Annotated in this window: 48 protein-coding genes and 1 other RNA gene (1 of these 49 running past the window's edge); 25 read left to right on the forward strand and 24 right to left on the reverse strand. The window is 62.7% G+C overall.

Going from position 1 to position 57,671, the window contains the following annotated elements:
* From C6W88_RS06495 to C6W88_RS06515, 5 genes are all read right to left on the reverse strand, one after another.
* Positions 1-951, reverse strand: a 951-nt coding sequence (locus C6W88_RS06495) for an aldehyde dehydrogenase family protein (protein ID WP_146164638.1), incomplete at its 3' end; no start/stop codon positions are given.
* 22 nt (positions 952-973) lie between these two features.
* A complete protein-coding gene (gene araD1 / locus C6W88_RS06500) occupies positions 974-1,963 on the reverse strand; it encodes an AraD1 family protein (protein WP_108131919.1) in 990 nt (329 codons plus the stop codon).
* Positions 1,964-1,977: 14 nt separating this feature from the next.
* Positions 1,978-3,240, reverse strand: coding sequence for a TRAP transporter large permease (locus C6W88_RS06505; RefSeq protein ID WP_181248618.1), 1,263 nt, complete (start codon positions 3,238-3,240; stop codon positions 1,978-1,980).
* A 7-nt stretch (positions 3,241-3,247) separates the two neighbouring features.
* On the reverse strand, positions 3,248-3,751 hold the full coding sequence (locus C6W88_RS06510) for a TRAP transporter small permease (protein ID WP_108131920.1): 504 nt from the start codon (positions 3,749-3,751) through the stop codon (positions 3,248-3,250).
* 72 nt (positions 3,752-3,823) lie between these two features.
* On the reverse strand, positions 3,824-4,840 hold the full coding sequence (locus C6W88_RS06515; protein WP_197037081.1) for a TRAP transporter substrate-binding protein: 1,017 nt from the start codon (positions 4,838-4,840) through the stop codon (positions 3,824-3,826).
* Positions 4,841-5,027: 187 nt separating this feature from the next.
* On the opposite strand from C6W88_RS06515, the gene C6W88_RS06520 reads away from it, so the two are divergent.
* From C6W88_RS06520 to C6W88_RS06545, 6 genes are all read left to right on the forward strand, one after another.
* Complete coding sequence (locus tag C6W88_RS06520) at positions 5,028-6,557, forward strand: D-arabinonate dehydratase (RefSeq protein WP_108131922.1); 1,530 nt, start codon at positions 5,028-5,030, stop codon at positions 6,555-6,557.
* A gap of 372 nt (positions 6,558-6,929) precedes the next feature.
* Complete coding sequence (locus C6W88_RS06525) at positions 6,930-7,988, forward strand: GntR family transcriptional regulator (RefSeq protein WP_231498553.1); 1,059 nt, start codon at positions 6,930-6,932, stop codon at positions 7,986-7,988.
* Between the two features lie 601 nt (positions 7,989-8,589).
* Positions 8,590-9,570, forward strand: a complete 981-nt coding sequence (locus C6W88_RS06530; RefSeq protein WP_045995210.1) for a tripartite tricarboxylate transporter substrate binding protein — start codon at positions 8,590-8,592, stop codon at positions 9,568-9,570.
* Positions 9,571-9,580: 10 nt separating this feature from the next.
* A complete protein-coding gene (locus C6W88_RS06535) occupies positions 9,581-10,051 on the forward strand; it encodes a tripartite tricarboxylate transporter TctB family protein (protein ID WP_045995209.1) in 471 nt (156 codons plus the stop codon).
* Between the two features lie 3 nt (positions 10,052-10,054).
* Positions 10,055-11,569 (forward strand): tripartite tricarboxylate transporter permease, encoded by a 1,515-nt coding sequence (locus tag C6W88_RS06540; protein ID WP_045995208.1) that lies wholly within the window; start codon positions 10,055-10,057, stop codon positions 11,567-11,569.
* Positions 11,566-12,618, forward strand: a complete 1,053-nt coding sequence (locus C6W88_RS06545) for an Ldh family oxidoreductase (RefSeq protein WP_108131924.1) — start codon at positions 11,566-11,568, stop codon at positions 12,616-12,618. The genes C6W88_RS06540 and C6W88_RS06545 overlap by 4 nt, the downstream gene beginning before the upstream one ends.
* Before the next feature lie 386 nt (positions 12,619-13,004).
* Here the strand turns inward: C6W88_RS06545 and C6W88_RS06550 are convergent, their stop codons facing one another.
* The gene (locus C6W88_RS06550; protein ID WP_231498555.1) at positions 13,005-13,493 is read right to left on the reverse strand and encodes a DUF2938 domain-containing protein; all 489 of its coding nucleotides are present in this window, start codon (positions 13,491-13,493) and stop codon (positions 13,005-13,007) included.
* 154 nt (positions 13,494-13,647) lie between these two features.
* Between C6W88_RS06550 and C6W88_RS06555 the strand changes: the two genes are divergently transcribed.
* Positions 13,648-14,151 (forward strand): helix-turn-helix domain-containing protein, encoded by a 504-nt coding sequence (locus C6W88_RS06555; protein WP_108131925.1) that lies wholly within the window; start codon positions 13,648-13,650, stop codon positions 14,149-14,151.
* Positions 14,152-14,278: 127 nt separating this feature from the next.
* Here the strand turns inward: C6W88_RS06555 and C6W88_RS06560 are convergent, their stop codons facing one another.
* From C6W88_RS06560 to C6W88_RS06570, 3 genes are read right to left on the reverse strand one after another with little or no spacing between them, the layout of a single operon-like run.
* A complete protein-coding gene (locus tag C6W88_RS06560) occupies positions 14,279-15,019 on the reverse strand; it encodes a 16S rRNA (uracil(1498)-N(3))-methyltransferase (RefSeq protein ID WP_108131926.1) in 741 nt (246 codons plus the stop codon).
* Positions 15,019-15,561 (reverse strand): protein-export chaperone SecB, encoded by a 543-nt coding sequence (gene secB / locus C6W88_RS06565; protein ID WP_108131927.1) that lies wholly within the window; start codon positions 15,559-15,561, stop codon positions 15,019-15,021. Before secB ends, C6W88_RS06560 begins: the two co-directional genes overlap by 1 nt.
* A gap of 43 nt (positions 15,562-15,604) precedes the next feature.
* Positions 15,605-16,027: a rhodanese-like domain-containing protein gene (locus C6W88_RS06570; protein ID WP_045990988.1), complete on the reverse strand. Its 423-nt coding sequence runs from the start codon at positions 16,025-16,027 to the stop codon at positions 15,605-15,607.
* Positions 16,028-16,521: 494 nt separating this feature from the next.
* Here C6W88_RS06570 and gpmI point away from each other — a divergent pair, with 494 nt between their 5' ends.
* From gpmI to C6W88_RS06585, 3 genes are all read left to right on the forward strand, one after another.
* Positions 16,522-18,093: a 2,3-bisphosphoglycerate-independent phosphoglycerate mutase gene (gene gpmI / locus C6W88_RS06575; RefSeq protein WP_108131928.1), complete on the forward strand. Its 1,572-nt coding sequence runs from the start codon at positions 16,522-16,524 to the stop codon at positions 18,091-18,093.
* Between the two features lie 122 nt (positions 18,094-18,215).
* Positions 18,216-19,367 (forward strand): murein hydrolase activator EnvC family protein, encoded by a 1,152-nt coding sequence (locus C6W88_RS06580; protein WP_231498556.1) that lies wholly within the window; start codon positions 18,216-18,218, stop codon positions 19,365-19,367.
* 71 nt (positions 19,368-19,438) lie between these two features.
* Positions 19,439-20,743, forward strand: coding sequence for a S41 family peptidase (locus C6W88_RS06585; protein WP_108131930.1), 1,305 nt, complete (start codon positions 19,439-19,441; stop codon positions 20,741-20,743).
* A 39-nt stretch (positions 20,744-20,782) separates the two neighbouring features.
* On the opposite strand, the gene C6W88_RS06590 is transcribed toward C6W88_RS06585, so the two are convergent.
* From C6W88_RS06590 to C6W88_RS06600, 3 genes are all read right to left on the reverse strand, one after another.
* Positions 20,783-22,045, reverse strand: coding sequence for a UbiH/UbiF/VisC/COQ6 family ubiquinone biosynthesis hydroxylase (locus C6W88_RS06590; RefSeq protein ID WP_108131931.1), 1,263 nt, complete (start codon positions 22,043-22,045; stop codon positions 20,783-20,785).
* Between the two features lie 212 nt (positions 22,046-22,257).
* On the reverse strand, positions 22,258-23,586 hold the full coding sequence (ubiH, locus tag C6W88_RS06595) for a 2-octaprenyl-6-methoxyphenyl hydroxylase (protein ID WP_108131932.1): 1,329 nt from the start codon (positions 23,584-23,586) through the stop codon (positions 22,258-22,260).
* 485 nt (positions 23,587-24,071) lie between these two features.
* Positions 24,072-24,656: a UPF0149 family protein gene (locus C6W88_RS06600; protein WP_045990983.1), complete on the reverse strand. Its 585-nt coding sequence runs from the start codon at positions 24,654-24,656 to the stop codon at positions 24,072-24,074.
* Positions 24,657-24,888: 232 nt separating this feature from the next.
* Here C6W88_RS06600 and C6W88_RS06605 point away from each other — a divergent pair, with 232 nt between their 5' ends.
* The 3 genes from C6W88_RS06605 (at position 24,889) to C6W88_RS06615 (ending at position 26,252) form a co-directional block, all read left to right on the forward strand.
* Positions 24,889-25,200, forward strand: coding sequence for a cell division protein ZapA (locus C6W88_RS06605; protein WP_045990982.1), 312 nt, complete (start codon positions 24,889-24,891; stop codon positions 25,198-25,200).
* A 210-nt stretch (positions 25,201-25,410) separates the two neighbouring features.
* A non-coding RNA gene (gene ssrS / locus C6W88_RS06610) (6S RNA) lies at positions 25,411-25,595 on the forward strand.
* 36 nt (positions 25,596-25,631) lie between these two features.
* The gene (locus C6W88_RS06615) at positions 25,632-26,252 is read left to right on the forward strand and encodes a 5-formyltetrahydrofolate cyclo-ligase (protein ID WP_231498557.1); all 621 of its coding nucleotides are present in this window, start codon (positions 25,632-25,634) and stop codon (positions 26,250-26,252) included.
* 387 nt (positions 26,253-26,639) lie between these two features.
* Here the strand turns inward: C6W88_RS06615 and ilvA are convergent, their stop codons facing one another.
* Entirely contained in the window at positions 26,640-28,202 is a 1,563-nt protein-coding gene (ilvA, locus tag C6W88_RS06620) for a threonine ammonia-lyase, biosynthetic (protein WP_258183935.1), read from the reverse strand.
* 204 nt (positions 28,203-28,406) lie between these two features.
* Between ilvA and rpiA the strand changes: the two genes are divergently transcribed.
* On the forward strand, positions 28,407-29,081 hold the full coding sequence (gene rpiA / locus C6W88_RS06625) for a ribose-5-phosphate isomerase RpiA (RefSeq protein WP_045990979.1): 675 nt from the start codon (positions 28,407-28,409) through the stop codon (positions 29,079-29,081).
* A 6-nt stretch (positions 29,082-29,087) separates the two neighbouring features.
* Here the strand turns inward: rpiA and waaA are convergent, their stop codons facing one another.
* From waaA to C6W88_RS06640, 3 genes are read right to left on the reverse strand one after another with little or no spacing between them, the layout of a single operon-like run.
* The gene (waaA, locus tag C6W88_RS06630) at positions 29,088-30,386 is read right to left on the reverse strand and encodes a lipid IV(A) 3-deoxy-D-manno-octulosonic acid transferase (protein WP_108131935.1); all 1,299 of its coding nucleotides are present in this window, start codon (positions 30,384-30,386) and stop codon (positions 29,088-29,090) included.
* A 2-nt stretch (positions 30,387-30,388) separates the two neighbouring features.
* Entirely contained in the window at positions 30,389-31,819 is a 1,431-nt protein-coding gene (gene hldE, locus C6W88_RS06635) for a bifunctional D-glycero-beta-D-manno-heptose-7-phosphate kinase/D-glycero-beta-D-manno-heptose 1-phosphate adenylyltransferase HldE (RefSeq protein WP_045990977.1), read from the reverse strand.
* Positions 31,809-32,918, reverse strand: a complete 1,110-nt coding sequence (locus C6W88_RS06640) for a glycosyltransferase family 9 protein (protein ID WP_108131936.1) — start codon at positions 32,916-32,918, stop codon at positions 31,809-31,811. The genes hldE and C6W88_RS06640 overlap by 11 nt, the downstream gene beginning before the upstream one ends.
* On the opposite strand from C6W88_RS06640, the gene C6W88_RS06645 reads away from it, so the two are divergent.
* Positions 32,917-33,663, forward strand: a complete 747-nt coding sequence (locus C6W88_RS06645; RefSeq protein ID WP_108131937.1) for a 3-deoxy-D-manno-octulosonic acid kinase — start codon at positions 32,917-32,919, stop codon at positions 33,661-33,663. The genes C6W88_RS06640 and C6W88_RS06645 overlap by 2 nt on opposite strands.
* Before the next feature lie 105 nt (positions 33,664-33,768).
* Here the strand turns inward: C6W88_RS06645 and C6W88_RS06650 are convergent, their stop codons facing one another.
* Positions 33,769-34,914 carry a glycosyltransferase family 4 protein gene (locus C6W88_RS06650; RefSeq protein WP_231498558.1) on the reverse strand — a complete coding sequence of 382 codons (1,146 nt, stop codon included), beginning with the start codon at positions 34,912-34,914 and terminating at the stop codon, positions 33,769-33,771.
* 38 nt (positions 34,915-34,952) lie between these two features.
* On the opposite strand from C6W88_RS06650, the gene C6W88_RS06655 reads away from it, so the two are divergent.
* From C6W88_RS06655 to C6W88_RS06665, 3 genes are all read left to right on the forward strand, one after another.
* The gene (locus tag C6W88_RS06655) at positions 34,953-36,065 is read left to right on the forward strand and encodes a glycosyltransferase family 9 protein (RefSeq protein ID WP_108131938.1); all 1,113 of its coding nucleotides are present in this window, start codon (positions 34,953-34,955) and stop codon (positions 36,063-36,065) included.
* A gap of 87 nt (positions 36,066-36,152) precedes the next feature.
* A complete protein-coding gene (locus tag C6W88_RS06660) occupies positions 36,153-36,911 on the forward strand; it encodes a glycosyltransferase family 2 protein (RefSeq protein ID WP_045990973.1) in 759 nt (252 codons plus the stop codon).
* Positions 36,912-36,951: 40 nt separating this feature from the next.
* Positions 36,952-38,586: a sulfatase-like hydrolase/transferase gene (locus C6W88_RS06665; RefSeq protein WP_108131939.1), complete on the forward strand. Its 1,635-nt coding sequence runs from the start codon at positions 36,952-36,954 to the stop codon at positions 38,584-38,586.
* Between the two features lie 110 nt (positions 38,587-38,696).
* Here the strand turns inward: C6W88_RS06665 and waaF are convergent, their stop codons facing one another.
* Positions 38,697-39,770 carry a lipopolysaccharide heptosyltransferase II gene (gene waaF / locus C6W88_RS06670; RefSeq protein WP_375038055.1) on the reverse strand — a complete coding sequence of 358 codons (1,074 nt, stop codon included), beginning with the start codon at positions 39,768-39,770 and terminating at the stop codon, positions 38,697-38,699.
* Positions 39,763-40,719, reverse strand: a complete 957-nt coding sequence (gene rfaD / locus C6W88_RS06675; protein ID WP_108131940.1) for an ADP-glyceromanno-heptose 6-epimerase — start codon at positions 40,717-40,719, stop codon at positions 39,763-39,765. The genes waaF and rfaD overlap by 8 nt, the downstream gene beginning before the upstream one ends.
* Positions 40,720-40,811: 92 nt before the next feature.
* Here rfaD and glyQ point away from each other — a divergent pair, with 92 nt between their 5' ends.
* Both glyQ and glyS read left to right on the forward strand, forming a co-directional pair.
* A complete protein-coding gene (glyQ, locus tag C6W88_RS06680; protein ID WP_108131941.1) occupies positions 40,812-41,774 on the forward strand; it encodes a glycine--tRNA ligase subunit alpha in 963 nt (320 codons plus the stop codon).
* 2 nt (positions 41,775-41,776) lie between these two features.
* The gene (gene glyS, locus C6W88_RS06685) at positions 41,777-43,843 is read left to right on the forward strand and encodes a glycine--tRNA ligase subunit beta (protein WP_108131942.1); all 2,067 of its coding nucleotides are present in this window, start codon (positions 41,777-41,779) and stop codon (positions 43,841-43,843) included.
* Positions 43,844-44,294: 451 nt separating this feature from the next.
* On the opposite strand, the gene C6W88_RS06690 is transcribed toward glyS, so the two are convergent.
* A complete protein-coding gene (locus C6W88_RS06690; protein ID WP_108131943.1) occupies positions 44,295-45,461 on the reverse strand; it encodes an alcohol dehydrogenase catalytic domain-containing protein in 1,167 nt (388 codons plus the stop codon).
* A 368-nt stretch (positions 45,462-45,829) separates the two neighbouring features.
* On the opposite strand from C6W88_RS06690, the gene C6W88_RS06695 reads away from it, so the two are divergent.
* On the forward strand, positions 45,830-46,789 hold the full coding sequence (locus tag C6W88_RS06695) for a LysR family transcriptional regulator (protein ID WP_108131944.1): 960 nt from the start codon (positions 45,830-45,832) through the stop codon (positions 46,787-46,789).
* Between the two features lie 488 nt (positions 46,790-47,277).
* Entirely contained in the window at positions 47,278-47,847 is a 570-nt protein-coding gene (gene gmhB / locus C6W88_RS06705; protein ID WP_108131946.1) for a D-glycero-beta-D-manno-heptose 1,7-bisphosphate 7-phosphatase, read from the forward strand.
* A 1,285-nt stretch (positions 47,848-49,132) separates the two neighbouring features.
* Here gmhB and gyrB read toward each other — a convergent pair.
* The 4 genes from gyrB to dnaA are packed head-to-tail and all read right to left on the reverse strand — an operon-like array spanning position 49,133 to position 55,348.
* Entirely contained in the window at positions 49,133-51,553 is a 2,421-nt protein-coding gene (gyrB, locus tag C6W88_RS06710; protein ID WP_045995091.1) for a DNA topoisomerase (ATP-hydrolyzing) subunit B, read from the reverse strand.
* Positions 51,550-52,680 carry a DNA replication/repair protein RecF gene (gene recF / locus C6W88_RS06715; RefSeq protein WP_045995090.1) on the reverse strand — a complete coding sequence of 377 codons (1,131 nt, stop codon included), beginning with the start codon at positions 52,678-52,680 and terminating at the stop codon, positions 51,550-51,552. Before recF ends, gyrB begins: the two co-directional genes overlap by 4 nt.
* 28 nt (positions 52,681-52,708) lie before the next feature.
* A complete protein-coding gene (gene dnaN, locus C6W88_RS06720) occupies positions 52,709-53,812 on the reverse strand; it encodes a DNA polymerase III subunit beta (RefSeq protein WP_045995089.1) in 1,104 nt (367 codons plus the stop codon).
* A 60-nt stretch (positions 53,813-53,872) separates the two neighbouring features.
* The gene (gene dnaA / locus C6W88_RS06725; protein WP_045995088.1) at positions 53,873-55,348 is read right to left on the reverse strand and encodes a chromosomal replication initiator protein DnaA; all 1,476 of its coding nucleotides are present in this window, start codon (positions 55,346-55,348) and stop codon (positions 53,873-53,875) included.
* Positions 55,349-55,949: 601 nt separating this feature from the next.
* Between dnaA and rpmH the strand changes: the two genes are divergently transcribed.
* The 3 genes from rpmH to yidC form a co-directional block, all read left to right on the forward strand.
* Complete coding sequence (gene rpmH / locus C6W88_RS06730; protein WP_008959105.1) at positions 55,950-56,084, forward strand: 50S ribosomal protein L34; 135 nt, start codon at positions 55,950-55,952, stop codon at positions 56,082-56,084.
* 13 nt (positions 56,085-56,097) lie between these two features.
* Complete coding sequence (gene rnpA / locus C6W88_RS06735; protein WP_083970680.1) at positions 56,098-56,547, forward strand: ribonuclease P protein component; 450 nt, start codon at positions 56,098-56,100, stop codon at positions 56,545-56,547.
* A gap of 199 nt (positions 56,548-56,746) precedes the next feature.
* Positions 56,747-57,671: the 5' portion of a membrane protein insertase YidC gene (gene yidC / locus C6W88_RS06740; protein ID WP_108131947.1), read on the forward strand. The gene runs 755 nt beyond the window's last position; only the first 925 of its 1,680 coding nucleotides appear in the window; it begins with the start codon at positions 56,747-56,749; its stop codon lies beyond the right edge, outside the window.

Below are 57,671 nucleotides of genomic sequence, written 5' to 3' on the forward strand. Positions count from 1 at the left end.
GAGCGCCTCGCCCTTGACCGCGATCACCAGCCCCGGGTTGGTGCAGAACTGACCGGCCCCCATGGTCAGCGAGCCGACGAAGGCCTCGCCCAGCGCCTTGCCACGGGCCTTGAGCGCCTCGGGCAGCAGGAACACCGGATTGATCGAGCTCATCTCGGCGTACACCGGGATCGGCTCGGGACGCGCCTGGGCGGTCTTCATCAGGGCGGTACCACCGCTGCGCGAGCCGGTGAAGCCCACCGCCTTGATCCGCGCGTCGCTGACCAGGCCCTGGCCGACCTCGCGACCGGAGCCGAACAGCAGCGAGAACACGCCTTCCGGCAGTTCACAGCGAGCCACCGCCTTCTGCAGCGCGCGGCCGACCAGCTCGGAGGTGCCGGGGTGGGCCGAGTGGGCCTTGACCACCACCGGGCAGCCGGCAGCCAGGGCGGATGCGGTGTCGCCGCCGGCCACCGAGAACGCCAGTGGGAAGTTGGAAGCGCCGAACACCGCCACCGGACCCAGGGCGATGTGGCGCTGGCGCAGGTCGACCCGCGGCATCGGTTCACGGTTCGGCAGGGCCGGATCGTGCCGCACGTCGAGCCATTCGCCGGCGCGCACCACCGAGGCGAACAGGCGCAGCTGGCCGCAGGTACGGCCACGCTCGCCCTCAAGACGTGCCTGGGGCAGGCCGGACTCCTGCATGGCCCGCTCGATCAGGGCGTCACCGAGCGCCTCGATCTCGTCGGCGATGGTCTCGAGAAAGGTCGCACGGGCCTCGAGGTCGGTCTCGCGGTAGCTATCGAAGGCCGCCCAGGCCAGTTCGCAGGCACGCTCGACCTCGGCCTTGGAACCTGCTTTGTAGCCAGGCTCGAGGGTCTCGCCGGTGGCCGGGTTGACGGCGTGGATGGGCTCGCCCTTGGCCTCGATGGCCTGGCTGCCGATCAGCTGCTTTCCTTCCAATGAATACATAAAAACTCCTTGAAAATTTGCCTTAAAGCGACTCGATTACCGGCTTTGAAGCTGACACGCGCTTCAGCACATTGCTCAACGGGCGCGTGGTGATATCACACTCGATACGCATTTCATCACCATCTTCAAGGGCAATATCATCACCGAAGCTCAGTACCGCGGCGCCAAAAAAGTGAACATGCAACTGGTTCGGCTGACAAAAGGTTGCATACTTGAAGTGGTGGTATTCAAGGTTACTCACCGAATGACACATGTGCTTTTCACCGCTCATGAAGGGGCGATGCCAAAGCTGTTCGCCACCCCGATGCAATGACACATTTCCCTTGATCTCCTCGGGGAGTTCGCCAACGAAGATCTCGGGACCGATGCTGCAATCGCGCAGTTTTGAATGCGCCAGATACAGGTAGTTCTGTTTTTCCGTCACATGATCGGAAAACTCGTTTGCCAGGGAGAAGCCGACTCTGAAGATGCGGCCTTGGTCATTGACGATGTAAATCCCGGCAAGCTCGGCTTCCTCCCCACCATCCAGGGCGAAGTCCGGCATCGTGATCTCGGCAAAAGGGGCGCGTAGCGTATGACCCGTGCCCTTGTAGAACCATTCAGGCTGCGCACCGACCTCGCCTGCTGCGGGCTTCCCTCCGGCGACACCCAGGTCAAACATGCGCTGAGTATCGGTGGGCTGTGCCGTCTTCGCCTCGACGTTCTCGCCTTCATGCATCTGGCTACGCGGAGCCGCGCTGCCAAGATGGGTCAGACCGGTCCCGGTCAACAGCAGGTTGGCAGGCTCGGGGTGGGTGATCGGTGCGCGAAGACGGCCCTCGCTGATGGCCTTGTCGTAGGACAGGGTGGCATCCGTGCGAAATTCGGACAGCACAGCGTCCAGCTTACGCTCCTGGTTCGCCGCATGAAGCGCAATGGTGTAGAGAGGCTGTGCCAGCAGTTCAAGCTCATCGCCGTTGACGATAGCCGCAACGACCTCGTTACTATCGTTTACCACTTGTACAATATGCATGAATATCTACCTTGTTAATTAATAAACGCAAGGGACAAGCCAGGAATATAAGTAATAACCAGCAGCGCAAGCAGCAGCACCAGGAAGAAGGGAAGCGAGGACCTCAGGAATTGCAAGGTATTCAGCCTGGCGATATTACAGCTCACGAACATCAGCACCCCGAGAGGCGGAGTGATCTGCCCGATCAAGAGATTGAAGATCATGATGACGCCGAAATGGACGAGACTGATATCCAGAGCGTTCAGCAGCGGAATCAAGATCGGAACGAGGACGATGATCACGGCGATGGTTTCCATGAACATGCCGATAACCAGCAACGCAAGGTTAAGCAGCAACAGCACCATCAACGGATCGTCCGTCAGCCCTGTAATCCATGTAACCACCTCCTGCGGCGCTTGCAGAATGCTCAGCGACCAGGCCAAGGGGGCCGAGGCAGCGATAATAATCAGGATGGAAGCAGCTTCACGAGATGTTGAGACAAGCAGCCCGCCCATATCCTTCCAGCTTAATGTCTTGTAGACAAACTTTCCGACGAAGAAGGAATACGCGACAGCGACAGCGGCAACTTCGGTAACCGTAAAGATCCCCATCCGAAAGCCGACGATGATCAGCACGGGCATCAGTAGCGCCCATACCGACTTCTTAAAGTAGCTGGCCACGCGAGAACGTTGGAAGCCTTCATCCTTCGGGTATTGCTTGACGACGCTGATACCGGTGATAAGAAGGGTCAGCAGCAGGGCGATCAGAAGGCCTGGCAAGATGCCCGCAATGAAAAGATCGCCGATGGAGATATTGGCCTGCCAGCCGTACACCACCATCAGGATCGAAGGCGGAATGATCGGCGACAGCGTGGCAGAAGAGGCGGTCAGCGCAACCGAGAACCCCCGATCGTAGCCGTTTCGCTCCATCTGCGGGACCATGACCCGCGTGGTGGCTGCACAGTCGGCAAGAGAAGACCCGGAAATGCCCGCCATCAAGACGCTGGAGAGAACGTTGACGTGGGCGAGCCCGCCTCTCAAGTGGCCTACCAGCGACCGTGTAAAGTCAAAAAGCCGTTCGCTGATGCCACTCTTGTTCATGATGCCGCCGGCGAGCATGAACAGCGGTATTGCCAACAGTGGAAAGGATTCGACCCCGGAAGAAACCCGCTGAGCCAGAACATTCAGCGGAATATCCAGAGAAATAATGGATACGACAGAGGCGCCGAGCATCGCCAGGGCGATCGGCATACCAAGGAGGATCAGGGAAAAAAGTATAGCGAGTATAATAATCAGCATTTCACACCTATACATTTTCCATGTCGGTTTCGAATGCATTGAAAGAGCATTCGACCAAAGCGTTCACCATTAAATGAAAAACACTGAACACAAAGAATATCGGCATCGCATAGGCGAACCAGGCAAGCGAGATCCCCAGAATAGGAGAGGTACTGCTGGCAACCGTCTGACAGTACTCGTATCCGAGGAACGCCATGGCGCCAAGAATCACGATAGAAAGGACGAGCACCAGGGTATGTACCACACTTCTTATGCTTCTCGGCATCGCAGCTACCACCGAATCTACGGTGATATGCTGCTTTTCAGCAAAAGCCACACTGGTTCCGACAAATGTCAGCCAGACAATCAATAGTTTCGACACACTTTCGCTCCATACAAAGGGAGCACCAAGAATGTATCGAAATGCCACCCCCAGTGTGAGAAGCAGTGCCATCACACCGAGGATCACGCCGATGGACACCTTCTCGGTCGCAAGCAGACCGCTGTTCACTTTTACGAGAAAACTAGTCATGTATCACCATTGACCAATCGCCGCCTTGCCCTGCGCGTCAACTCGGCGAGGCAAGGCGGGAGGTAGCAGTAGTTAGTTGCGATAGTTTTCAATCGCGGTCATGACGCGACGATAGTCTTCTTCACCCCAGCGATCGACCAGGTTTTCCCTGGCTTGCACTGCGGCTTCCTCGAAGGAGGCACGGTCGATATCTTCGATGACGTTGATGTTGCCACCCGCACGAAGCTCTTCGAGCATGGAACCTTCACGCTCGGTCTGCAGCTCGTAGTTCTCCTGGGCAAGCTCTTGAACGACCTCTCGGAGAATTTCCTGATGGCTTTCCGACAGTGACTCGAACTTCTGCGAGTTCATCAGGACAACCTGGCTCTGCAGCATGTGCCTGCTCATGACCAGTTGATCCTGAACTTCATAGAACTTGCGGGAATAGATGGTGGGAATCGGATTCTCCTGTCCATCGACAGTCCCCTGCTGGAGCGCCAGGTAGACCTCGCTGAACGGAATCGGGGTGGGTGAGGCGTCGAAGGCTTTTACCATTTCTACCCACGCCGGCGACTCGGGCACGCGCACCTTGAGGCCCTTCATATCTTCGACGCTATGCACCTCATCACCGTTGAAGGTGAGGTTGCGCCAGCCCCAGTACCAGGTCTTTGCCAGAGGTACCAGGGTATGCTGCTCCTTCAGCTCGTCAAAGATCGGCTGATAGGCCTCCCCCTCGAGGATATGCCTTGCTTCATCCCAGCTCTGGAAGATGAAAGGCGCGTTTGAAATCTCCATCGCGGGGAGAAGCGTACTGGCACCGGAGTACCCCGGCACGACAATGTCGATGGAGCCGTTCTTGGACTGCTGGAGCAGCTGTACCTCGGAACCTAGCTGCTCACTCGGGAAGACCTGAACCTTGAGCTCGCCATCGGTCCTTTCTTCTACCCGTTCGCCCAGCTCACCCAGCAGTTCATAGCTAGCTTCACCAGGATTGAAAGTGTGGCCAAGTCGCAGCGTGGTCGCTGCGTGAGCGGTACCAGCGGCAAACACCATGGCGCCTGTTGAAAGCGTAAAGGTTGCAGCGGTCAATAATGCTTTTGCTTGTTTCATCGAGTCACCTGTTGTCGCTGTTTTTTATCGGCCCTGGTGAGGGCGACCGGGCAGCATGCGGGGCCAAAGCTAAAGCAAATGATCATTGCGCGCAATGATCATTTTGTGAGACTATAGTCTAATCGCCACGATTGCCAAAGCTGATAGGCTTTCCGCCAGTTTGTGATTTCTCTTCCAGAGGCCGTCCATGCAGCTAATTAACAACACGCCTGCTGTCATTCGTTTGCATCCCCAGGACAATGTCGGGGTCGCCACTCGTTCCCTGCCGAAAGGTATGCCGATTGACGACGATTCGAACCTGTCCTTGCAGAATATTGACGCGGGCCACAAGGTTGCCTTGAAGGCAATCGCTGCTGGCGACAGCATCACCAAATATGGCCAGGTCATCGGCAACGCCAGCAGTGATATCGCTCAGGGCGAGCATGTGCATACGCACAACGTTTCGATGCTCGAGCGGACCACTTCTCTGGAAGGATTTTCGCCGGCAGCGATGACCAACGCCGACGAGAGCGAGCGGAATTTCAATGGTTATCTACGCTCGGACGGCCAGACGGGAACAAGAAACTATATTGGCATCCTCTCCACGGTGAACTGCTCGGCAACGGTCGCAAAGATGGCCGCAGAACAGCTCAATGCATCCGGAGAGGTCGAAGCCCTGGGCTATGACGGAGTCGTTCCGGTAACCCATGGCTCCGGCTGTGCCATGAATACCGAAACAGAAGGCTTCGCCTTTCTGGAGCGCGTCATCGCAGGCTATGCAAGACACCCGAACTTCGCCTTCGTGTTGATCATTGGACTCGGCTGCGAGACCAATCAGGTCAAGCAATTGGTGGAAAAATCGGGATTGACCGATACATCTCGTCTCTACTACTTCAACATCCAGGATGTTGGTGGCACCAGGGCAAGTATCGAACTGGCGCGCGACAAGATCCTCGATATGGCCCGTAGCCATCCAAGAGCCGAGCGCCAACCCAGCCCTCTCAGCAACCTTACCGTAGCGCTTCAGTGCGGCGGTTCAGACGGCTACTCGGGCATCACCGCGAACCCGGCCCTCGGGCACGCTGCGGACCTCATCGTCAAGCATGGTGGGAGCGTGATCCTCAGCGAAACTCCCGAAATCTATGGCGCCGAGCATCTTCTCCTGGATCGAGCCATCAGCAAGGACGTGGCAAGCAAGCTCCTGGATCGCATCGCCTGGTGGAAGCACTACACAGAGATCAATGGCGCCGAGCTGAATAACAACCCGTCTCCGGGAAACAAGGCCGGAGGTCTGTCGACGATCCTGGAAAAATCGCTGGGTGCCGTCGCCAAGGGCGGATCGACTAGTCTCAACGACGTACTTGAGTATGCCCAGCCACGCACGCAGCCGGGGTTCAATTTCATGGACAGCCCGGGCTACGACCCGGTATCGGTGACAGGGCAGATCGCATCCGGTTCCAATATGGTGTGCTTCACGACGGGGCGGGGTTCGGTATCAGGCTACAAGCCGGCACCGTCCATCAAACTCGCGACAAATACCGCCATGTATGAACGCATGTCCGAAGACATGGATATCAACTGTGGCGTTATCGCTGACGGCATGGCGAGTGTCGAAGAGGTCGGCGAGATGATCTTCGAGCGGATCATCGCGGTCGCATCGGGCGAATCCAGCGCTAGCGAAACCCTGGGGTATGGCAACAATGAGTTCGTCCCGTGGATGGTCGGCGCCGTGACCTAGGCCGCCGCCTTGACTGCAGCGGCCATGGGTCACGGACACCAGCGCAACGAAAGCTTGCCGCGAGTGCCCCCTGCGCGTGACGGCGGTACGCAGCAGGCAGGGGATGCACGTCCAGCCGATGCAGTCCTTAACGCTAGCCGGCCAGGGTATTGCGGGCCCCGGGGGGGCCAAGGCCAAATGGGTCGAGGACAGTCTGTCCGACGACGAAAAGACCGCCCCTGCGAGGCCCGATGCCAGGCCATCAGTCTTACAGCGCTCGGCTTCAGGCCCTTTGGCGCTAGCGGTAGGCAAGCCGACGAACAATGATCTGAGCCAAGCGAATACGGTTTCTTGAAGGGTAGACCCCTCCATTGACACTATCGCCATCTCATCATGGCAAGCTTCAAGCGCAAGGCCGGAAAACCACCACAACAAAAGCTAAAAAGAATTGTTGCGACACGGTATTGGAGAGTCGAGATGGGTACGCTAAAGGATCAGCTCTACCACATATTAACCGAGAGCATGGAAAGCGGTAGCCTCGAAACGGGGCTTGTTCTGCTGGAAAGCAATATTTCCGAGCTTTTCAAGATTAGTCGGTCCCCTGTGCGTCAGACGCTGGAACGGCTTCACAACGAAGGAAAGATCAGCCGCTTTGATGGCAGAGGCTACCTGGTGGGGAGTCAGCCTTCGGACGTTATCAGACGCCAACTCACCGAGAAGGACTTCGCACAATCCAGCGGAAAGATGGCGGTCCGCCGGACCGACTCCTGGCGAAAGTTTGCCGAAGAAATCGAACGCGATATCGTTCTCTGCTCCATGCTAGGTCGTATGGAGCTAAACGAACTAAAACTGGCAAAGTTTCTCGATGTTAGCCGAACCACGACTCAAAAGATTCTACTTCACCTTCAGTCCCTGGGTGTTGTTGAAAACAACAAGTACAGTAGCTGGACAGTGGTACCACTGGATGATGACAGACTGCATCAGCTATACGAGGCTCGACAACAGCTTGAGCCCTTCATGATCGCCCAAGCCACCGAAAAACTGCCCAGTGCCGATATCAAACGCTACATTGACCGGCTCGATAGCGCAGAAAACCAATACCCGAACATCCGGGGAGAGCTTCTCGACGAGCTGGAAAACGACCTGCATCAACATGCCATGATAGCGGGGGGTAACGATGAAATCGTTACCATGCTTCAACGTACCCGCCCCATCCTCTTGATCAGCAAGCACCTTCTCGGGAGCAAGATCGACTTTCCTCAGAGCGATCCCTTCTTTGACGAGCATCGCGAAGTTTTCAGTTTGATGCTTTCGCGGAAGCCGACTCAGGCTCGCCATTCCCTGTTCAAGCATCTCACGGCGTCAGAGTCCAAGGTACAGCATCGTTTGGAGCAGTTTCGCGATAACCCGGAAGTCGATATCCCGGAATATCTTCGCAGCCCCGGCGGATAGAGAAGTCATTGCTGTCGGGGCTTGGCCGACGACGAATTATCTTTGACAAACAGGGTTTACCAATGCCAGGTGCCCTGCCCCCACTCGGCACCTGGCTCTCGCGCACCTGGGGGACCTCCTTGTAGGCTTGCTACCGCCATGCTCCTCCAACCAGGTTCGCCATGCATCGGGTCGTCTTTCTATTCCGGATTTGCATTAACAAAGCCAATTTCTAGACGGCGATGACTCTTGCCTACCCTCCCTTATCGCCGTCATCTTTCTGGCGATCTGAGCCGCTGGTGGCCAACAAGAGTCCACCATTGTGTCTGTCGGCCAGGGTAGAGCAATGGTCCACCGCCAATTGAGACGGCTAGCAACCATCTGTTATTGAATGATTTTATAGTCTTTTCTGCCTCTCTACGGCCTCGCCACGGGTATCTTTTTCTTGGCCGACCCGAGCACTTATCGCCTTTTCTTCCGCGTGAATCCGTGGCTCACAAAAGAGCCCTTTTTCGGCCGGGAACTAAACTAAAGTCTAAAAAACGTTCATTGTACGCAATGAACACAGCGTGCTAGATTCGTTACTCCCTACAATCCATAATTAGACGATCCAGGCATGCCAATGAAAGCCATAATCAACACAAAAACCGTCAAGACCGTCACCGCAACGCTGTTGCTCGCAGCCTCCAGTTCTGCCTTTGCTGCCTATCCGGAAAAGCCCATCACCATCATCGTCCCCTGGGCGGCCGGTGGAGGCACAGACGCCACCGCGCGGACCATTGCCACCGCACTCGAAGAAGAGCTTGGCCAGACGGTCAACGTCGTCAACCGCACAGGCGGCAGCGGCGTCGTCGGTCATAGCGCCATGGCCACGGCTCGCCCCGATGGCTACACGCTGGGCCTGGTGACTGGCGAGCTCAACATGATGCACTGGCAGGGGCTGACCAACCTGACCTACGAAGACTACACCCCGATCGGGCAGATCAACTTCGACTACCCGGGGATTCAGGTCCGCGCAGATGCTCCCTATGAGTCTCTGGAAGACCTGGTAGCAGCCATCCGGGAAGAACCCAAGGGAACCTTCCAGGCATCCGGTACCGGTCTGGGGGGAGTCTGGCACCTGGCCTTCGCCGGTTTCCTGATGGATCAGGGTATGGAAGCTGACCGCGTCACCTGGATTCCCAGTCAGGGCGCCGCACCGGCCATGACCGAACTTGCCGCTGGCGGCCTGGAGATCGTTCCGAGCTCTGTTCCTGAAGCACGTTCGATGATCGAAGCGGGACGTGCCAAGAGCCTGGGTGTGATGGGACCGGAGCGCATCGAGAGCTTCCCTGACGTTCCGACTATCCAGGAGGCGATCGGCAGCGACTATCTTGTCGGCGAATGGCGCGGCATTGCTGGGCCAAAGGGAATGGATCCCGAGGTCGTCGCTACGCTGGAGACCGCACTGGAAGCAGCTTACAACAGCGATACCTATCAGGACTTCATGTCCCAGCAGGGGTTCGGCACCGAGTGGCGTAACGCGGAAGAGTTCGGCCAGCTGATGGTCGAGATGGACGCGGTCTACGGTGAGATCATCGAGAACGTCGGTCTGGGCAAGTAAGGATTGCTAGATGAGAGATTTCATCTTGGGGCTAGCCTTCATGCTGTCGGGCTGCATCGTCATCTATGTAGCCCAACAGTACCCGACGATGGCTAGCCTGCAATTTGGGCCATCTCTGTTTCCCTCCCTCATTGGGGGAGGGTTTCTTATAGGTGGTTTGTTCCTTTCGGTAAAGCAGGTCCCCATTTTAAAGACGCAGTATGCCAGCAACACTCCGGGCAATAACCGGCCGCTTCCTATCCGGTCGCTCCTGGCGTCACTTCTTCCCTGCGTGATGATTATTTTCTATATCCTCACCAGTGAATTCCTGGGCGCAGCGGTTAGCCTCGCCATTGGTATTTTCGTTCTTATGCTTTCCAGGAAGGCTTCGCTTCTTCTATCCCTGGCCGTATCCATACTCGCATCACTAACCATATATTTTATTTTCTCCACCTACCTAATGATTCCCCTTCCCGAAGGGTTGATGAGATTCTGGGGATAAGTCATGGATACCATTCTTCTAGGGTTACAGCTAGTCTTCAATGTCGAGACCTTGCTCGTCATTCTAGCCGCCTCCGTCTTTGGTGTTTTCGTCGGTGCGGTACCAGGTCTTACGGCTACCATGGCGGTTGCCTTGCTGGTACCGATCACCTTTTACATGGATCCGGTTCCGGCTATCGCGGCGATCGTGACCACATCTGCCATGGCGATATTCTCCGGCGACATTCCTGCGACCTATCTGAATATTCCTGGAACACCATCCTCCGCTGCCTATGTAGGTGACTCCCACCTTCTGGCGCGGTCCGGACGGGCCCGGGAAACCCTTGGCGTCAACCTGGTTTGCTCGGTATTTGGTGGAATCTTCGGCACCATTATTCTTGTCTTCGTTTCTCCGTCACTGGCGGAGGTCGCTCTTCAGTTCAGTTCATTTGAGTATTTCTGGCTGGCCTTGCTGGGTTTGAGCTGCTCGATCTTTATCGCTATCGGCTCCAGGGTAAAGGCCTTCCTGTCATTGATGATCGGCCTTCTCTTGTCCACTGTCGGGCTGGACATGATGAGTGGTGCTCCTCGTTTTACCTTCGGCATCCCGGACCTCATGGCCGGGATCAACTTCATACCGGTCATGATCGGCATGTTCGCGCTCAACGAGTTGATGCTCTTCTATGGTTCACGTGGCGATGGTAGAGCAATGCCGTCGCTCTCCAAGGATAGCGTCTTCAGCCAAGTTCCAGGACACCTGAAGGCCTACTGGCCCAACATGTTTCGCGGAGGATCGATCGGTACCCTGATCGGGGCGCTCCCTGGCGCCGGTGCCGACATAGCCGCCTGGATTTCCTACGCCGTGGGCAAAGGTCGCTCAAAGCAAAAGGAGGCATACGGGACGGGCCATATTGAAGGCATTGTCGATGCCAGCTCCGCCAACAACTCTGGCATCAGCGGCGCCTGGGTGCCGGCTTTGGTGTTCGGCATCCCGGGAGACTCCATCACGGCCATCGTCATCGGGGTGCTGTACATGAAGGGCATGAACCCCGGCCCCACCATCTTCATGGATGGCAGTGGGTTGATCTATGCGCTTTTTGTCGTCTTTTTCCTGGCTAACCTGGTGATGCTGCCCATTGGATATGCCGCAATACGGTCGGCAAAAGTATTTATCCTGACGCCAAGGAAGGTACTTATGCCGATTATCCTATGCTTCTGCATCGTTGGCGCATTTTCGATCAACAATTCGATTACCGATGTCTGGATCATGCTTATTATCGGCGCGGTGGCATCGATCCTGGCGAGGTGCGATTTCCCGATGGCGCCTGCCATCCTGGGGCTGGTGTTGGGCACTACCCTGGAAAATAACTTCATGAGCTCCATGCTCAAGAGCAATGGCGACCTGCTGGCCTTCTTTTCACGCCCGATCAGCGCAGGGCTAGGCGCCCTCGTCATTCTGCTGTGGCTCTCGCCGTTGCTGACCATGGCCTACAAGAAGTTCAAGCACGCCAACTCCAACAAGGCACAGGAATTATCATGAGACGCTATACGACACCGTGGTTGGAAGATGTCCTGGTGACACTTTTCAGAGAGGCCGGCGCATCCGAAGAAGTCAGTCGGACGACCAGCAGCATCCTCATCGAGGGGGACCTGCTGGGACACCATACCCATGGGGTAAAACTGGCCAACGGCTACCTCAAGGACTTGAAGTCCGGCCATGCACGTGGTGATGCGTCGCTGCTCGAATCCCGCCAGATCAGCCCTGTGGCGGCGGCCTACGACGGACACTATATCCTCGGCCCTTACCTGGTCCAGAAGGCGCTTGAGCAAAGTGCTGATGCGGCCAGGACGTCGGGGATCGGTATCGTCAGCATCAAGCGATCCCACCACATTGCCTGCCTGGCCTCCTATCTGAAGCCCTTCGTCGACCAGGGTCTGATGCCGATCATCATGACGTCTGACCCGGCGGTAAAGTCGGTGGCGCCATACGGGGGGCTCGAGCCAGTCTACACACCCAACCCGATCGCCATGGGAATCCCGAGCCGAATCCAGCCGATCATGCTGGACGTCAGCATGTCCACCGTCACCAACGGCAGCGTGGCCAAGGCCAAGGCCGAGGGCTCAAGGCTCGATCATCCGGTCATCCTCAGCAACCAGGGGGTCGTCAGCGACAACCCCGCTGACTACTTTACGGACCCTCAGGGCAGCATTCTCCCGCTTGGTGGGCGCGAGTTTGGCCACAAGGGCTTTGCCATGGGATTGATGGTCGAGGCACTGACCTCGGCCCTTGGTGGCTTCGGACGCAAGGACGATCCAAGTGGGTGGGGGGCCTCGGTGACCGTCATGGTGATCGATCCAGCACTATTTGCAGGGAGCAGCGACTTCCTCGACGAAACCGACCACCTGGTCGAAGCCTGTCTGCAAGCCAAGCCCGTTGACCCCGAACGTCCTGTGCGACTGCCAGGCCAATCGGGGCTCAGGCGTCGCACCGAGTTTCTCGATCAGGGCATCCCGCTTCCCGGCGAAGTGGTCGCAGAGCTTCGCAGCGCCATCGAGGATTCGTCATTGAAAGGAACCCTGGACGTTTGAGCCATCAAGGCTCGCTACCAGGCTGCGCCAGGTGCGAATGGATCATGGCGTTGTCCCTCGCCCCGGTATCGCAAATAGCCCGGCTCACATGAGCCGGGCTATGCACGAGAGGCTATTGGCGTCCTGCGGGGGAAGGCTGGACAACCACGCCCAGCCAGCATGTAAGCGCTCACTAGCACGAATTTACACGCCGGTATTGCAGAGCTCAGGCGCTCGTCGTACGCGCCCTAGGCACTGTCCGAAAAGTCGACGAGCGAAGGTTAGACAAGGCAAAAATCGGTGAGAAAGCGCAGTTTACGGGGTGTAAATGAGCATTTTGACCGGGCTGGCGCACCAGCCGATTTTTAACGCCGTATTACCGAGCGCAGGCACTTTTCAGACAAGCCCTAGAAGGCGAGCATGCCCCCAAGCCCGGCTACCCAAAGGCCGATACCGAAGCTTGCGTGCGCCGTCAGGCTGCGAAGCCTGGCGATGTTAGGCCGAGGCGTCCTGCGCGCGGCGATGCCTGCGCCCAACCCCGGTTGCAGCACCAGAAACGGGGCGAGCACCGTCACCACACCGAACACCAGCGCGGACACGAACGCCGGTCGTTGCTGCCAATCCGATCCGACAAGTACCAGAAACACCAGGGCGAACACCACTCCCGTGAGATAGTGAAACGTCCACCCCAGCGCCGCCTCTGCGCGTATCGGCGCGCTTCCCGAGATGGGGCGATGAACGATAGTGCCTCCCGCCAGGTGACCCAGCCAGCGCCCCACCAGGGCGTAGTCCAGGGAGGGAATGCCGAGTACCCGGCGCTGCACCAGCGCGACGACATCCATGAAGGCGGTCGCCCCCACGCCAAGCCAAAGGGCATCAACCAGAAGTTCTGCCACTGCACTACTCCTTCAGCAAAGAGAGCCCGCTGTCGAGCCGATCGAAGAGAAACGCATCCTGAGGATCAAGAGACGGCAAGGTCGCGCGCTCTCTTGCAGATTCAGGCAAAGCCGAAGTAGCTTACGACCTCAAGTAAACTTGAGGTCAAGCGCCATGCTCGACATCTCCGAGGTCTCCCGGCAAAGCGGCGTCGCCGCGTCGAAACTGCGCTATTACGAAGAGATCGGGCTGATCCGCTCGATCGGACGTAGTGGGCTGCGGCGGGTCTTTGCGCCGGACGTGCTGTCACGCCTGTCGCTGATCGCCCTGGGACAGGCAGCCGGGTTCTCGCTGGCCGAGATAGGCGACATGCTTGGCCAGGAAGGCAAACCCGACATCGACCGCGAAAGACTGGGTGCCAAGGCGGACGCCCTGGACCGGCGCATCAAGCAATTGAGCGCGATCCGCGATGGCCTGCGCCATGCCATGACCTGCACCGCACCTCGCCACCTGGATTGCCCCACCTTTCAGCGCCTGATGCACATCGCGCTTGCCAAGCAGTCAGCGCGGGGGCCTGGGCGACAAGGGGCGAAAGGGGCAAAAGCAGCGAGAGGGGCGAATGGAGCGAAAGAGGCGAGAACCCAGCATGGACGAACAAGACTGAGGCGAGATGGCTGAACGGATCTCTGCCACTAGCGCAAAAAAGGCCCGGCTCCTCGAAACAGGAGTCGGGCCTTTTTCGACACGCGGATCAGGACGCCGGATCGGGTCAGCCGGGACAACGCTGGCCGCCTAAAGTAAGCACTTACATATCCCCGAAGCGTGATTGCAGAAGCGTAAGCGCCACCACCGGGGCGGTTTCGGTACGCAGGACCCGTGGTCCCAGGGTCAGCGCCGCAAATCCTTGTGCCGTCGCCGCCTCGACCTCGCGGGGGGACAGGCCACCCTCGGGGCCGATCAGCACGCAGGCGCTGGCGACATGCTCGGCGCGCTCGAGCACGCCTGGCGTACCCGGGTGGAGCACCAGCCTGAGCGCCTCGTCACGCTGGCCCAGCCACTCGCTCAGCGACTGCGGGGCCTTGACCTCGGGCACCGTGGCGCGGCCGCACTGCTCGCAGGCGCTCACCGCCACCGCCTGCCAGTGGGCCAGCTTCTTTGCCTCACGCTCGCCCTTGAGGCGCACATCGCCGTGCTCGGTGTACAGCGGAGTGATCGCGGCGACGCCGAGCTCCACCGCCTTCTGGATGGCGTAGTCCATGCGATCGCCCTTGGAGATCGCCTGGCCGAGGTGCACAGACAAGGGCGATTCGCCCTTGCCATCGCGCACTTCGAGTATGTGAACGCTTACTTTCTTGCGATCGGACTCGGCGATGTCGGCACGGGCTTCGCGACCCTGACCGTCGAACAGCACCAGGGGATCACCGGGCTTGAGCCGCAGCACGCGCCCCACATGTCGCGCGGCTCCTTCAGGCAGAACGACGTCGCCGCCGGCGACAAGCGCGGCGGCGACGTGGATGCGGGGGCCCTGGAAGGCGGCGTCGCTCATCAGTGGGCGGTCGGCGCCTGCTCGCCCTGGGCAGTGCCCTGAGCATCGCCCTGCTCGGCCTCGCGGCGCTTCTTCTGGGCGTAGAGCGCCTCGAAGTTGACCGGTGCCAGCATCAGCGGCGGGAAGCCACCACGATTGACCAGGCTGTCGACACACTCGCGGGCGTACGGGAACAGGACGTTGGGGCAGAAGGCACCCAGGGTGTGGTCGAGCTGGTCACCTTCGATACCGGTGATGCGGAACAGGCCGGCCTGTTCGATCTCGGCCAGGAAGCAGGTGGTGCCGCTCTCGCTGTGGGTGACCTGGGCGGTGACCTTGATCACCACCTCGAAAAGGCCGTCGGCGACCTTGGTGCTGCGGGTGTCCAGGTCGAGGCCGACCTTGGGCTTGAACGGCTGACCGAAGACGCCAGGTGAGTTCGGCGCCTCGAAGGAGATGTCCTTGACGTAGATGCGCTGCAGCGAGAACTGCACCTGCGGCTTTTCCTGATCCTGCTGACCGGCGGCCTGGGCGCCAGCGTTCTGGTTGTTTTCGTCTGCCATGAGAAAGATCCTTGAATCGGGTAATCAGAAATCGTGCGGACGGTCACTTCTTGACGATGGGCAGGTTATCGGTCTGCCACTGGGTCATGCCACCCTTGAGCTTGAACACGCGCTCGAAGCCAGCCTTCTTGAGCTTGGCCGCCACGGCACCTGAGCTCTGGCCGTGCTTGCACACCACCACGATGGGCGAGGCCTTGACCTTGTCGAGCTCGTTGATACGGGAATCGAGGCTGCTCTGGGGAATGTTGCGAGCGCCAGCGATGTGTCCCGCCTTGAAGTCGTTCTTGTCGCGAACGTCCAGAATTACCGCGTCTTCGCGGTTGACCATCTGGGTCGCTTCGCTGGTGGTAACGCCACCGGCGTTGGCGTTGCGCAGCTCATACAGCAGCCAGGCCGTCAGCACGGCCAGGAAGGCAGCCACCAGCAACGGGTGATTCTGCACAAATTCGAACAGCTGATCGATCATGGGGTCGGCTAACTCTCGTCGGATGCAAAAATGGTGGTGGCCTGGGTGGCGAAATCGGCGTCCAGAGCCTTTGTTACAAGATCTATGTCACAAGACCTGTGTCTCAAGGCCGGTGTTGCGAGTCCAGTCTACAGACCGGACGACGCGAGACGCAGGTACGTTGCCCGCGCTCGATCACCGCTACCCGCCGCAGGGCGGCCAGTATACACGACTCGGGGGCGATGCCGCCTGCCTCCGGACACTGCCTCGTCGGGTCAATGACGACCGCTGCCAGCGTGCGATATGATGCCGCAAGGAGGATCGTGTCGCGAGCCTGAAACCGCAAGCCACGAGACTCACGAAGACGCGCCGATTCTATTGTCGGGCGCGCTTCCCGAATCGCCAGGCACCAGCGTTTACCCACGACACCCCAGGACATCCGGCGACGACGCCAGGCGTCGAGCGCCAACAAAAGGATGCCGGGCGAGGTCATCTTGAGCTAGAGGCAATTCCTCATGACGGATACTGCGACCGCACCGCGCCCGGTGGCGCTGATCATCCTCGACGGCTATGGACACAATGAAGACGCCGCGTCCAACGCCGTCGCCGCCGCCGACACCCCCAACATGGACCGCCTGTGGCAGCAACGCCCGCACACCCTGATCCACACCGATGGCCGCCACGTGGGCCTGCCGGACGGTCAGATGGGCAACTCCGAGGTCGGTCACATGAACCTCGGCGCCGGGCGCATCGTCTACCAGGACTTCACCCGCATCACCAAGGCCATCGAAGACGGCGAGATCGACGACAATGCCGTGCTGACCGCGCCCATCGACGCGGCGGTGAAGGCGGACAAAGCGGTCCACCTGCTCGGCCTGCTGTCCCCCGGTGGCGTTCACAGCCACGAGGATCACCTGCTGGCGGTGGCCGAGATGGCCGCACGGCGTGGCGCCAAGCGCATCTACCTGCACGGTTTCCTCGACGGCCGCGACACCGCGCCCAAGAGCGCCAGAGCCTCCATCGAGCGCGCCAACGCCAAGCTTGCCGAGCTGGTGGGTCAGGACAATGGCTTCGTCGCCTCGATCATCGGCCGCTACTTCGCCATGGACCGCGACAACCGCTGGGACCGCGTCGAGAAGGCCTATCGCCTGATCACCGAGGGCCATGGCGAGCACCAGGCCGAAAGCGCCGAAGCCGGCCTCGACGCCGCTTATGAGCGTGGCGAGACCGACGAATTCGTCGCCGCCACCAGCGTGCGCCCGAACGGCAAGCCGGTCGCTGCCGAAGACGGCGATGCCGTGCTGTTCCTGAATTTCCGCGCCGACCGCGCCCGCGAGCTGACCCGTGCCTTCGTGCTCGAGGACTTCGACGGCTTCAACCGTCAAGTACAGCCGACGCTGGCCGCCGACGGCCTGGTCATGCTGACCCAGTACGCCGCGGATATTCCCGCGCCCTCGGCCTTCCCGCCAGCGGACCTGAACAACACCCTGGGCGAGGTCATGGAGAAGCGCGGCAAGACCCAGCTGCGCATCGCCGAGACCGAGAAGTACGCCCACGTCACCTTCTTCTTCTCCGGCGGCCGCGAGAAGGAATTCGAGGGCGAGAAGCGCGAGCTGATTCCTTCACCCCAGGACGTCAAGACCTACGACGAGAAGCCCGAGATGAGCGCCTTCGAGCTCACCGACACCCTGGTCGACGCCATCGACGGCGGCAGCTTTGACCTGATCATCTGCAACTACGCCAACGGCGACATGGTCGGCCATACCGGTGACTTCAACGCCGCCAAGGCCGCCATCGAGGCGGTAGACAAGTGCGTGGGCCGGGTGGTTGAAGCGATCGAGCGCGCCGGTGGTGCCTGCCTGATCACCGCAGATCATGGCAACGCCGAGCAGATGGTGCACCCCGAGACCGGCAACTCCCAGACTGCGCATACCACCTTCCCGGTGCCGCTGGTGTACGTGGGCAGCCGCGAGGCCCGGCTAAAGGACGGCGGTCGCCTGTGCGACCTGGCGCCGACCCTGCTGACCATGATGGGCGAGTCGGTGCCGGAGGAGATGACCGGCGAGGTACTGATCGAGCTGTCGTGAGACCTCTGCGCACCGCAGCCCCAGTCGCGCCATCGAGGCGCCAGCCCGGCAGCTGCCCACCCCCACGTACGACGCCGCCCCGCCCGGGGCGGCGTTGTGGGTTTGTCCGCGCGGCTGTCGCCGTGGGGGCAGCGGTCCTGTGGCTGGGTGGCCTGCCGCTCACTCCTGTGACACAGGCCGGCCTGCCGCTCGCTCAGGCCAGTCCCAGCGAGCAGCAGGCCAGGCAAAGACTCGACGCCATCGGCGAGCGTATTCAAGAGGCCAGTCAGCGCCTGGCCAGCACCGATAGCGCCCGCGACCAGGCCAGCGAGGCCCTGCGCGAGGTGGAAACGGCACTGGCCGAGACCCACCAGCGCCTGGATACAATGCAGGCCGAACGCCGCCGGCTCGATCAGGAGATGGCCGAGCTTGCGCATCGCCGAGAACTGATGGAAGCCGAACGCCGGGAGCAGCGGGCAGCCCTGGGTCGTCAACTCGATGCGCTCTATCGCATGGGCCTGACACCACAGTTGAAGCTGCTGCTGAATCAGGACGACCCTGCACGACTGGACCGCCTGCAGGCCTATCTCAACCATCTTGCCGACGCCCGCAACGAGCGCCTCGATCTGCTCGCTGAACTGGACAAGCGTCTGGAGGACAACCGCCGCGAGCTCGAACACCGCAGCGAGGAGCTGGCTTCCCTGGAGGCCGATGTGGCGGCCCGTAGCCAGGCCCTGGCCAGGCAGAGCCGCGAGCGTCAGGCGCTGGTGGCACAGCTCGACCAACGCTACGACACCGAGGCCTCGAAGCTGGCCTCGCTGGACCAGGACCGGGCCCACGCCGAGCGGGTCCTGCGCGAGGTGCAGGAAACCATGGCACGGCTCGAGCGCCCGCCGCCGTCCACCGCCATCGAGCGCACCCGAGGCGACCTGCCGTGGCCGGTGCAGGGCATGATGCTGTCGCGCTTTCGCGAATCCCGCGGCGTCCACCGCAACGGCATCCTGATTCAGGCGCCATCCGGGACTTCGGTCGAAGCGGTTCACCCCGGCCGGGTAGTGTTCGCCGACTGGATGCGCGGCTTCGGCAATCTGCTGATCGTCGACCACGGCGACCAGGTGATGACCCTCTACGCCCACCTGCAACGCTTCGAGACGGAGGTCGGCAGCCGTGTGGAGCGTGGCCAGACACTGGGCCGCGTCGGCGTCAGCGGAGGCCGCGACGCTCCGGGGCTGTATTTCGAGGTACGCCGTGGCGGTGACCCCATCGATCCTGGTGGCTGGATCGCGCGGCGCTGAGCACACGCCATTTTCAACCATCCGGCCTAAGGCTATGCTTGAACCTTGCCCCTACGTCGAGCGGAGACCGCATGACCGAACCCCGAGCCGCCCACCGTCCCTCGCGCCTCAAGACACTGACCGGGACTTGCCTTGCGTGGTGCCTCGCCGCGTCCCTGGCCTGGCCTTCGCTGGCCAGCGCCCAGGCGACCGACGATGATCTGCCGATCAGCGAGATCCAGGCCTTCTCCGAGGTGTTCGAGCGGATCAAGCGCGGCTACGTGGAAGAGGTCGATGATGCGACCCTGCTCAAGAACGCCATGCGCGGCATGCTCTCGGAGCTGGACCCCCACTCCAGTTACCTCGACGCCGAAGCCTATCGCAACCTGCGGGAGACCACCGAAGGCGAGTTTGGCGGGATCGGCATCGAGGTCGGGCTCGACGACGGCCAGCTGACGGTGATCTCGCCGATCGACGACACCCCGGCCGAGCGCGCGGGACTACAGGCTCAGGACGCCATCCTGCGCATCGACGAGACCCCCACCGATCGGCTATCCCTGCAGGAAGCGGTGGACCTGATGCGTGGCGAGCCAGGCACCGAGATTCGCCTGACCGTGGTCGGCGCCGGCGATGGTGCTCCACGCGAGGTCACCCTGGCCCGGGAAATCATCCGTACCGACAGCGTAAGGAGCGACATCCTCGAGCCCGGCTACGGCTATCTGCGCATCAGTCAGTTTCAGGCCCGCACCGGCGAGCAGGTCGAGGATGCCCTGACCGAATTGCGCGACCAGGGGGCTCTGTCAGGCATCGTGCTGGACCTGCGCAACAACCCCGGCGGCGTACTGCAGTCGGCGGTGGACGTGGCCGACGCCTTCCTCGACCGTGGCCTGATCGTCTACACCGAGGGGCGCCTGTCCGATAGCGACATGCGCTTTTCGGCGACCCAACGCACCGCGGCGCCGGACGTGCCGCTGGTGGTGTTGATCAACGGCGGCAGCGCCTCCGCCGCCGAGATCGTCGCAGGCGCCCTGCAGGACCAGCGCCGAGGCGTGGTGATGGGCACCGAAAGCTTCGGCAAGGGCTCGGTGCAGCAGATCATGCCGCTGGGCAATGGTGAAGGGCTCAAGCTGACCACCGCGCTCTACTACACCCCTAATGGCCGTTCGATCCAGGCCCAGGGTATCGAGCCCGATGTCGAGGTCGTGCGCGGCCGTCTCGAGGTCGCCGATACCAGCAACCTGCGCATTCGCGAGTCAGATCTTGAAGGACATCTTGGCGATGGTGGAGATCGCGCCGGCAGCAGCCGCAGCGATCGGCTGGACGGCGACTACCAGCTGGGCGAGGCACTGAATCTGCTGAAGGCGCTGAACGTGATCAGTCAGCGCGACACGCGCTAGGCCGGGCGACTAGGCCCTGGCCCGCACTCGGCCTGCCCCCTAGCGACAGCTAAGCGGCAGGCGTCCGCGTGAGCCGGTGGCCTGCTGCATGATCAGGCGCTTGATCGGAGACAGCCGGTCGACGCCGGAAAGCCCCAGGTTGCGCGCCAGCGTCAGGCCCGGGTGGCGGCTGCCGAACAGACGCCGAAAGCCTTCCATCAGCACCAGCATCATGGCGTTATCGCCACGCCGACGTCGCTCATAGCGGGCCAGCAGGCTCAAGCCGCCAGGTGCCACGCCGCGACGGCGCCCGTTCAGCAACTCTTCGGCCAGTACCGCCGCATCGAGAAAGCCCAGATTCACCCCCTGGCCGGCCAGGGGGTGAATGCTGTGGGCGGCGTCGCCGATCAGCGCAAGCCCCGGCCGGTGGTAGCGTTCGGCGTGGCGCTGGCTGAGCGGAAAACTCCTGGCCTCATCCAGCACCTCCACCGCCCCCAGGCGATGATCCAGCGCCTCGGCCATGGCCTGGCCCAGCGCCGCCGGCGAGAGTGCCGCCAGGCGCTCGGCTTCCTGCGGGGTGGTGGACCAGACGATCGAGCAGTAGTGGCTGTCTCCCGCCACCGTCAGCGGCAGGAAGGCCAGGGGACCGGTTGCCAGAAAGGCCTGACGGGCTACACCGCCGTGACGCCGCTCGGTCTTCACCGTGGTCACCAGCGCGCACTGCCCGGTGTCCTGTTCACGTACCGCTATCCCGGCCAGCTCGCGCAGCGGTGAACGTGCACCGTCGGCGCCGACCACCAGCGGGGCTGCCAGCACGCTGCCATCATCCAGGGTCACCCGCCGACGAACGGCGCCGTCGTCCAGCGCCACCACCTTGCGACCATGCAGGCGCTGCACCTGCGGCAGCCTCGACAGTTCGGCTTCCAGCGCCGCCAGAATCACATCGTTCTCGACGATATGGCCAAGCACCGGCACCCCGGCCTGATCGGCGCGGAAGCCGACCTCGCCGGAGCCATCGGCGTCCCACACCTGCATGGCGGTGTAGGGCGTGGCGCGCCAGGCGTCGATGCGCGGCCAGGCACCGAGGCCTTCCAGCAACCGTCGAGACACCGGGGTCAGGGCGCTGACGCGGGGGGCCGGCACACTGCCCGGCAGGTCATCCGAGTCCAGCGGGCCCGGACGCGGGTCCACCATGGCGACTGTCCAGCCTTCCCGTGCCAGCAGCACGGCCAGTACGGCACCTACCATGCCGATACCGGCGATCACCACATCGACTCCCGTCGGCGCTGCCTTGGCGGCTGAATCCTCTGCCTGCTCCTTCATCGGCGTCTCGCTCTCCCAGTCTTCCTGACGATCACTGACTCGCTTGCACCACGTGCCTTTGCGGATTCGCCCTCAGGGTCTCGGCAACGCAGCGCACCCAGTGTACCGCCAAGGGCAATCCTATGCTCGACCGCCAGGCTTTCAGGGGCAGACGCCATGGGAAGGCCCTGTGGGCCAGATGACACCAGCGGGCCAGGGTTGCCCCTACCCAATTATCGTTCGCTGCCCATGGCCCGCCTGGCGAGGCCCCGCCTCAGCGGCCCTGCGAGGTTCAGGCCAATCAGTCCTGCGGCACGGGCGTGGGACAGCAGTGGCTGGTCGATGCCGAACAGCCGAATCAGGCCGTCGCTGAAGCGCACCACATTGCGCTGGTCCGCTTCGCGGCGTCGCTCGAAGGCGGCCAGGGTCGCCGCGCTGCCAGGCGCCTGGCCGGCCTCGAGCCCTTGCTCGATGGCCTCGACCAGGTCGATCACCCCTCGCAGCGCGAGGTTGAAGCCCTGGCCCGCCACCGGGTGCAGGGCGTGGGCGGCGTTGCCCAGCACCGCCAGTCCCGGCCGTGTCGTCTCCCGCGCGGTGACCAGCGACAGCGGGTAAACGTGACGCTGGCCGACCTTGACGAAGGCGCCGGCTCGATCGCCAAAGGCGGCCTGCAGCTCTTCGAGAAAGGCGCGGTCCGACAATGCCAGTCGGCGCTGTTCGCTGCCCTTTTCATGGGTCCACACCAGCTCCATGGCCTGTCCCGGCAGCGGCAGCAGCGCCATCGGGCCTTGCCGTGTGAAGCGCTCGTAGGCAACGCCCTGGTGGGGGCGCCCGACCGCGACATTGGCGATCATTGCCACCTGATCGTAGGGGGCCGCGTCGCTCTCGATCCCCAGCGCCTCCTTGAGGCCAGAGCGACCGCCGTCGGCCAGCACGGTCAGGCCGGCCTCCAGCACGCTGCCGCTGGACAACCACAGACGATGGCCTGCGGCCACGGGTTCGATACGCTCCACCCGAGCCGGACAGTGCCAGTCGAGCGGCAGCTCGGCCAGGCGGCGATGCAGCACCCGCCCCATCCAGGCGTTGGGTACCACGTAGCCGAGCGCCTCGACGCCCATTTCGTCGGCACGCAGGCGCGTCGCACCAAGGCGCCCCTTCTCACTGACATGGATCAGCGAGATCGCGCTGGCCTTCGCGGCCATGGCCGACCACACCCCGAGGCGCGAAAAGTGCGCGGCGGACCCCGCCGCAATGGCGCTGGCGCGGGCGTCGAAGCTTGGCTGCCAGGCGTCGTCTTCTCCCGCCGAAGGCGCCACTTCCTGCGGCGACGGTGCGAGTGGTGCCATCGGTGCGGCCTCGACCACCGCGACCTTGAGGCCGGAGTGTTCGATCAATTCCGCCAGGGCCGCCCCCAGGCTCGCCCCCACCAGCCCCCCGCCGATGATCGCCACGTCGACCCGCTCGACCGCATGGCCACCCTCCTGGCAAGACGCCTGAGGGGCGTTCGCTGAAAGGCGGCTTGCCGTTGGTTCCACAGTGCTCTCGGGGGTGTCTTGCGGCATTACTGTATTCCTGTAATAACTTTACGTAATCAAACATTTATTAGCGTGCTAGTTGGCTATAAAACCACCAACTACCCTGGCGAAACAACATCCTGATTTATACCTCAACCACCAGCATCCCTCCCTTGCAGGACCTGTGACACGACACTCTTCTGGAAAATTGGCGCACCCATGTGCGCGGTAATCCGACGATCATCCGGTCCACGACTACCCGACCCACGACTACCCGGTCGTCGACCAGCGGCGGCGCCCCGGGCGGCGGCAAAAAGCGTCCACGACACCAGAGGCACGCACCGATGAGAAAGGTGTGATCGCCGAGAAAGGCATGATCGCCAAGGACAGGTAAGCGGCCGATTCGCCGGCGACCCGAGCCCAGAAGTGCGCTGCCGGATCGATCACACCATCCAGCATAGCAGGCTCTGGCGACGGGAAAAGGAGGGAAAAATCCCGAACTTTGCAGGCATCGTTCGGGACTTTGGAAAGCGTCAGTGGGTGGTGGGGGGCGTCTCGTCGACCTGCTCGACCTGCGGGGTGCCAGGGTGCTGTTCGGTATAGAGCAGCATCGCCGCCATGCGGGCGTGTTCGGTCAGGGCAAAGAGGTCGTTTTCGTTCTCGGCGCTGTCGTCGATATCGGTCTCGATTGCGGCCAAACCCGCGAGATCCTCGATGGCCTCCCTGAGCGGCTCGGACCACTTCTTTCTGGGCGCGTCGCCTGCATCCTCCACCACTTCGAGAAAGCCGAGGGTCCACTCCTTGAGGCCCTGGGCCCGCTCGGCCAGCGAGAACATCTCGTCAGGCAGCAGCGGTTCGAAGTTCAGCTCAGTGCTGGCCAGGGCGTCCAGGGTCTGGCGGCGCCAGCCGAGCAGGCGTTCGGCGCTGGGCTCGTCTCTGGGCTGGTCGACCCCGAGGGTCAGGCAGACCTCCTCGAGCCAGGCCTCGGCGGTGAGGTCGTGCAGGCCGAGTGCCGCGCACAGGCGCCCGTCGAGAAAGGCCGGCGACTGCATGCTGCCATGCAGCAAAAAGGTGTCGGCGATGGTGGAGAAGTCCTGGCGTTCGTTGATCAAAGACATGATGATATCCGCTGAAGAAGAGGTTCAGGGTGGCAATACCGCGGCGCCCCCGGGGTGACCAGAAGCCGCTTGCCCATGGCATCGGCAAGCGCCGTCGGTGATCCCGTCTTGAGGTGTCGCGTTGACCCCCCGCTGAAGGCTCTCTTATAGTGACTCGCAATCGATCCCCGATGGTAACGCATCCTGCCCGTTCGGCGCTGCGTTAGCCAAGGCCCGCCCCGGAGCCAGGCCCATGAATGACACCAAGCGGCATACCACCGACATTACGCTGCTAGAACGCCCCTACACCATCGCCTGTGCCCCCGAGGAGCAGGAGGGACTGGAGCGTGCTGCCCGCTATCTGGACCAGGCCATGCAGGGGATCCACGCCCAGGGCAAGGTGGTGGATCGGGAGAAGATCGCCATCATGGCTGCACTCAATCTGGCCCACGAACTGCTTGGCCTGCGTGACGAGAAGCGTGCAGGCGAAGCCAGCCTGAGCGAGCTGAACACCCGCCTGGAACAGGCGCTCGCCAAGGCGCCGAGTCGCGATTCCGACGTCTGATCAAGGCTGATCAGGGCTTTCGGTACCTGAGCCCGCACCACGCCCCGCACCGCCCCGGTGGTCCGCGCCCCGCCTCATCTGCGAGAGCCGTGCCAGCACTTCATCCCCTTGCTGGTGTCTCGCGACCAGCGCGCCTGATCGACACTGCCTCCCCAAGCACTCGAAGGCATCTTCACTTTGGCGCCAGGCCCCGGTCTGGTAGCATGGAGGAGTTCCCTGGGGTGTGCGCCAGTCGTTACAGTCCCTCGAGCCTATGCGCAGTACCCAGGGGGCCAAATGCTAGCCGGGCCCGTGTGCAAGTCCGTGCGACGGAAAGCCTGACGGCTCGGCTGCGGCCACCCACCTTGAACCTATGGGTTCAAGGGCCAGAACGACAGCGGCACTCTGGGGAACCTCGAATGAACGATCTGCGCTCTTCCATTGACGCACAGATGACGCTCGGACACTTGTCACGTACCGAGCTGCGACGCGAACTGCGACGCCGCCGCCGGGCCCTGAGCCCGCGCCAGCAGCAGGCCGCCAGCCATTCACTATTGGCTCGCCTGCGTCGCCTTCCTGAACTGCTGAGTGCCCGTCGCGTGGCGCTCTACCTACCCAATGACGGGGAGATCGATCCTCGCCCCCTGCTCGACTGGCTACGCCAGCGGCGCGCCCAGGCCTATCTTCCGGTGCTGCGCCCCCTGAGCGACAATCGCCTGTGGTTCGTCCGCTACGACGAGCACACCCCCATGGTCGCCAATCGCTTCGGCATCAGCGAACCCTGCAGCCGTCACGGCGCCCATCCGTCGCGCCGTCTGCCGCCCTGGGCGCTGGACGCCATCCTTCTACCGCTGGTGGGCTTCGACGACGCCGGCCAGCGCCTGGGCATGGGTGGAGGCTTCTACGATCGCACCCTGGCCTTCGCCCATCCCGACAGCGGACAGGGCGGCCCCAGGCCACGCCTGATCGGCCTGGCCCATGACGTCCAGCGCGTCGAACGCCTGCCGGTGGCCTCCTGGGACGTGCCGCTGAACGCCATCGTCAGTGATCAAAGAGTGATCCGCCCTGCCTGAAACGCCTCCGGCCGCCCCTGAGGGCGGCCGGAGTTGGATCTATGCCGATGTCGTGACCATGGTGCCTGATGCCTCAACCTCCCACCAGCGCCTGGGCGTAGCCGGTCGCCACGACTCCCAGGCCGAACACCAGCACCAGTGACATGATCAGATCGGGCTTGCGTTTCATTCCTGACTCCCTTCATACGGCCGCTTGCCGTATTGTCTTGATGTTGTGGTCAAAGCGACTGACTCAGACTATAGGGTGATCACCCATGTATGGCAATCATCACGCTTCCACGATGAAACCCGTCAGCCAGGCGTCATCATGCCCAGCAAGTAAGTCAGCGCTTGCGCGCGCAGGATACGCCGCTTTGCCTCGACTTCCAAGACGTCATCCCGCCATGGCTATGCCATAAACAGTTGGTAGGCGGGATTGTCACTTTCCTTCCAATAGCGATAGCCAATGGCGTCAAAATGTTCCTCGACGTGGGAACGATCCCCGTTGGGAATCTGCATGCCGACCAGCACCCGACCATAGGCAGCACCGTGGTTGCGGTAGTGAAACAGCGAGATATTCCAGTCCTGGGGGAGGTGGGTCAGGAAGTTCATCAGCGCGCCTGGGCGCTCGGGAAATTCGAAGCGATAGACTTCCTCGGTGAACTCGGTACGGGGCCTGCCGCCGCCCAGATGACGGATATGCAGCTTGGCCAGTTCGTTGTCGGTCAGATCCTCGACCGGGTAGCCCGCCTCGATCAGCTTGCCGATCAGCGCCTGGCGATCCTCGCCGCCCGGCTTGACCTGTATGCCGACGAAGATGTGGGCCTGGTCGGCATCGGCGTAGCGATAGTTGAATTCGGTGACCATGCGCTTGCCGATGGTGCGGCAGAACTTCTTGAAACTGCCTGGACGCTCGGGAATGGTCACCGCCAGGATCGCCTCGCGCTGTTCGCCGAGTTCGGTGCGCTCGGCGATGTGCTGGAGCCGATCGAAGTTGGTGTTGGCGCCGGAGTTGATGCATATCAGGGTCTGGCCCTCGGCCCCGGTCTCCTGGATATACTTCTTGAGACCGGCCAGCGACAGCGCGCCGGAGGTCTCGGACACCGCCCGGGTATCCTCGAAGATATCCTTCACCGCCGCACACATCTCATCGGTGTTGACGGTGATCACCTGGTCCACCAGGTCACGCATCAGGGAAAGGGGAATCTCGCCGATCTGCGCCACCGCCACGCCCTCGGCGAACACCCCGACCTGGTCCAGGACGACCCTCTCACCAGCCTCCAGCGCGGCCTTCAGGCAGGCGCTGTCCTCGGCTTCCACCCCGATCACCTTGATCTCCGGGCGCAGGTACTTGATGTAGGCCGCCATGCCGGCGATCAGGCCACCACCGCCCACCGGAATAAACACCGCATCGATGGGGCCGCTGTGCTGACGCAGGATCTCCATGGCCACGGTTCCCTGTCCGGCGACCACATCGATATCGTCAAACGGCGGGATATAGGTGTAGCCGTGGGCCTCGACCAGCTCCTGGGCGTGCTCTGCGGCGGCGGCGAAGGCGTCGCCCTTGAGGATGACCTTGGCGCCCCAGCCACGTACCGCAGCCACCTTGATCTCCGGGGTGATGCGCGGCATCACGATCACTGCCTTGACGCCCATCTGCTTGGCCGCCAGTGCCAGGCCCTGGGCATGGTTCCCGGCGGAGGCTGCGATCACACCCTTGGCTTTCTGCTCATCGGTCAGGTGGGCCATGCGATTGTAGGCACCGCGCACCTTGAAGGAGTGCACCGGCTGAAGGTCTTCACGCTTGATCAGAATCTGATTGTTGAACCGTCGCGACAGCATGGGCGCAGGTGAGATCGGCGTTTCTCGGGCGGCTTCGTAGACCCGGGCCTGGAGAATCTTCTTGACGGTAGCTTCGAGCATTCTGGTATCCAGCGTGAGGGAGGCGGGCAAAACCCCTATTGTTAGCATCGCCTCACGCCCAACGTCCAGCGCCAGCCACCCCAGGCAGACATTGCTTGCCTCGCTGCCGAGCTGACGCAACCGCGATGAAGGCAGAAACGGGCGGAGCCCAGGCACCACAGTGACACGCCACACAGCGTTTCTTCCGTGTTTCGCGATGCCCTATAATGGCCGCAGCTTTCCTCTTCTCACGCTCCCCATCGCAGGTATTCCATGACCCAGGACGAACTCAAGGACGCCGTCGCTGCCGCCGCCATCGACGAGGTCCGCCCGATGCTCGGCCGTGACATCGTGATCGGTGTCGGTACCGGCTCCACCGCCAACTGCTTCATCGACCGCCTGGCAGAGCTGCGCGGGGACTTCCGCGGAGCGGTGGCCAGCAGCGAGGCCAGCGCCCAACGATTGAAGGGGCACGGCATCGACGTCTACGAGCTCAATGAAGTCGGCACCATGCCGGTCTATGTCGACGGCGCCGACGAAGTGAACGCTCACCTACAGATGATCAAGGGTGGGGGTGCCGCGCTGACCCGCGAGAAGATCGTGGCGGCCTGCTGCAAGACCTTCATCTGCATCGCCGACGCCTCCAAGCGGGTCGAGCGCCTGGGCGACTTCCCGCTGCCCATCGAGGTGATTCCCATGGCCCGTTCCTACGTCGCCCGGGAACTGGTCAAGCTTGGCGCCGATCCGGTCTACCGCGAGGGCGTGGTCACCGACAACGGCAATCAGATCATCGACTGCTACGGCCTCGACATCGATGACCCCGTCGCCCTGGAGACCCGCATCAACGCGATCGTCGGAGTGGTGACCAACGGCCTGTTCGCCGCTCGTCCGGCGGATATCCTGCTGATCGGCGGCGCCGACGGCATCAGCCGGCATCTACCCGCCTGAGCCCGGTCACCTGCCTTGGCCGTGGCCAAGCAGCCGGTCCAGGCCAGCGAGGGTGGCCTCCAGCGCACCCCGGTGGGTGTCGATGACACCTTGCCCGGCCTCGCTCAGCCGCTTGCGCTGTTCTGCATCCTCGAGCAGCGCGGCGACACGCTCGACCAGCTCGTCGGCGTCGGCGATCTCGACCAGCGCGCCGGCGTCTCTCAGCAGCTGGGCCACGTCCTCGAAATTGTCGAGATGCGGGCCGGTCACCACCGGCACACCCATCAGCGCGGGTTCGAGCAGATTGTGGCCGCCGATGGGCACCAGACTGCCGCCGACGAAGGCCAGGTCCGCAGTGCCGTAGAGCGCCTGCAGCTCCCCCATGCTGTCGCCAAGATAGATCTCTGCCCTGGCGCTGGGGACGCGCCCCCGGGAGCGCCTGACGGTCTCGAAGCCGGCCTCCTGGCACAGCCTGGCGACCTCCTCGAAGCGCTGCGGATGGCGCGGCACCAGCACCAGCAGGATATCGGGAAAGCGCGCCTGTAGGCGTCGCTGGACCCCGAGCAGCAGCTCATCCTCACCGGGATGGGTGGACCCGGCGACCCAGATCGGGCGATGCCCGATGGCTGCGTGCAAGCGCTCACTCACCTTCAGGGATGCATCATCAAGGGCCATGTCGAACTTCATCGATCCGACGACCTGGATGTGGTCGGACGCCATGCCCAGTTCGACGAAACGCTCGGCATCCTCACCGGACTTGGCCGCCAGCCAGTCGACACAGGCCAGCGACTCGGCCATCAGCGGGCGCAGGCGCCGATAGCCACGAAAGGCACGGGGCGACAGGCGGCCATTGACCACCGCCACCGGGATACCCCGCCTGGCGCAGGCTCTCAGCAGGTTCGGCCACAGCTCGGTCTCGAAGAAGATCGCCTGGCGAGGGGCCAGACGCTGGACAAAGCGACGCGCGGCGCCGGGAAAGTCGAGCGCCACGAAGACATGGCTCAGGGGAGCGGCCGCCTCCGCCTCGGGAACGTCGTCCACCAGCGAGAGCACTCGTTCGGCACCGGTGGCGGTCATGGTGCTGACCACCAGTCGGTGATCAGGGTGGCGTAGGCGCAGGGCGCGTATCAGCGGTCGTGCCGCCACCACCTCGCCCACCGAGGCGCAGTGCAGCCATAGCCGCGGGCGCTCGTCGGCGAAGGGCCGCAGACAGCCCATCCGCTCGCCACGAGCGCGATCCGGCAGCTGTTCGCGCCAGACCCGTCGCCAGATCAGCGGCGACAGCAGTCCGATGGCACCTGAATAGGCGAGCCGTGGCCAGCTCACCCTCAGCTCTCGCGATCGAGGATGGTCGAGATCATGGCGGTGGTCGAGACACCATCCTCAAAGCCGAGCACCTTGACCTCGCCCCCTGCGTCACGCACCGCTTCGCCGCCGGCGATATCCTCGGGCCGGTAGTCCCCGCCCTTGACCAGCACGTCTGGCAGCACCGATTCGATCAAGCGAGCCGGCGTATCCTCGGCGAAGGGCACTACCCAGTCCACCGCGCCGAGCCCGGCCAGCACCTGCATGCGGCGATTGAGCGGATTGATCGGCCGCTTGGGGCCCTTGAGCCGACGGATCGAGGCGTCGTCGTTGACCGCCACGATCAGCCGGTCACCGAGCTGGCGGGCGTGTTCCAGGTAGGCCACGTGGCCGGCATGAAGAATGTCGAAGCAGCCGTTGGTCATCACCACCCGCTCGCCACGGGCCTGGGCGGCGCGCACCGCCAGCACCAACGGTGATTCCTCGATGACGCCGAATTCGGCCAGCTTGTCGCCGTGCAGCGCGGTGTAGAGCTCGGCGATGGACAGCGTCGCGGTGCCAGGCTTGGCCACCACCAGACCCGCCGCCAGATTGGACAGGGTCATGGCCTCGGCGAAGCCGTGGCCGGCGGCCAGGGCTAAACCCAGCACCGCGATCACGGTATCGCCGGCGCCGGTGACGTCGTAGACCTCACGGGCCCGAGTCGGCAGGTGCAAGGGGTCATGGCCTTCGCGAATCAGCGTCATGCCCTTCTCGCTGCGGGTGATCAACAGCGCCTCGAGCTCGAGCTCCTCGCGCAGCGCCTCGCCCTTGGTGGCCAGGATGTCGTCGCTGGGGCAGGGCCCGACCACCGCCTCGAATTCGGCCAGGTTGGGGGTGATCACGCTGGCGCCACGATAGCGCCGGAAATCGCTGCCCTTGGGGTCCACCAGCACCCGCTTGCCGGCCCGGCGCATTTCCGGGATTACCATCTCGACGTTGGCCAGGGTGCCCTTGCCGTAGTCGGACAGGATGATCAGGTCGAAGTTGTCGGTGGCCTCGATCAGCCTGGGCGCCAGCTCCGAGGTGTCGATCTTGTCGAGTCCATCCTCGAAGTCCAGCCGGATCAACTGCTGGTTACGGCTCATCACCCTGAGCTTGGTAATCGTGGGCATGCCGGGAGTACGGTGAAAGTGAGTGCTCACACCCACCTCCTCCAGGCGCGCGGTCAGACGGTCGGCATTGTCGTCGTCACCGACCAGTCCGGCCAACGCCGCGTGGGCCCCCAGGGAGGCGATGTTCAACGCCACGTTGGCGGCGCCGCCCGGACGATCCTCGCACTCTTCCACGCGCACCACCGGCACCGGGGCCTCCGGCGATATCCGGGAGGTGCCGCCGTGCCAGTAGCGGTCCAGCATGACGTCGCCCACCACCAGCACGCGGGAGCGCTCAAGCGCGGTCAGATCAAGCTTCATCGGGTGACTCCCTATCGAGGTCGGAGCGGTGTTGCGAGGCGGTGTCGGCGAGCAGGGTATCGAGTCGCTCGATCACGTCGTCGGCGCGAATCAGCGACATCGCATCGGGATGGCGGACCCGCTGGCCCCAGGTGATGGTGTCGGGATCCGCCTGGAGGAACTCCCGGACGGCGTCAGGGTAGCGATTGACCACGTAGTCGCGCCACAGGTAGGGCGCGGCGCGATCGGGGTTGGTGGTGGCAAACAGGCCCACCACCGGGGTAGCCAGGGCGTTGGCCATGTGCACCGGGCCGGAATCCGGGGCGATCACCACCCGGGCGCGATCGATCAGCGCCAGCAGACCCTTGAGCGAGGTGGCGCCGATGGCGTCGATCACCGCCTCGGGGTGACACAGCGACTGAATGCGCGAGCCCATCTCACGCTCCTGGGTACTGCCGCCCCCGGTCATCACCGTCTTCAGACCAAACTGGGTCCAGGCGTGCTCCACCACGGCGGCGTAGCCTTCCGCCGACCAGTTGCGAAAGTTGCGCAGGCGCGGATTGGCACATGGACTGATCAACAGGTAGGCGCTGTCGCCGGTGAGCTCCCTGGCCTCGGCGTAGGCGCTGTCCGGCACCGGCAGTCGCCACTCCAGCGAGGTATCCTCGACTCCCAGCAGGCGCGCGAAGTCCATGAACGACTCCAGCACATGGGCGCGCTCACGCGGGGCCAGCTGACGGTGCGTGAACCAGTACTGACGGTCCTTGGCCCGTGCCGGGTCGAAGCCCACCCGCACCTTGGCCTTGAGTCCCAGCGACAGCACGCTGGCTCTGAGTGCCTGCTGCATGTGCAGCAGCACGTCGAAGCGGGTATCGGCCAGCTCGCGCCACAGCGCCCGCATGCCCTTGAGGCCGGTGGACTTGTCGTAGACGACGAACTCGACCCCTGACAGGCCGGTCAGTAGACTGTATTCGCCCTTGCCGACGATCCAGGTGATCCGCGCCTCGGGCCATTGGCGCTGCAGGGCTCGAACCGTGGGCACCAGATTGCACACGTCTCCCAGGGCAGAGAGACGCAGCACGCCGATGTGGGCAGGTCGAGCGGGCAGAGGATGCTTCATGCGGTTGGCAACGTATCAGTCAGGAAAGGTGGGCATTTTATACGATGCCACCAGTTTATGTGACGCTGTACCACGGCCACAAATCGGACCCGCTCTGCTGGCGCCAGAATACTGGCGCGAGGCAGGCCTGGTGACCGGACAGGCGCCGGGTCGCGGCCAGAGTCTGTTTCTCGAGGTGGGCGATCGTCAGTGGGTGCTGAGGCCCTACCGCCGCGGCGGTCTCGTCGCCCGGCTATCGACCTCCCGTTACCTGTGGACCGGGCTCGAACGCAGTCGCGCCTTTCGCGAAGTGCGTCTGACGGCACGGCTTTACCAGGCCGGCCTGCCGGTGCCGCGGCCGGTGCTGGGAGGCGTCGTTCGCCATGGCCCAAGCTACGAGGCCGCGCTGATCACCGAGCGCCTGCCGGCCACCCGAGCGTTGGCAGAGCATCTCGGCAGCGGTGATCTGGCCCCGGGCCTGCTCCATGAAGTGGGCCAGGTCATCCGACGCTTCCACGACCATGGCCTCGACCATGTCGACCTCAACGCCCGCAACCTGCTGGTCGACGACAGCGACCGGGTCTGGCTGATCGACCTGGACCGCTGTCGTCTGCGCGCCCCTGGCAAATGGCGCGAGGGCAATCTGGCGCGACTGGGACGTTCGCTGGTCCGCTTCTGCGTCGACGAGACGTCGGCCCAGCAGGCGCTCGAAGAGATCCGCCGCGGCTATAGCGACGCCCAGCCTGTAATCGATAGGGGCCTGTAATCGATAGCGGCCTGTGATCGATTCTCGGCCCCAGAACACCTCTACAGCAACTTCTACAGCGATAGCGACCGCTTACTTACCTCTCTGAACAAGCGGTGTCGCTCGTCAGACGGCCGGCCGGCCAGCGAGCACGTCGTCATAGACCTGAGTCAGCCCCTCAACATGCTGCGACAGCAGGAAGTGCTGCTTGACCCGACGTCGCGCCTCTTCGCCCAGACGTCGCCTCAGCTCGCCATCTTGCGCCAATTCCAGCATGGCGGCGGCCCACTCGGAGGCGGATTCGGGGTCTGCCAGGCGGCCACTGTGAGCGTCGATCAACTCGGGGATGGCGCCACTACGCGAACCAATCACCGCCTTGCCGGCGGCCATGGCCTCGATCACGGTCAGGCCGAAGGCCTCGTTGCGCGACGGCACACAGACCACGTCGAGCACCTCGAACAACCGCGCCAGGTCACGCCGAAAGCCGGTAAAGGTGATGCGCTGCGACAGTCCCTGCTCGGCGACCAGCGCCTCGAGCTCGGCCACGTACTCCTCACGACTGCCCTCCTCGGCGCTGAGTCCACCGATGATGACCCCATGGACATCGAGCGCCGGATGCTCGGCGATCAGTCTCGCCAGGGCCTCGACGAACACCCGCTGCCCCTTGCCAGGCGTCAGTCGCCCCGCCACCCCGATGGTGGTGGCCGACGCCGGCAGCCCGAGGCTTGTGCGCAGGGCGCGCCGCTCGCCGGCGTCCAGACGCGGCGCCAGCGGCGCCGGGTCGATCCCCAGATACAGACGCTGGATACGCTCGGCCGGCAGGGCGAAGGCCTTGACGTTACGTCGCCGGGTCGCCTCGCTGATGGACAACAGCCGCGACACCCGTCCGTAGGCCCAGCGGTGATACAGGTCCTTCTTCGGCCGGGTGACCCCCATATGGTCGGTGAACACCACCTTTAGCCGCGGCCGCAAGGTCGCCAGCAGGGCTGCCAGGCGCAGGTCGCTGGACTTGTGGCAGTGCAACAGGCGGATGTCGTGACGGGCCAGGTACTCAAGCCACCGGCGCACACCGAAAAGCGCCGAGCCTCTGGAGCGGGCAGTCAGCGTCGGCACCCCGGCATCATCGAGGCTCCTGGCCACCCGCGAGTCGCCCAGTGCCAGGGCATGCACCTGCCACCCCTGAGCGGCAAGCTCCGGTATAATCCTCGAAGGATACATTTCCAGTCCGCCCCAGCCGTCCGACAGGCAGATGTGCATGACCTTGTGACTCAAGGTGGTCTCCTTTCCGATAGCGGGGCTCGGGAGCCCAAATGACAGCAACGACGGCCTCGGCCGACGCTCGTGCCCCTCGACTGCTGGTGGTACGCAACGACAAGCTTGGCGATTTCATGCTCGCCTGGCCAGCACTCGCCGCCCTCAAGAAGGCCAAGCCCGCCCCTCATGTCAGCGTGCTGGTACCCGCCTATACGGCGCCGATGGCAAGGCTCTGTCCGTGGATCGACGACGTCTTCATCGACCCGGGTGAACAGGCGCCGAAGGATGCCCAGCGTGCCCTGCTGGCGACACTGCGCCAGGGCGGTTTCACGGCGATGCTGACGCTCTACTCCACCACCCGCATCGGCTGGCTTGGTCTTCGCTCGGGGATTCCCCTGCGCATGGCGCCAGCCACCAAGTGGGCCCAGCTATTCTACAACCGTCGCGTCACCCAGCGCAGATCCCGTTCGGCCAAGCCTGAATACATCTACAACCTGGAACTGGCCGAGGCCATGATTCAGGCGCTGGGACTCTCGTCAGGACAGCCGTCGCAACAGCACCCCGTGCCCCCCTACTGGCCCCTGGCTCCGCAACAACGTGACGCTCAGCGTAGCGCGCTGGGCCAGGCGCTGGGGCTCGACGACACGCGCCCATGGGTGTTCCTGCACCCGGGCAGCGGCGGCTCGGCGGTCAACCTGACTCCCGAGGCCTACGCCGGGCTTGCACAGGGTATCGATCGGCGCCTGGCCGAGTCGGGTGAGCGTCCGCCCCACTGGATACTTACCGCCGGCCCCGGCGAAGAAGCCGTGGCCGAGGCCCTGGTCAAGACGCTGGACGAGGCAGGCCTCAGTGCTTACCGACAGCCGGCCTGCGCAGGACTTGCCGACTTCGCTCGCAGTCTGGCGGCGGCCGACGCCTTTATCGCGGGTTCCACCGGCCCGCTGCACGTGGCAGGCTGTCTCAACCTGATCACCGTCGGCTTCTACCCGTCCCATCGCTCGGCCACCCCGCTGCGCTGGCAGACCTGCAACGACGCCGATCGGCGACTGGCGTTTCATCCACCGACGGATGCCGCTCACCAGGACATGTCGGCCATCGACCTGGAGGCCGCCGCCGCCGCCACTGCAGCGCGCCTCAGGAAGGTCAACCACCATCGGTCGACGGCATAGCAACAGCGTATCGGCGCATCCCACTCGCCACAGCGTATCGGTTGTTGGCACCAGCACCCCATCAAGCCCTTCGTACAGGCAGGCCCCATGACCCCGATTACCGGCATCATCATTACCCTCAACGAGCAGGACAACGTCGAGGAGGCCATCGCTTCGCTGGCCCCGGTGTGCGACGAGGTGATCGTGGTCGATTCCGGCAGCAGCGATGACACCGTTGCCCTGGCCGAGGCCGCCGGCGCTAGAGTGATCCATCAGCCCTATCTGGGCGATGGCCCGCAGAAGGCCTTTGCCGTCCCCCAGGCGTCCCATGACTGGATCCTGGCGCTGGATGCCGACGAGCGCCTGGACGACGACGCCGTGGCGGCGATTCGCGAGCTGTCGCTGGACGACCCGCGCAAGGCCTACCGCTTCAAGCGTCGCAACTTCGCCGGCCGCCACTGGATTCGCGCGGCGGGGTTCTACCCGGACCCGGTGACCCGGCTATACAACCGCACCACCTCGGGCTACCTGCCCAAGAAGGCGCACTCCTCGGTCCAGGCACCGGAGGTGGTCGACGTGGACGCCCATCTGCGTCACTTCACCTACCGTGACCTGTCCCACTGGATGCAGCGCATCGATCAACTGTCGACCCGCGACGCCTGGGCGATGAAGGAACGTGGTGTCACCCCCTCGTCGACTCGTCCCACGCTGCACGCGATGACCGCCATGCTGCGCAAGCTGGTGCTCAAGGGCGGGCTGCTGCAGGGCCAGGATGGCATGACCGTCGCCATCACGACGGCATTCCATGCGTACATGAAGTATGCAAAGCTGAACGAACTGTACGAGAACGAGCGAGCCGATCGCTGATTCGTATCGGTTTCACGGAACGACACCTGGCGCCTCGATCATGCCCCTGCACCGCCCCGCCACCTCGACCTGGCTTCGCTGGGCCGTCCATCTGATTCTCGGCCTGTCCGTGGGCCATGCCCTGGTCATGGTCACCCGGCTGCCCGGCTGGTGCCTGCCGCTGCCGGCACTGGTGTGGTGCGCCCTGGCCGGATGGAAGCGCTGGGGCGCGCCACCTCCGCCACGGCTGCGGGTGCAGGTGATCCCCTGGGCGCTGGCGCCACTGGCCTTCTGGGGCATCTACGTCTACCTGGCCAACAGCTTCGGCCAGGTGGACATGGGCGCGGTCTATTTCCACCTGCAGGCGGGCATTGCCAAGCACGGCGGCAGCGAGCGCAGCGTGGCGGCGATACTGTACACCGCAGCCATGTTGCTGATTCTGGCGGCCTACACCTGGCTGGTGCGAGCCGACTACCGCTGGCAACGCTGGGACCACTGGCTGGCCTTCGTGCTGCTGGTCGCCAATCCGATGTTCTACTCCATGGGCCAGCGCGGTGCGGCGGTGGTCACCGACCCCGGCACCTGGCTGGAGCGTCGCTACGTCGAGCCGGTGATCCTCAAGGCGCCGCCGCAGCCCCCCAACCTGCTGTTGATCTACCTGGAGAGCCTCGAGCGCACCTACGCCGACGAGGCCCGTTTCGGCGACGCCTACGCCGACCTGGCCGCCTTGGAAGCGGATGCGGTGGTGTTCGACAACGTTCGCCAGCTCGACAACACCGGCTGGACCATGGCCGGCATGATCGCCAGCCAGTGCGGCACGCCGCTGATGCCCGCCGGCCTGCTCCACGACAGCCAGTTCGAGCCACTGCACCACGTGGTACCCGGAGTCGCCTGCCTGGGGGATCTGCTCGCGGGGCTTGGCTACCGCCAGACCTTCATGGGCGGCGCAAGCACTGAATTCGCCGGCAAGGGGCTGTTCTACGAAGACCACGCCTACGACCGCGTGCTGGGGCGCGAGCAGCTTGCAGGCCGCCTCGACGACCCGGACTATCTCAATAGCTGGGGCCTCTACGACGACAGTCTGTACGCCATGGCGGAAGAGGAAGCAAAGCGCCTGGATCGTCAGGACGGTCCCTGGAACCTGACCGTGCTCAATCTGACCGCCCACGCCCCGGCGGGCTATCCGGCCAGGGCCTGCCAGGCCAATCAGGGCGAGCACGATGGTGTGGATATCCTGTACGCGGTGAAATGCTCGGCCTGGCTGACCCGCCGGCTGATCCAGCGCCTTGGCGACCAGGGTCTGCTGGAGGACACCCTGGTGGTGATTGCCAGTGACCATCTGACCATGCGTGTCTCGGCCTGGGATCAGCTGATTCAGACGCCTCGCACCAACACCCTGATGATGATGGGCAATGCGCTGACGCCCCAACGCATCTCGACCACCGCCACCACCATGGACACCCTGCCGACGCTGCTGGAGGCGATGGGCTTCACCATCGACTGGCACCGCGCCGGACTGGGCGTCTCGCTGTTCTCGAACGACCCGACCCTGGCCGAACGCTACGGCCTGGAAGCGCTCAACGGGTACATGCGTGAAGAAACCGCGCTGCAGCAACGCCTGTGGCAAGGCCTGGCCCCGGCGTATCGCAACGACGGACAGCCCGACAGCCCGCCCGAGGCGCCCCAGCAGCCTTGACCTTGGCGTCTACCTGCCTGGGCGCCCATATGAAGAGTAGCGGCGACAGGGCGCCTGGATGACGACCAGGACGGCTGGACAAGGCTTCACAGACGACACCTTGCCCCGGATCACTCGTTGCTGGCGTCGATCCGGTTCGGGGCCTCGTCTGTCAGGATCGCCTCCAGCACGCTGTCCACAGTGATCTGCTTGAGGCAGTTGGTATGCCCGAGCGGGCAATGTCGCTCGAAGCAGGGCGAGCAGGACAAAGCCAGATAGTGAATCCGGGCGTTGTCGGTCAGCGGCGGCGTATAGGCCGGCGACGAGGAGCCATAGATCGCCTGGATACGCGTCCCTACCGCGGCGGCCACATGCATCAACCCGGAGTCATTGGTCACCACCTGACGACAGTCGCCAAGCAGGTCGACGGCATCCTCCAGGCGGGTCTCGCCACACAGGTTGTGGGCATGCTCGAGACCGGTCACGATCTCCTCGCCCGCCGCGTGATCCTTGGGCCCACCCAGCACCCTTACCTCGAACCCTTGAGCGATCAGCTCCCCGGCCAGGCGATGGAAGTAGGCCAGCGGCCACTGCTTGGCGGGGCCATATTCCGCCCCTGGCATCAGGCCAATGGCAGGGCGCACGCCGAGTCGATGTTCATCATGCAACCGCGCCAAGTTGATCGCATCCTGACGCAGCCGTGGCTGGGGGATCTCGAAGTCGCCGGCAGCGGCAGCGTCCGCCGGCAGCCCCAGCGAGACGAAGCGCTTGACGGTCTGGTCGAGCACGTCGCGCTGCAGCTCACGGCGCTCGCTCAACAGGCCAAAACGGTGCTCCCCGGTGAACCCGGTTCGCCTGGGTATCCGCGCCAGAAAAGGCACCAGTGCCGACTTCCAGGAACGCGGCAGCACGATGGCATGATCGAAGCGTCCCTTGAGCGACCTGGCCAGCCGTCGTCGGGCGGAAAAGCCGAAGACGCCGTGTCCGACGGCCAGCTCGACGACCTCGTCGACCTCATCCATGCGCTCGAGGATCGGCCTCGACCAGGCAGGTGCCACCACCGCCAGGGCGGCGGCGCCCTGCTGCTTCAGCGCCTTGAACAACCCCTGGGCCATGACCATGTCACCGACCCAGCTGGGACCGACCACCAGCAGCCGCTGGCCCGCCAGCCGCGGCTGCGCCATGACCGGCGCAGCTTCAGCCATTCAACCACTCCAGGTAGCGGGTCACGCCCTCGGCCACGGTGTGGAATTCCTTGTCGTAGCCGGCCTCGCGCAGCCGCGAGATATCGGCACGGGTGTAGCTCTGGTAGCGCCCCTTGAGCTCTTCCGGGAAGTCGATGTAGTCGATGCGGCCCTTGCCGTAGAAGTCGATGACCGTCTCGCCGATGGTCTTGAACGGCTCGGCGCGGCCGGTACCGAGGTTGTAGATTCCCGACACCTCGGGGTTGTCCAGAAACCACAGATTGACGTCGACCACGTCGCCGACATAGACAAAGTCACGGCTCTGCATACCAGCGTCGTAGCCGTCCCAGGCGCCGAACAGGCGCAGGTTCTCGCCGGCGCTGATCTGGGTGTGGTGATGGAAGGCCACGCTGGACATCTTGCCCTTGTGCTGCTCGCGGGGGCCGTAGACGTTGAAGTAGCGAAAGCCCACCACCTGGGTCTTGAGTTCGGCCTGGCGCGAGCGCACGTACTGGTCGAACAGCAGCTTGGAGTAGCCGTAGACGTTAAGCGGTTTCTCGTGCTCGGGGGACTCCACGAACACCTCGCTGCCGCCGTAGGTGGCCGCCGACGAGGCGTAGAGGAAGGGAATGCCCTCCTGCTCGCAGAAGTGCAAAAGCTCCTTGGAGTAGGTGAAGTTGTTCTCCAGCATGAAGCGCCCATCCCACTCGGTGGTGTCCGAGCAGGCACCTTCGTGGAAGATCGCCTCGATGGGCGGAAGCTGGTTCAGCTCGCCGCGCATGTGGGCCTTCACCCGGGACAGGAACTCGTCCTTGTCCATGTAGTCCCCGAGGGTCAGGTCCGCCAGGTTGACGAACTTGGTGCCGTCCCGCAGGTCATCCACCACCAGGATGTCGGTGCGCCCCCGGTCATTGAGGGCCTTGACCAGATTTGAACCGATGAAGCCGGCTCCGCCTGTCACTACGATCATGGGAAAACCTCTGTTGGCGCTGTGCCTATAACCGAATTGCCTGTGATTGTATACTTGACGGCTCGTGAATTCATGGCCAACGGTGCTTCCCAATGACACAGTCGACGCCAGACGTGGCAACCTTCCAGGGCCTGATCCTCGCCCTGCAACAGTACTGGGCCGAACAGGGCTGCGTGATCATGCAGCCGCTGGACATGGAAGTCGGTGCGGGCACCTTTCACCCGGCCACCTTCCTGCGCTCCATCGGACCCGAAACCTGGAACTCGGCGTACGTTCAGCCGTCTCGCCGTCCCACCGATGGCCGCTACGGCGAAAACCCCAATCGCCTGCAGCACTACTACCAGTTCCAGGTGGTCATGAAGCCCTCCCCGGCCAACCTCCAGGAACTGTATCTGGGGTCGCTTGAGCGTCTCGGCATCGACCCGCTGGTCCATGACATCCGCTTCGTCGAAGACAACTGGGAGTCACCGACCCTGGGTGCCTGGGGACTCGGCTGGGAGGTCTGGCTCAACGGCATGGAGGTGACCCAGTTCACCTACTTCCAGCAGGCCGGCGGCATCGAGTGTTTCCCGGTCACCGGTGAGCTGACCTACGGCCTCGAGCGCATCGCCATGTACCTTCAGGACGTGGACAGCGTCTACGACCTGGTATGGACCATCGCACCCGACGGCTCCCGCGTTACCTACGGTGACGTCTACCTGCAGAACGAGCGCGAGCAGTCCACCTACAACTTCGAGCATGCCGACGTGGACGCCCTGTTCGGCAACTTCGACCACCAGGAAAGCGAGTGCCAGAAGCTGCTCGCCGCCAACCTGCCGCTGCCGGCCTACGAGCAGGTACTCAAGGCCTCCCACACCTTCAATATGCTCGACGCCCGCCACGCCATCTCGGTCACCGAACGCCAGCGCTATATCCTGCGCGTGCGCACCATGGCCCGCGACGTGGCCCACGCCTACTACGCCTCACGCAAGGCGGCCGGTTTCCCGCTGGCCCCGGAAGCGCTGCGACGTGAACTTCTCGACGACGAACCCCTTGCCGCACAGGGAGACGCATAAGCATGGCCGCCCACACCCTCTTGCTTGAACTCGGCGTGGAAGAACTTCCGCCGGGAGCCATCGACACTCTCTCCGACGCCTTCGCCGAGGGCGTGCGTCGCGGTCTCGCCGATGCCGGCGTCGACTTCCAGGGCGTCACCGCCTACGCCTCCCCCCGCCGGCTGGCGGTGCGGGTCGAGGCACTGGCCGACAAGCAGCCCGACCGGGACGTCGAAAAACGCGGCCCTGCCCTGGCGGCAGCCTTCAAGGATGGCGAGCCAACCAAGGCAGCCCAGGGCTTTGCTCGCTCCTGCGGCGTCAGCGTCGACGACCTGATCCATCTGGAGACCGACAAGGGCACCTGGCTCGGCTACCGCGAACAGCAACAGGGCGAGGCCACCGTCGCCCTGCTGCCCGCCATCATCGACAAGGCTGTGGCGGCCCTGCCGGTGCCCAAGAACATGCGCTGGGGCGCTTCCCGCATCGAGTTCTCCCGCCCGGTTCACTGGCTGGTGGCGCTCTACGGCGACGAGGTCGTACCCGCCACGGTGCTGGGCCTTGAGGCCGGCCGCGAGACCCGCGGACACCGCTTCCACGCCCCCGAGGCCATCGTCCTGGAACATGCCGACGACTACCTCGGTGCCCTGGAGGATGCCTGGGTGCTGGCCGATCGCAGCAAGCGTCGCGAGCGCATTCGCGAACAGGTACTGGCCGAGGCAGAACTGCTCGAAGCCACCGCCGTCATCGACGAGGACCTGCTGGAAGAAGTCAGCGGTCTGGTCGAGTGGCCGGTGGCGCTGACCGGCAGCTTCGACGAGCGTTTCCTCGAGGTGCCGGCGGAATGCCTGATCTCGTCGATGAAGGCCAACCAGAAGTACTTCCACCTGCTGGATGCGGACGGCAAGCTCAAGCCCGCCTTCATTACCGTGTCCAATATCGACAGCCGCGAGCCGGACAAGGTCATCGCCGGCAACGAGAAGGTGATTCGCCCTCGTCTGGCCGATGCCGCCTTCTTCTACGAGACCGACCGCAAGCGCCCGCTCGCCGAGCGCATCGAGGGCCTCTCGAGCGTGGTGTTCCAGAAGCAGCTCGGGACCCTCGCCGACAAGGCCAGACGCAGTGCCAACGTGGCCGCGCACATCGCCAGCCGGACCGGCGGTGACGAGTCCCGCGCTCGCCGTGCTGCGGCCCTGGCCAAGTGTGATCTGGTCACCGAAATGGTGCTCGAGTTCCCGGAGCTTCAGGGCATCATGGGGCGCTACTACGCCGAGCACGATGGCGAAGACGCCGAGGTCGCACGCGCGCTGGAAGAGCAGTACCTGCCGCGGTTTGCCAGCGACGCCATCCCCCAGACCCTGACCGGACAGGCCCTGGCCATCGCCGATCGCCTGGATACCATTACCGGGATCTTCGGCATCGGCCAGCGCCCCAGCGGTACCAAGGACCCCTTCGCCCTGCGCCGTGCTTCCATCGGCGTGCTCAATATCCTGGTCAAGGGTGAGCTGGATCTGGACCTGCGCGAGCTGCTCGAGCTGGCCGTGGCCCAGCATGAGGCGCTGCCCAAGGCAGACGGCCTGGTCGATGACGTCCTTGGCTACATGCTCGATCGCTTCCGTGCCTGGGCCCAGGACGAAGGGATCGGTGCCGAGGTTTACCTGGCGGTGCGTGCACGCCCGGTGACCCGCCCGCTGGACTTCGCCCGTCGCCTGCGCGCCGTGGCGCAATTCGCCACGCGTGATGAAGCCGCCGCCCTGGCCGCCGCCAACAAGCGAGTCGGCAACATCCTGTCCAAGCAGGATCACGATGGACGCACCGAGGTCGACGAGAGCCTGCTCTCCGAGGACGCCGAGAAGGCCCTCAAGAACGCCGTGGCAGCTTGCCAGGAGCAGGTCGCTCCGCTGTTCCAGCAAGCCCGCTACAGCGACGCTCTGGACGTGCTGGCAAGCCTTCGGGCACCGGTGGATGCCTTCTTTGACCAGGTGATGGTCATGGCCGAAGACGAAGCCGTTCGTGCCAATCGTCTGGCCCTGCTGGCAAGCCTCCAGGCGCTGTTCCTCGAAGTAGCGGATATCGCCGAACTGCAGCAGTAATCCTGCCCCAGGTGGTAACGAGGCCGGCCCCGCAAGGGGCCGGCCTTTTTTATATCGACAGGCTGAGCCCGCCTGGCCCACTACCCCACGACCCCAAAGCCCCTGAACCCTTCATAGGGGATACCACAGCCGCTACGAACGCAGGAGTGAGCCAATGGGATGTCGCATGGAGAGTCAAACCTGGCGATGCAGAGTGTGGCACTCGCCACCGACGTTTCACGTGGAACATTGCCCAGATAGAAAGCGCCAGCGGCGACAATGTTTCACGTGGAACATACAGGAGTACAAGCAAGGGCAGGCTCTCGTGTTTCACGTGAAACCCACCCCGCTTGATGTACCTCCAGTACGCCGCCTGGAGCTTGTACCCCGACGCCAGCCCTGAGCCTCACGCTCACTGCTTTACTTGGCGCCCCGCCTCCGCCGCTCTACTCTGCGCCCCGCCTCCGCCGCTTTACTCAGCGATACTTTCCGCCAGCCGCTGATCCATGATCACTACCGTCTTGCCCAGTTCGAGATAATTGTCCTGCGAGTCAGTTGCCGGCAGGCCCACGCTCGGGTGACGGTCGGCTATGGTGCCCGAACGCAAGCCACTGCCAACGGCACCGTTGGCGAGCCACTCAGCCAAGTCGTCGGCTCTCAGACGACGTCCGATAGCGGGCCTGAGTCCGTGGCGATCCATATGACCGAGCATGGCCTCCAGGTCGCCACGGCTGCCGACGCTGATCCCTTCCAGATGCAGCAGCTTGCGAATCGCCGGTCCCACCAGATCACCCTCGACACGGCCACTCTCGAGAAAGCCCACCAGGGCGATATGTCCATTGGTAGCCATTGACGGCAGAATGGCATCGACCAGAAACTGCCCGCCCACCACATCGATGGCACGCCCTACGCCCACCGACTCGGTGATGGCCATCACCTGGGACACCACGTCGGCCGCCCCGCCCTCCCGGCCGATCACCGCTACCGCGCCTAAATCACTGAGCCGTGCTGCCAGAGCGGGTCGCGACGTCACCACGATAGGCCGAGCACCGGCCGCAGCCGCCATCTGCAGGGCCTGCAGCGACACGTTGCCGGTTCCCGCCAACAGCAGGTAACGGCCCTGCAGCTCATCCAGGTCGCCAAGCGACTTCCAGGCCGTGACGCCGGAGATCGCCAATGCAGCGGCTTCCTCGAGCCGCCAGCCAGATGGCACGGCAACCAGCGCACGACGGGGAACGATGACCTCCTCCGACAACCAGCCATCACCAGGACCGCCCAGCTTTGAGGCGTGATAGGACTCCTTGAAAGCTCCAGAAATCCAATCGATGGTGTAGTGGCCCAGCACCGGTTGTCCCACCTCGAGATCAACGACATCCCTTCCCGTTTCCAGCACCACCCCAGAGCCTTCAGACAGCGGCACGAAGGGGCGTGGCATCTGCGGCAGATAGCTGCCGTCCTGCAGCGCCCTGTCGCGGTAGTTCAGCCCCACCGCAGCGACCCTGACACGCACTTCTTCGCTGGCCAGGTCACGACGCGCTACCTGGTATTCATGGATTCCTTCAGGCCCCACCCTGTCAGAGCGGAATTGACGAAAGTGACGTAGCGATACCAATGGGCGTAGACGAGCTTCCAGTAACATGGGAACAACCTCCTCGTTGGTCTTCCCCTATCCTGGCCCGTCCGAGACCAGCGCAGTAGCGAAGCTCACGGAGTACTGTCTTGCGCTAGACTCAACAATCAGGCCCCGAGTCAGAGCCGTCTCTCGCCGCGCTGCTCTGGCGCTGGCACTGGCTCCGGCTCTGGCATTGCCCGCGCCAACCCCACGGCAAGATCCGCTGAAGCATAGTCATTGGCAGCTTCCGATCGATTGCCGAGTGAGTCGCTGCATGGGCCTTGTGGTGACAAGCGCTGGAAAGAAGTATCTGTCGCCGCACCGGCGCCCATCGCCCCTGGCCCCATGGCGACTCGTGCAATGACCAACCCCCTGCCTCTGGACGAGAGTGCACCATGCCATCCCATCACGACACACTGGTCGCTGGACTGCTTGCCCTGGTTGAAGTGGCAAGATATGGCTCACTGCGTGCGGCCGGCGAGCAACTCAACCTCACCAGCGGCGCGGTCAGCCGTCGCCTCGATGCCCTAGAGTCCCGGCTCGGGACGAAGCTGTTGCACCGGACCACCCGTGAGGTTTCCCTGACCCTGGCGGGCCGCACCTACCTGGAACGCGCTGTCCCTGCTCTACGGTTACTCGACAAGGCGGCGGATACCTTGCAGGACATCAGTGACCGACCGCGAGGACTGATCCGCCTATCACTACCGGTCAATTTCGGCCGAATCCATATTGCGCCCTTCCTCCCCGAATTTCTCGATCGCCATCCAGACATTGAAGTGGACGCCGACTTCGACGATCGCTTTGTCGATATCGCCTCGTCCGGGCACGATCTGGCAGTGCGAGTCGGGGTGCTCGAGAACTCTCGCTTGGTCGCCCACCCCTTGGCCGCAGATCAGCGCATGCTGGTGGCGTCGAGGGCCTATCTTCAACGCCACGGCATACCACGTCACCCACTGGACCTGCTGCACCACAACTGCCTTCACTACACACGTTTCCAGGGTATTCAGCGCTGGCCACTTCGCCGTGGCGACGAGGTTCACAACGTGCCGGTCAGCGGAAGCTACAGAGCGAACTATGGGCACGCACTGGTGATTGCGGCAGAGGCAGGTATCGGCATCCTTCATACCTCCCGTTCCATCGTCGGGGCCTCGCTGGAAGCCGGCAGGTTGCTCCCCGTGCTCGAGGACTGGTCGCTGCCAGACATCAGCATCCATGCGCTGCTTCCAGGACGGGATCCGCCAATGCGGGTACGAGCATTGCTCGATCACCTGAAGGACTCGATACCCACAGCACTGGCGACAGCCGGCGCGACAGGCTTGGACACCGACACTACGTCGCCACCACTTTTGGACTAGGCGCTGTCCGAAAAGTCGACGAGCGAAGGTTAGACAAGGCAAAAATCGGTGAGAAAGCGCAGTTTACGGGGTGTAAATGAGCATTTTGATCCGATTATTAACGCCGTATTACCGAGCGCAGGCACTTTTCAGACAAGCCCTAGGGTGTTGCCAGCGACAGCTAAGGGGGCTGGGATCGCAGCGATCCGTGGCTTACTGAATACGGAGGAGCCTGGGATGGTTGTCGCTGGAATGGGCTTGCATGAGACCCTTGCATGAGACCCTTGCATGAGACCCTTGTTACGCCCTCGACATGGCGGGAATAGCACGAGCTTCCACTGGCAAAAGGTGAGACAGGCAGCAACAGCGGCGGGGTTGGCAAGAACTGCAACGAGGGCCACGGACACGGCCTCAACAGCACCTGATTGTTTCACGTGAAACATGCCCCTACACTGGGCCGATTGCGTGACAGCAACCACCCTTACCCATCGCACAGACCAGGTAGACCCATGGCCCCACGACTCGTCATTCTCGACCGTGACGGAGTGATCAATCAGGACTCCGACAACTATATCAAGTCGCTCTCCGAGTGGGTCCCCTACCCCAGCGCCATCACCGCCATCGCCCGTTTGTCCCAACAGGGCTGGACCGTCGCTGTTGCCACCAACCAGTCAGGCATCGCTCGCGGCTACTACGATGAGGCTACGCTTGAGGCCATGCACACCAGGATGCTGAGCCTAGTGGAGGCCGAGGGCGGTCGGATCGAGCATATCGCCTACTGCCCTCACATTAGCGAGGACCGCTGTGATTGCCGCAAACCCTTGCCCGGTCTGCTCCGCCAGATTCAGGCTGCGCTTGCACTCGACAGCCTGGAAGGCGCCTGGATGGTGGGCGACAGCTACCGGGATCTCGAGGCAGGCGCTGCCATGGGCTGCCGCCTTGCATTGGTGCGTACCGGCAAGGGCGAGCGCACACTAGCCAAGCATCCAGAACTTGGCCGGACAGACAGCGAGGCAGAGGTCCATGACGATCTCGCTGGTTTTGTCGATCAACTGCTGCAAGGAAACCTGGATACCTGAAAGCACCCTGCATCAGGCTCGCCCCCTCGTCAGCCCTCGGCGAGCCTCCAGGCCTGGCCGACGACGTGGCTCTCCTTTCATCTGTCTACAACTGCCGAGCCGCCATGTTTCACGTGAAACATGGCGGCTCGCATTCTTCGTATATCAACGTCCAAACAACAAGTTAGAGCACGGGAAAGCTCTTGCGACTTACCCGCCGGGAGAGGACATGGTGCTCAATTGTCGGTCTTTCTGTGATGACTGCGAGTGCAATGTATCGAGCCCCCTCCGGACAGGTTCCCGCACGTTCCATATACTTCGACAACCAAGCCATCCAGTCTGAAGCGTGAGACTCATCAGGTCCAAATAAGAGGAGGCGGATAACAAGCCGCGGGCAACAAGACACAGATGGCAAGACGCCGATCGCAAGATGCGGATAGCCAGACACGGTCCCAGCCTTGGAATCTCAGGCCTGATGCCGTGATGTTTCACGTGAAACGTTGCGGAGGAGCGAGGCCACGGACGCAGCTCGATTGTGGCTTGTCGTGCGCTCTCGTCTGTTACCACCCCTTGCCACCATCCCGTCCCCCCCTTCCAACAGCTCCTTCCAACAGCTCCTTCCAACAACACCTCCATTCCTCCCTTTCTCATTCCCTCCTTCCATCCCCTTCTGCGAGATGAGGCCAAGGAAATCGATACGCCGCATCGTTCGACCACTTCAATGTCATCGCGCAAGCCGGATACCTTCCTCCGAGTATCTGCCTGAAGCTCGGGTACTCCCCCGTACTCGGCACGAATGCTGACATCGACCAGACATTGGATATCAAAGAGGCGTGGGTCCTGGCTTGAGCAGCTGGACCTTATATCGCCAGATGTTTCACGTGAAACGTGCAAGCTGCGCCGCAGTCCTCAAGCGCCTGCCCACCGTGCAACCGCCATGGAGACACCGCACCGTCGTCTTTCATCTACTGACATCCAGCTACGCCCACCGACTTCCATCGCCGGACACACCTCCGACCCACCGCGTTCGCCAGCAGAATTTTCCGACCACAGCCAATGGCGTGCGGTCAGATGTGTATCTGCTCATTCGCGATACACCCTCGCCGGATGACAAAAGAAGCCTGGTGCACCCTGCCCTCTTATAGCGGGCCTTTCAAGAAACCAGTCACCCAACCATCCAACCATTCGGCCGCTGGCAAGCTACTGATACTAGAACAGAAAAAACCCCGATCCTGAAGATCGGGGTTCTGTTGTGAGATGTTTCACGTGAAACATCGAGGCCATGGGCCTGGGACTTCCTGCTGCACTAGATGTCCAGATTGGCCACCAGAGCGTTGCGCTCGATAAAGTCACGACGCGGTTCGACTTCATCACCCATCAGGGTGTTGAACATCATGTCGGCGGCAACGGCATCTTCGATGGAAACCCGCAGCATACGCCGCGTATTGGGATCCATGGTGGTTTCCCACAACTGCTCCGGGTTCATCTCGCCCAGGCCCTTGTAGCGCTGGATCGACAGACCACGCTGTGCCTCGTTCATCAGCCAATCCAGCGCCTCATAGAAGGTCTTGACCGGCTTCTTGCGCTCACCACGGGCGATATAGGCGCTCTCTTCCAGCAGCCCATCCAGCGTCTCACCGAGGCCAGCGATGGCGCGATAGTCGGCGCTGGTGAAGAAGTCCAGGCCCCAGACGTAGTCGGTGGTCACGCCATGGGCAATCAAGGTTACCGCCGGCAGGAAGAACCCGCGTTCATTGTCTTCCTGCAACGAGAAGGTGTAACGCGGTCCGCCCTCGTAGGCCACCAGATCGTCCATTTCCTTCTGCAGGAACTCGATCCAGTTCTGCATGGTGCCGCGATCACGAAGGCTGTTTTCGCCGTCAAGATGTGCCGCATGGACGATCTTGCGCAGCACCTCGCTGGGATAGACCCGCGACAGACGATCGATGCGCTTCATTACATCACGGTACTGGTTCACCAGAGTCTCAAGCTGAGCCCCGCTGATTCCTGGCGCATCTTCACTGACGCACAACCGCGCTCCGTCCAGGGCGGTGGTGGTCAGGTAGTCGATCATCGCCTGCTCATCCTTGAGGTAGAGCTCCTGCTTGCCACGCTTGATCTTGTACAGCGGCGGCTGGGCGATAAACACATGCCCGCGCTCGATCAACTCCGCCATCTGACGGAAGAAGAACGTCAACAGCAGGGTACGAATATGCGAACCGTCCACGTCAGCATCGGTCATGATGATGATCGAGTGATAGCGCAGCTTGTCCGGATTGAACTCCTCACGGCCAATGCCGCAACCCAGGGCAGTGATGAGCGTCCCGACTTCCGCAGACGACAGCATCTTGTCGAAGCGGGCCTTCTCGACGTTGAGGATCTTGCCCTTGAGCGGCAGGATAGCCTGGGTACGCCGGTCACGCCCCTGCTTGGCACTACCCCCGGCCGAGTCACCCTCGACCAGGTAGAGTTCGGACAGACCGGGGTCCTTTTCCTGACAGTCGGCCAGCTTGCCGGGCAGCCCTGCGATGTCCAGGGCACCCTTGCGGCGGGTCATATCACGCGCCTTGCGCGCCGCCTCGCGGGCCCTGGCAGCGTCCAGCATCTTGTTGACGATGGCCTTGGCTTCGTTGGGCTTCTCTACCAGATACTCCGAGAAAGACCGACCAAGTTCTTGTTCTACCGCAGTTTTTACCTCGGAAGAGACCAGCTTGTCCTTGGTCTGGGAGGAAAACTTCGGGTCCGGCACCTTGACCGAGATGATCGCGGTCAGGCCCTCACGGGCGTCGTCACCGGAGGTGTTCACCTTGGTCTTCTTCAGCAACCCTTCCGCTTCAATATAGTGATTGAGCGTACGAGTCAGTGAAGCGCGGAAACCGGCCAGGTGGGTACCGCCATCCCGCTGAGGGATGTTGTTGGTGTAGCAGAAGATGTTCTCGGCGAAGGTATCGTTCCACTGCATCGCCACCTCGACCGCCACGCCATCTTCCCGCTCCACATTGAAGTGGAAGACAGGGTTGAGAACGGTCTTGTTGGTGTTGAGGTGGTCGACGAAGGCCTTCAGGCCACCTTCATAGTGAAACAGCTCTTCCTTGCCGCTACGCTCGTCCAGCAGGCGGATAGCCACACCAGAATTCAGAAACGACAGCTCACGCAGACGCTTGGCCAGAATATCGTAGTGAAACTCGATATTGGCGAAGGTCTCGGGAGACGGACGGAAGTGCACCCGCGAACCGGTCTGCTCGGTCTGCCCCACCACAGCCAGCGGCGACTCGGGGACACCGTGACGATAGATCTGCTCGTGGACCTTGCCAGCACGCCAGATGGTCAGCTTGAGCTCTTCAGACAGCGCATTGACCACCGAGACACCGACGCCGTGCAGGCCGCCAGATACCTTGTAGGAGTTGTCATCGAACTTACCGCCCGCGTGCAACACCGTCATGATCACTTCGGCCGCCGATACGCCTTCCTCTTCATGAATATCGGTAGGAATGCCACGGCCATTGTCACTGACGGTGATCGACTCATCCGGATGGATGATCACCCTGATCTCGCTACAGTGGCCGGCCAGCGCTTCGTCGATGGAGTTGTCCACCAGCTCGAACACCATGTGATGCAGGCCGGTACCATCATCGGTATCGCCGATGTACATCCCGGGCCGCTTGCGTACGGCATCCAGGCCTTTCAGTACCTTGATGCTCGATGAGTCGTAAGCATGTTCGCTCATTGACCACTCCGTCGTGAAGTCTGTCTGTCTATGGCCTGCAGCTGGCCGAAGCCGTCAGCGTCTTGTTTCACGTGAAACATTGCCATCGGCGTATCGGGTTGCCACAGGTCGGCCAGTACCTCGTGATCCACGCTGGTGATGAAGGCCTGGCAGCGCATCCGCTCCAGCCACTGGCAAAAGATCCTTCGGTGGTTCTGGTCCAGTTCGGCGGGCAGATCGTCGATCAAGTAGAGACAGGTCCTGCCTGTCATCTTCTCGAGTAACCGTCCCTGGGCAAGCTTCAGTGCGCTCACGACGAGTTTCTGTTGTCCTCGTGAAAGCACTTCGACCGCTGGTCGTTTGCCGAGTCGAATCGCCAGATCCGCTCGCTGGGGCCCCTGCTGGGTAAAGCCCATCTGACGATCGGTGTCGCGTCCCTGCTCGAGCACCTCGGCCAGATCTCGCTGTCGATCCCAGCCACGGCTATAGCGCAGCGTCAGTGATGGCAGTGAAATCAGCCCTTCCAGCGTTTCCTCGAATACCGGGATAAAGGTATCGATCCATTCCCTGCGCAGGATGTCCATGCGCTCGCCCGAAAGCGCCAGCTCATGCTCCCACACTGACAGGGATTGAGGCTCCATTCTACCATGCCTGAGCAGGGCATTCCGATGTTTCAGGGCGCGACGGAAACGCTGCCAGGCCTGCAGGAAGTCATGTTTCACGTGAAACACTCCCCAATCCAGGAACTCCCTCCTGCCGGCGGGAGATCCCTCCAGCAGGCGGAAGGCGTCGGGGTTGATCAACTGCAGGGGCAGGGTCTCCACCAGACGAGACACCCTGTCGAGTCGCTCACCGCCAATGCGCAGCGTCAATTCGCGCTCCTGACGCAGGCGGCGCAAACCGATCGATACAGGGGGATCACCGGCAAGGCGGCCATGCAGGACAAGGGCGTCAGCATCGTGGTGGAGTACCTGGGATAGCCGACGCGCCCGAAAGGACCGCCCCATGCCCAGCAGGTGGATACCTTCGAGCAGGCTGGTCTTGCCGCTGCCGTTGCTTCCAGTGATCAGGTTGATCCCGGAAGATGGTGAAATATCAAAGGCCTGCAAGTTTCGCAGGCCTTGAAACATCAAGCGGTCTAGCGCCATGGAAAGGCCTTGCTGGCAACGAATACCGTCACAGGCGCATCGGCATCACGACATAGAGGGCATCGCCGCCACCGGGTTCTTCCATCAGCGCGCTGCTGTTGGGATCGCCCAGCGTCATCTGCACGCGATCCTCACCCACGGCGTTGAGCACATCGATCAGATAGCCGACGTTGAAGCCGATCTCCATGGCCGGCCCGCTGTATTCGATGGCGATGTTTTCCTCGGCCTCTTCCTGCTCCGGGTTGTTGGCCATCACCCTCAGGTTGCCCTCTTCCAGATTCAGCCGTACCCCACGGTACTTCTCGTTGGAGAGGATGGCGGTACGCGACAGCACCTGACGCAACTCCGAACGTTCAGCGATGAAGACCTTGTCGCCGCCCTTGGGCACGACCCGCTCGTAGTCCGGGAACTTGCCGTCCACCAGCTTGGAGGTGAAGGTGAAGTCCCCGGTGTGAGCACGGATATGGGTAGAGCCCAGGGTCAGGCTGACAGGCTCTTCAGAATCGTCGAGCAGCCGTACCAGTTCGAGTACACCCTTGCGCGGAACGATCAGCTTCTGGGCCGACTCAATGTTGATCTCCACGGGGCGAGAGCTGACCGCCAGGCGGTGGCCGTCGGTAGCCACGGTGCGGACCAGGTTCGGGGCGAACTCCAGCAGCAGGCCATTCAGATAGTAGCGAACGTCCTGCTGCGCCATGGCGAACGAGGTGGCGTCGATCAGCTGCTTGAGGGTCCCCCGCGGCAACGCCAGTTCGACACTGCTCTGACCATCTTCAATATTCGGAAACTCGGCGACCGGAAGCGTGGACAGGGTAAAGCGTGAACGGCCACTGCGCAGCACGGCCCGCCCGTCCTCTATGGACAGCTCCAGCTCGGACTGGTCTGGCAAGGACTTGCAGATGTCCATCAGCTTGCGCGCGGGCACCGTGATGGCGCCAGGCTCATCCACCTGGCTGGCCACGGTGCGGCCGACCAGTTCGACTTCCAGGTCGGTGCCGGTCAAGGCGACCTCGTCCTGTTCGACCTGGATCAGCACGTTGGAGAGCACCGGTAACGTCTGACGGCGCTCGACCACACCGGCCACCAGCGTCAGCGGGCGCAGCAGCGCTTCGCGGGAGATGGAAAATTTCATGTCGGCTCCACTTCTTGTCCGGGAGAGTGAGACGGTCACGCGGTTGATGACGTAGAGACGTTAACTGGTCAAAAGCCGCAACAGATTCTTGTAGTCTTCACGAATATCGGCGCTTTCTTCCTGCAGCGCCTGCACCTTGCGACAGGCATGTAGCACGGTGGTGTGGTCTCGGCCGCCGAAGGCGTCGCCGATTTCCGGAAGACTGTGATTGGTCAGTTCCTTGGCCAGGGCCATGGCGACCTGTCGCGGGCGCGCCACGGAGCGTGAACGCCGCTTGGACAGCAGGTCCGCCAGCTTGATCTTGTAGTACTCCGCCACGGTACGCTGGATGTTGTCCACGCCTACCTGCTTGTCCTGCAGAGCGAGCAGATCCTTGAGCGATTCGCGGATGAAGTCCTGGGTGATCGACTTGCCCATGAAGTGGGAATCGGCGATGACCTTCTTCAGCGCCCCTTCCAGTTCACGCACGTTGGAGCGAATCTTCTGGGCGATGAAGAAAGCCGCATCATGGGGTAGATCCACCTTGGCCTGGTCGGCCTTCTTCATCAGGATCGCCACCCGAGTCTCGAGCTCAGGCGGCTCTATCGCCACCGTCAGCCCCCAGCCAAAACGGGACTTGAGGCGCTCCTCGACGCCGCTGATTTCCTTCGGATAGCGATCCGAGGTCAGGATCATCTGCTGGCCACCCTCAAGCAAGGCATTGAAGGTGTGGAAGAACTCCTCCTGGGAGCGCTCCTTGCCGGCGAAGAACTGGATGTCATCGATCAACAGCGCGTCGACGCTGCGATAGAAGCGCTTGAAGTCATTGATGGCGTTGAGCTGAAGGGCCTTGACCATATCGGCCACGAAGCGCTCCGAGTGAAGATACACCACCCGAGCGTTCTCGCGACGCCCCGCCAGGGCATTGCCCACCGCATGCATCAGGTGGGTCTTACCGAGGCCGACGCCACCATACAGAAACAGTGGGTTGTAGGCTCCCCCAGGGTTCTCCGACACCTGGCGGGATGCCGCCCTGGCAAGCTGGTTGGACTTGCCCTCGACAAACGTCTCGAAGGTGAAGTTGGGATTCAGGCCACTGGAGTGCTTGAGACTGCCCTCGACCTGAACCTGACGCTCACCACCGGGTGGACGCGTGACCGGCGCCTCACCGCCTTCGTCGCGCAGGCGGTCGACCTCGCGCTCATCCCCCACATCGCCGCGGGAGCTGGTGTGCACGGCCGCCGAGCGGGCCGGAGCGGCGGAGACAGGATCGCCGAGTTCGCGAGTCTGGGGTGGGGCCGGCGCAGCACGACGACTGCCCACCGTCAGCATCACCTTGGGCGGCTTGGCCGGCGCCAACTCCCGCATCAGTTCACTGATACGCTTGGCGTACTTGTCACTGACCCAATCGCGCACGAAGCGGTTGGGTGCCAGCAGCCTGAGCTGATTGGACTCCCCTTCTTCCGCCTGCAGAGGGCGAATCCAGGTGTTGAACTGCTGCGAGCTCAGTTCATCCTGAAGGGTTTGTAGACACTGTTGCCAGAGAGCGAGCGACACGCGAGCTACCTTGGTTGAAGAACGACCGCACATTGTAGCCTTGTCACCACGAGTTATCCACACGAGAACGGCACCGAAACCTAGCTGTGGAAAACCCTTGTACGCCATTCGGAGTTGTGCTGGAACAACTTGCTGGCGAACTAGCCCCTGTGGACAATCTCATCATTGATCCACCGGAACCACACCGCTCCTCCCCGCGGTCTCAACGTTTTCTCCACACTTTTATATGCAACGCAACATGTTGAAATTTCATACGAGAACAAGCTTATCCACAAAAACTATCCCCAGTAGTAATAACAACATCAGTCAAGAACTTCTCTTTATTGTTATGTAGGCAGTGGGTCATGTCGCGAGGCCGGTCCCAGGTGGCTTGTTCACCCACCGGTTCGGCTCGAGCAAGAGTTATCCCCAGCCGTCTGGTCCGGACTGGCAGGGGCGAACACCCTGAAACCTGCTTTCTGGCCCGCGAAAAGATTGCACCCAGGGCTTGAAATCACTAAAATATCCGGTCTTGAGCCGAATACCCCCGGGGGCCCGAGCGGATTCCGGGAGCCTCTGGATGTCTATCCGTTCCAAAAAACCACTGTGGGATTAACGAGTTATGAAGCGCACATTTCAACCGAGCGTTCTCAAGCGCAAGCGCGCGCACGGCTTCCGTGCTCGCATGGCCACCAAAAACGGCCGCGCCGTTCTGGCACGTCGCCGTGCCAAGGGCCGCAAGCGCCTGAGCGCCTAAGCGCAGGTCCTTCGTGGCCTGTCTGACCTTTCCCCGGCAATGCCGCTTGCTGACTGCCGGGGACTACCGCCAGGTGTTCGATGGGGCGGTCTACAAGGTTCACGGCAAGGGCCTGATGGCGTTGGCGATTCCCAATGACTTGGGACACCCTCGCCTGGGCCTGGTCTTCAGCAAGAAGAACGTACGCCGGGCCGTCGATCGCAATCGACTGAAACGACTGGCTCGTGAGTCCGTTCGGCATGCACAGCATCGACTTCCCGCCGTGGATATCGTCTTGCTGGCCAGGCGTGGCGTCAACGAGGTCGACAACGACACCGTGCTGCGCCAGCTGTTCGGCATGTGGCGTCGTCTCGAGCGCGAGGCCGAGAAGTCGACTCGTCCCTCGCGGACATCGACGACACCTCGCCACGCGAGTGACACCCGGGGTGACACTCGGTCACAGCCGAAGCAAAGCCGTAACTAGCAGCAAGAGGCTCTTCAATGCCGAACACACTTCGTCCGAGCATGAACGAGTCCCTCTTCCGGCCCCTTGACGTCACCTCTCGCGACGCGGAACGTTTCCGTACGAATACTGGCCTGCCTCCGGCAGGCTTTCGTGTATCTCATGTAGGCGTCTCGCGTGGCGCCATCGGCATGTTCACTTCCCTTCGGGCAGACCCTTCATGGACGTAAAACGACTACTCCTGCTGATCCCCCTGGCGGTGCTCGCCTACCTGATCATGGTGCAGTGGAACCAGGACTACGGTCAGCCGCCCAGCACCCCGGATGCTCCGGCGATCACCAGCAACGCGACCTCAAACGGTGCCGACGCCTCCACGTCGGAAGGCCTGGCGGCACCCAGCTCGGCCAATGATGTCGGCAGCGAGCTGCCCGGCAGCAGCGAGCCCGCTGCCAACAGTCGAGATCTCATTGCGGTCATCACCGACGTCCTCGACGTGCGTATCGACCCCCAGGGTGGCGATATCGTCTACGCCGCCCTCCCCCAGCATCTGATGAGCCAGGATGGGGATCGGCCCTACGTGCTGCTGTCCAACAACAGCACCCTGAGCTACGTCGCTCGCTCTGGACTGCAGCTTGACGGCAACAGCGGTCGTATCGCCTTCTCGCCCGAGAAGACCGAGTACCGCCTAGCCGACGGCCAGGACAGCCTGCAGGTGGACATGACCGCCACCGTCAATGGCATCGATATCGTCAAGCGTTTCACCTTCAGTCGTGACGACTACGCAGTCGACGTCAGCTACCTGCTTGCCAACGCTGGCGAGGAGCCGGTCAGCGCACGCTTCATCGGCCAACTGGCCCGCGACAACAACCCGGATCCGTCCACTGGCCCCAAGATGGGCATGCGCTCCTTCCTCGGCGCGGCGTACTCCTCACCGGAGAACCGCTACGAGAAGATCGACTTCGAGGACATCCAGGCAGGCAACTTCCAGAACCGCGAGGTCGAGGGCGGCTGGGTCGCGATCATCCAGCACTACTTCACCTCCGCCTGGGTACCGCCGCAGCAGCAGGACAACCTGTTCTACGCCGCCACCGACAGTCAGGACCGCAACGTTGCCGCCTTCGCCGGCCAGGCCCAGACCCTGGCAC

The sequence above is a fragment of the Halomonas litopenaei genome, from assembly GCF_003045775.1.
Lineage (GTDB): Bacteria > Pseudomonadota > Gammaproteobacteria > Pseudomonadales > Halomonadaceae > Halomonas > Halomonas litopenaei.

Excerpts from the sequence above, each read along its gene's own strand:
- araD1 (WP_108131919.1), bottom strand. The coding sequence starts at position 1,963 with ATGCATATTGTACAAGTGGTAAACGATAGTAACGAGGTCGTTGCGGCT.
- C6W88_RS06505 (WP_181248618.1), bottom strand. The coding sequence starts at position 3,240 with ATGCTGATTATTATACTCGCTATACTTTTTTCCCTGATCCTCCTTGGT.
- C6W88_RS06510 (WP_108131920.1), bottom strand. The coding sequence starts at position 3,751 with ATGACTAGTTTTCTCGTAAAAGTGAACAGCGGTCTGCTTGCGACCGAG.
- C6W88_RS06515 (WP_197037081.1), bottom strand. The coding sequence starts at position 4,840 with ATGAAACAAGCAAAAGCATTATTGACCGCTGCAACCTTTACGCTTTCA.
- C6W88_RS06520 (WP_108131922.1), top strand. The coding sequence starts at position 5,028 with ATGCAGCTAATTAACAACACGCCTGCTGTCATTCGTTTGCATCCCCAG.
- C6W88_RS06525 (WP_231498553.1), top strand. The coding sequence starts at position 6,930 with ATGGCAAGCTTCAAGCGCAAGGCCGGAAAACCACCACAACAAAAGCTA.
- C6W88_RS06530 (WP_045995210.1), top strand. The coding sequence starts at position 8,590 with ATGAAAGCCATAATCAACACAAAAACCGTCAAGACCGTCACCGCAACG.
- C6W88_RS06535 (WP_045995209.1), top strand. The coding sequence starts at position 9,581 with ATGAGAGATTTCATCTTGGGGCTAGCCTTCATGCTGTCGGGCTGCATC.
- C6W88_RS06540 (WP_045995208.1), top strand. The coding sequence starts at position 10,055 with ATGGATACCATTCTTCTAGGGTTACAGCTAGTCTTCAATGTCGAGACC.
- C6W88_RS06545 (WP_108131924.1), top strand. The coding sequence starts at position 11,566 with ATGAGACGCTATACGACACCGTGGTTGGAAGATGTCCTGGTGACACTT.
- C6W88_RS06555 (WP_108131925.1), top strand. The coding sequence starts at position 13,648 with ATGCTCGACATCTCCGAGGTCTCCCGGCAAAGCGGCGTCGCCGCGTCG.
- C6W88_RS06560 (WP_108131926.1), bottom strand. The coding sequence starts at position 15,019 with ATGAGCGACGCCGCCTTCCAGGGCCCCCGCATCCACGTCGCCGCCGCG.
- secB (WP_108131927.1), bottom strand. The coding sequence starts at position 15,561 with ATGGCAGACGAAAACAACCAGAACGCTGGCGCCCAGGCCGCCGGTCAG.
- C6W88_RS06570 (WP_045990988.1), bottom strand. The coding sequence starts at position 16,027 with ATGATCGATCAGCTGTTCGAATTTGTGCAGAATCACCCGTTGCTGGTG.
- gpmI (WP_108131928.1), top strand. The coding sequence starts at position 16,522 with ATGACGGATACTGCGACCGCACCGCGCCCGGTGGCGCTGATCATCCTC.
- C6W88_RS06585 (WP_108131930.1), top strand. The coding sequence starts at position 19,439 with ATGACCGAACCCCGAGCCGCCCACCGTCCCTCGCGCCTCAAGACACTG.
- C6W88_RS06590 (WP_108131931.1), bottom strand. The coding sequence starts at position 22,045 with ATGAAGGAGCAGGCAGAGGATTCAGCCGCCAAGGCAGCGCCGACGGGA.
- ubiH (WP_108131932.1), bottom strand. The coding sequence starts at position 23,586 with ATGCCGCAAGACACCCCCGAGAGCACTGTGGAACCAACGGCAAGCCGC.
- C6W88_RS06600 (WP_045990983.1), bottom strand. The coding sequence starts at position 24,656 with ATGTCTTTGATCAACGAACGCCAGGACTTCTCCACCATCGCCGACACC.
- C6W88_RS06605 (WP_045990982.1), top strand. The coding sequence starts at position 24,889 with ATGAATGACACCAAGCGGCATACCACCGACATTACGCTGCTAGAACGC.
- C6W88_RS06615 (WP_231498557.1), top strand. The coding sequence starts at position 25,632 with ATGACGCTCGGACACTTGTCACGTACCGAGCTGCGACGCGAACTGCGA.
- ilvA (WP_258183935.1), bottom strand. The coding sequence starts at position 28,202 with ATGCTAACAATAGGGGTTTTGCCCGCCTCCCTCACGCTGGATACCAGA.
- rpiA (WP_045990979.1), top strand. The coding sequence starts at position 28,407 with ATGACCCAGGACGAACTCAAGGACGCCGTCGCTGCCGCCGCCATCGAC.
- hldE (WP_045990977.1), bottom strand. The coding sequence starts at position 31,819 with ATGAAGCTTGATCTGACCGCGCTTGAGCGCTCCCGCGTGCTGGTGGTG.
- C6W88_RS06645 (WP_108131937.1), top strand. The coding sequence starts at position 32,917 with ATGCGGTTGGCAACGTATCAGTCAGGAAAGGTGGGCATTTTATACGAT.
- C6W88_RS06640 (WP_108131936.1), bottom strand. The coding sequence starts at position 32,918 with ATGAAGCATCCTCTGCCCGCTCGACCTGCCCACATCGGCGTGCTGCGT.
- C6W88_RS06655 (WP_108131938.1), top strand. The coding sequence starts at position 34,953 with ATGACAGCAACGACGGCCTCGGCCGACGCTCGTGCCCCTCGACTGCTG.
- C6W88_RS06660 (WP_045990973.1), top strand. The coding sequence starts at position 36,153 with ATGACCCCGATTACCGGCATCATCATTACCCTCAACGAGCAGGACAAC.
- C6W88_RS06665 (WP_108131939.1), top strand. The coding sequence starts at position 36,952 with ATGCCCCTGCACCGCCCCGCCACCTCGACCTGGCTTCGCTGGGCCGTC.
- waaF (WP_375038055.1), bottom strand. The coding sequence starts at position 39,770 with ATGGCTGAAGCTGCGCCGGTCATGGCGCAGCCGCGGCTGGCGGGCCAG.
- rfaD (WP_108131940.1), bottom strand. The coding sequence starts at position 40,719 with ATGATCGTAGTGACAGGCGGAGCCGGCTTCATCGGTTCAAATCTGGTC.
- glyQ (WP_108131941.1), top strand. The coding sequence starts at position 40,812 with ATGACACAGTCGACGCCAGACGTGGCAACCTTCCAGGGCCTGATCCTC.
- glyS (WP_108131942.1), top strand. The coding sequence starts at position 41,777 with ATGGCCGCCCACACCCTCTTGCTTGAACTCGGCGTGGAAGAACTTCCG.
- C6W88_RS06690 (WP_108131943.1), bottom strand. The coding sequence starts at position 45,461 with ATGTTACTGGAAGCTCGTCTACGCCCATTGGTATCGCTACGTCACTTT.
- C6W88_RS06695 (WP_108131944.1), top strand. The coding sequence starts at position 45,830 with ATGCCATCCCATCACGACACACTGGTCGCTGGACTGCTTGCCCTGGTT.
- gmhB (WP_108131946.1), top strand. The coding sequence starts at position 47,278 with ATGGCCCCACGACTCGTCATTCTCGACCGTGACGGAGTGATCAATCAG.
- gyrB (WP_045995091.1), bottom strand. The coding sequence starts at position 51,553 with ATGAGCGAACATGCTTACGACTCATCGAGCATCAAGGTACTGAAAGGC.
- recF (WP_045995090.1), bottom strand. The coding sequence starts at position 52,680 with ATGGCGCTAGACCGCTTGATGTTTCAAGGCCTGCGAAACTTGCAGGCC.
- dnaN (WP_045995089.1), bottom strand. The coding sequence starts at position 53,812 with ATGAAATTTTCCATCTCCCGCGAAGCGCTGCTGCGCCCGCTGACGCTG.
- rpmH (WP_008959105.1), top strand. The coding sequence starts at position 55,950 with ATGAAGCGCACATTTCAACCGAGCGTTCTCAAGCGCAAGCGCGCGCAC.